This is a genomic window from Legionella nigrisilvae, assembly GCF_977063395.2.
The window spans coordinates 57,672-115,342 of sequence record NZ_CDRUGZ020000043.1; the positions used below are offsets into that span (position 1 = coordinate 57,672).

Sequence of the window (57,671 nt, forward strand, 5' to 3'; positions counted from 1 at the left end):
CCTTACTTACTTTAGTTATTTTCTTATATTGTGCTGCGCTTATTCCATGTTCGAATGTTTCATCCCCATTATCAAACATCAGATTAATAATCTTTATTTGCTCTTTGGAGAGTTCACACTCTTGGAAAACTTGCCAAAAACGACTTTTAGCAAGCGTTTGATCAATCTTATCAATTGCAGTTTGGATGCTATTTTCTAAAGTTTTTAAAAACCAAGACAACCATAAGGTTATGTCTGTAGTTTGCCGCTGACTTTGTTCCAAAATTTGATAATAATCATTTCGGTGGGCAAGAATGGTTGCCGACATAGCGTATAAGCGGATGCTCTGCTTATCCTCCTGTGCTAAAGCCAAGTCAGTTAGAGCACGTGTGATGCGGCCGTTACCATCTTCGAATGGATGGATTGTTATAAACCAGAAATGGGTAATCGCTGCCCGTAATAAAGGATCAAGTGTTGTGTCCTTTAAGCTTTGGTTAAACCAATCAATAAACCTGTTCAATTCATGCTCCAATCGAGCTTTTGGCGGCGCTTCATAATGCACCGTTGGATTGTCAATTCGCCCAGAAACAACTTGCATGGGCTCGTCACCCCGTAATTGGCCAGCTTGAATTGGATATAACATGGACTGTGTATTATTGGGAAATAACCATTTATGCCATTGCATCAAGCGCTCTAGGGATAAAGGGGATTTTAAATTATAAATGGCATCCAACATCATTTGTGCTAAACCTTCCGAACGCTCAGTGGTTGGATAAGGTTGCTTTAAATGCAATCCAATGCGTTTTGCAAGTGAAGAGCGAACGGATTGTACATTCAATTGTTCCCCTTCAATTGCTGAAGAGGCAATTATATTTTGTAATAAAGTATCCAGGGCCGATTCTAAAGAGATATCTGCTGCTATAGCTCCAGTTTTACCTATAAGAATCCCTTGCTTTAATCGTACTTCGCGCAGTAAAGGTTGTATGAGTTGATCTTGCCAATGAAATTTTGGCCAATCTAGCAATTGCCAGATCCATTCGATATTGGTGTTATTCATTTTATCCTCTTGTGAGCCAATTAATCATCTTATTCGGCTCATTATATGAGTTTAATAATAGACATATTCGGCTCATCATTCAAGCCAATAAAAATATTTATTCGGCTCAAGATTCAAATGTCATCTTCAAGTTTTACTTAAATGCCTTAAGCATAGTTTAATAATAGGCTGCTATCTTAGAGACTAATTAATTCAATATCTCTACCAGAGGAGCAATATCATGCAAAGCAATTTAGAAATTAACATGAGTTATGAAGTTTGGAAAAAACAATATATAAAAAAGCTGGAAGAAGATCGTTCAGGACGCCATGCATTCCAAAATAAATTTTATGGAATCTTACTCATTGAGACTTTAGAAAATAATTGTCCGGAGCATCTATCTATTAAAGTAAACCAAGACTTTATAACACTTGTTAACAAATATCACTTTGAGCTAAGAGCTGCCTATGGTTATGAATGGGAAAAATCCAAACTCGAAGCGTCAAAACATCCTAAATTTGTGGAATTTATGGAGGAATTGAAAAAAAAAGGTTGCCTCTTGAAACCAGAAATAAAGAAATTTGCACCCCTTCTTGCCCAAGCCCAACGCACTTCAAGTAGTTTTTTTGGAAAATTACCGTCAGATTTGCTTAATCTAATAGCAAATTTTCTTGAGCCGCAACTCTCTTTTGTGGATGCCTCTAAAAAATTAAACGAGGAATTGCAAAAAGCTCAAACTTTTTTTGATCAAATTCGATTTTTTACGTTTGATGTAAATAATATCGTCTTTTCCCAAAACACAGGGACACATGTGCCATTAACAGTCTACGAGCCTTTTCAGAACTGGTTTTCTGAACTTCCGATACGAGAACATATTCCTCTTAACACGGATTATGGAATGTATAAAATCAATGAAAATACTTTAGCTATAAATACCGGACCCCACACTCCAGGGATCCAAATTCAAAAAAAAGGAGATGGGTTTATAGTCTGTAATAACTTAACTGCAGATCAATCTCAGAGCAATATAAGTCCAGAGCAATTAAAATCAACACGAGAAAACAATCTGTTAAAAATCTTAGTTTTGCTTAAACAACAGTTACAAGCAGAACCTAAACAGGATAAAACACTAGAACAAGAAAAAGAATCTCAAAAAAATTGTTCCATACAATAACTGGGTTTCAGGTAGGTTGGGATCATTTGAATAAGAGAATGAAATACTCACTCTAATTGAGACCAACCGAATTTTTAGAATAGAGTGTTAAAAATAACGCCGGTACAACTTTAAATAAGTGCCATCATTTTCTAATTCAATAAGATATTTGTTAATTGTATCAATGAGCGCCTCATGATTCTTATTAGCCATAATTCCATAACCAGCACCCATTGGGGCACCGACCACCCTAAGCTGACCACTGCTATTAGCAAGCCAAAATTCAACTACCCCCTTATCGAACATAACTACATCAACCTCCTCGTTGTTTAGCGCCTGTAATGCCTCATTCAAAGTATTATATTCCTGTATTTGAGCTGCATCACCAAATTGTGAGGCGATCCAGGCTTTGAAAATGGTTCCCCTTTCTATTCCCACGATTTTACCCACAATGTCATTAATTTCTTTTACTGCGCTCGATGATTTAGTTGCATATTGGCCTCCACCAATAAGATAAGGTAGACTGAAGATAAACTTTTTTTCTCTCTCTGGGGTAATCACAATCGAACCTATGGCTAGATCAATTTGCCCCTGTTCTAATTGATTAAATAAATCCTTGAAAGGGATGCTCGTAAAATGACAGTCTAGTTGAGCACGTTGGCAGATCTCACCCATAAGATCAATTTCAAAACCATAAAAGTGGGCCTTATCTTTCAATAACATTTTAAATGGTGGACCAGAGTCTGAGGTCCCAATAAGAACGGATTGCGCAAACAAATGCATAGAGCATAAGAGGCAAGCTAGAAATGCTTTTATGTGCATGTAACTTCCTTATCCATTTACTTTTCATTTTAGCCTAATTTTATGCTCTTAAATTGAACAAACTGGATTGTTTCATTCTGAGTAATAAGCCGGCCATTTTTATTAAATTTGAGTGTTAATCGATGCAATGTCTATTAAGTGCTCATTTAATAAGTAATAAGCTCTTTGGCTCAGGGAGTATTCTAGCTAATTGAAGTAAACACCAATTTTATTAGACTATAATTTGATCAAAGAGTAGAGAGATTACTATGCTGCAATTTTCTAAAATGAAAATGTATACCGGTTGGCTTGACCAGGTCTACCAACATATTTTCGATGAATCCCCAATTTGTAATTGGGGGTACATGTATTATGACTTAAATGGTAACTATTTCCAGCTTATGTCGGAGCAGTATTTATTAAGTGACTTTTTTCATGATGAACTCTATGCAGAGCAAATACTCAGTGATATTGAAATATTAGATCATGAATATTATGTCTCAAGTATTGTCGGGGATAATTTATTAGATGATAAACTGAAAGGAGTTGTAACTAATCGCGGTTATACTTTTTTTTATGACTTTATAAAAAGAAATCATACTCCAAATACCTTCTCTACTGAAATAATTACTCTGGCTTCGACTTCTGATCCAATTAAATCCAATAATTTTATATTAAATAATTTAGGTATATTAGATAAAGTGTGTGAAGACATAGCAAATAAATGTCGTAAGCTCTTGAATAAAGAAAATTTATTAATATTACCCAAAGAACTCACAATAAAAGTGAATGAAATTTTTGCTAATAAAAAAAACCCTACCCCAACGTTCCACAATAAAATTTTAAATTACGCGAATAAATCACAAACAGTAGCTGAATTTTTTGATAAAACCTTTGATTTTACACAGTTGCCATTTAGCTTTTTGGCATGTAAAAAACTTACTCATAAAGAGAAAGAAATCATTTATTTATATTATTATGGCTTCAGTTTGCCTCGAATCGCCAGCATTCTCGAAGTTTCAAAACGGACGGTGGATAAGAATTTTGAACATATAAGAAAAAAACTTCAATGTGAAAATAGCAGTCAAATTATTCCTGCTTTATTAAGATTTGATAAATCGATTATGTTATGCAGAAAGAATCCCGCCGTGTAATTTCTTGCTAAAATACCTTTTATTTAGTTCCTCTTGATTGGAGCCAAAGAAATAAAATTAACGTTCCAACATTAAATAAATATAAAAAAGCATCTTATTTTCATTCATCTAGCTATACTTTTATTATTGGAGCACATTCCACAGCTATGGAGATATGATGAAAATTTCCCGGCATATGATGAATAAAGCCATTGAAGCTAATATTATCACAGAAAAACAAGCAAATGATTTAATTGAATTCATAAAAAACCTCCCCGAACAAAGCGCAGGATTTAATTTAACGAACGTTCTTTATTATTTTGGTGGCCTTATAGCTATAGGGGCCATGACATTGTTCATGAACTTAGGTTGGGAAATGTATGGAGGCTGGGGGATCTTATTTCTCTCCTTGTGCTATTCCATTTTAGGTATAGCGCTTACTCATAGGTTAGATGATACGGGTCATAAAATACCCGCAGGAATATGCGCGACCTTTGTCATCTGTCTTACTCCGCTTGCTATCTATGGTTTACAACAAGGCATGGGTTGGTGGCCACCAGATAATACGGTGTATCAGGACTATCATATCTACGTTAAATGGAACTGGATCTTTATGGAGCTTGGAACTCTTATCGTAGGAATTATAATGGCATGGCTGTACCGCTATCCCTTTATGATTATGCCCATTGCAGTCACTCTTTGGTACATGTCTATGGATCTTACATACATGATTGAACCAGATACGTATACCTATGAGTTAAGTGCTATGGTTTCTATGTATTTTGGAATAATTACCGTATTAATTGCATTCTGGGTTGATGTTCGCTCAAGTCAATCAGCAGACTATGCATTTTGGCTTTATATATTCGGAGTTATGACCTTTTGGGGAGGACTGAGTGCGCAACATTCAGATAGTGAACTTTCTAAATTTATTTATCTGTGCATTAATCTTTTACTGATATTAGTTGGAGTTATTTTAAATAGAAAAGTATTTGTACTATTTGGCGCTTTAGGAACGTGTTTTTACCTAGGATATTTAGCATTTCGAGTATTTAATTTCAGTTACTTATTCCCGGTCGTTTTGACCGCTATTGGCTTTGCTATTATTTATTTAGGTATTATTTGGCAAAGAAATGAGGCAAAGATAACATATAAGATGCGTTCGATATTACCTCAACCAATACAAGATTTGTTACAATCTAGGGATCAAATGGAATAATATTGGATGATAGAAAACTTCCAGGGTGTTTTCTATTTTATTTTAAATCCAAATAATGTCTATAATTAATACATGTGTCATCAAACATACACACTCTACTTTAATCAATTTCGATTTTTTGAAGTATTCTATGTATTTGGATGGTTGGTATGAGTATTGGAAAACAATTCCTTGGTTTCTTTAAAACCAAATCCCAGGTTATTAGTAAATTAGCCTCAACCATAGACCATGACGTCCCCTATTATAGAATTCACGATACTTTCCCGGATAATGGTTTGCCGATGAGAGGTAATTTTGATAGGGTCACTATTGAGGCACTTGCAAAATACATCTCAGAACACAAGCCCCTTATTACTTATGGAGGGACCGTTGTTCTCGATGTTTTATTCACTAGTTTTTTAAAAGACAAAGAAGTTGAAAATGGAACGAATGGTCTTGTTGTTGGAGTAGCAGAACGAGTTATAGAGTTATCTTCTTTGTATGAGCCTCTAGTGGATCATTTGACCGATTTAAATCCTGAAGAATCACCTAAAAAAGTTTCTCATTTTGTAAAAAAACATGAAGCCATTATCGAGGGTTTACCTGAAGAACGTATTATTGCTTATATAACGGATCTAAAAGACTTTTTACAAGGAGAGGTTGTAAAAAATCATTTTGCAGAAGTTAATTCTCTTCTGCCCCCAGCTGTTACAATCCATGAGTTACAAGATTCAGACTTTATTCGTGATCTATGGAGCGATGTAATGGCTTCTAAAGATACAATAAAAAATGAATATTGAATATTCGGTAAGACAAAAACCATTTTAATCGTACATTAAGCGGAAATATCTTTTTGTGCCCTTTCTACAGATAAATACACACTGACTATAGTAATCACAGCCATAATAATCAGATAGATCGATACAGGCCAAGTATATCCATGAGCCCATTCTACGAGACCAGTAGCAATTAAAGGAGCTAATCCACCAGAGAATGCAGCAGATAAATGATAAGCGATTGCAGTTCCACTATAACGAATTCGTGTTTTGAAAAGCTCTGAATAGAAGGCTCCTTGAGCACCATGCATCATGGCATGAGGGATACACATCCCGAAAATTACAGCCAAAAAAATCAATGCTGTATTTTTTGTTTGCAATAACCAAAAGAATGGAAATGCAAATAAAGCCATTAATAAAGCCCCAGTAATATAAACCGGACGCCTACCAATTCTATCCGAAAGCGAACCAAAATAAGGAATCAATAAAGTTTCAAAAATTGCCCCTACCATCACAGCATAAAGGAGAATTGTTTTTGAAATATGCAATTCAAAAGTTCCATAACTTAAGATAAACACAGTGAGAACATAAAATGATGCACTTTCAATTAGACGAGCGCCTATTGCCAACAGAAAATTTCTAAAGTGAGAATGAAGCATTTCCAAAGCCGGCCTTTTTGATGGACGTTTGTTTTTTGTTGCTTCAACAAAAATCTTACTTTCCATAATCTGCAAACGAATATACAGACCAACAAGCACAACGAAGAAACTCAGTAAAAAAGGAATACGCCATCCCCAGGATAAAAATTGTTCTTGAGGGAGTGCGGAAAATACGAGAAATATTGCGATGGAAATTACTAAGCCAAAAGGAGCACCTGAATTTGGCCAGCTTGAATAAAAACCTCTTTCTTTTTCTCGACTCACCTCAGCAGACATCACAACTGCTCCAGCCCACTCACCTCCAACTGCTATTCCTTGAATACAACGTAAAATCACTAGTAAAAGCGGTGCAAATACTCCAATTTGTTCATAAGTGGGTAGTAATCCAATTAAGAATGTAGACCCTCCCATCAAACATAGAGTGAAAATAAGCATTTTTTTTCTACTTACCCTGTCTCCAAAGTGACCAAAGATAAGCCCTCCAAGTGGTCTCGCAAAAAAACCGACTGCATAAGTCGCATAAGCCGCCATGATTCCAGCAATAGGACTAATTTTAGGGAAAAAAAGAATATTAAAAAATAAAGCCGAGGCAGTTCCAAAAAGATAAAAATCATACCATTCAATTGTGGTTCCCACAAAACTAGCAAGAGATATTCTTCTAGAAGCTTTTGACTTGGGGTCTTGTCGTATTTTTGTCATAATTCCATATATAACAATAGATTAACTCATTTTAATCCTATATTAATTATAAAAAGAGAGCGAGAAAATTAAGCTCCTGAAGAAGGTGTAGACTTATCGTTTCGCCCCCTGTACTGTACTGAATCAATTAAAAAGCATAAAATCTTCTTTTATAATCTCCATATTCTGCTGTTTAAACATTTGGATATTCTGAAATGAGCTCCTTCTTAGATCTTTCCCTGCTTAAAACAAATCGTGATTTCAGGTTACTGTATTTGGGGCAATTCATTTCGTTTATCGGTACGATGATAAGCAATGTTGCACTGCCCTATCAGATTTATCAAATTACACAATCGACTTTCGCTGTTGGATTATTAAGTTTAGCTCAGTTATTACCTCTATTAATCACCGCATTAATTGGTGGGGTATTTGCTGATCGCTACAATCGCCGAGGGTTATTGATTATCAGTGAGTTACTTCTTGCAATAGGATGCTGCATGCTGGCCCTTAACTCCTATCAAACCTCTCCTTCGCTGAGCCTCATTTTTATTGTTTCAGCTTCTATGTCCGCAATCACCGGCTTACATCGTCCTGCATATGATAGTGTTATGCAACAAATCGTTAACCCGAAGGATTACAAAAAAGTAGGAGCACTCGCTACATTTAAATTCAGTTTTTGTATGATTATTGCCCCGGCTATTTCCGGAGTTATTATCGCTCACTACGGCATTGTGATCACGTTCTTAATAGACTTAATGACATTTTTTTTATCATTAATTGCTTTAATCCTAATTCATAACATACCTAAACCTCTCGTGGAGAAACACCCTTCCATTCTATCTTCTCTAAAACAAGGAATTTTCTTTGCTTTTAATCGGCAAGAACTAATGGGAAGCTACATTATCGATTTTATTGCGATGGTTTTTGCCTGGCCTAATTCCTTGCTTCCTGCCATAGCTCAATCTCTAGGGGGGGCAAAAACTTTAGGTTTACTTTATTCTGCTCCAGCTGTAGGGGCATTGATTATTTCATTTTTCAGTGGCTGGACGTCGAAAATAAATCATGATGGTAGAGCCATTGCGATTGCCGCAGCATTGTGGGGCGCTGCCATCATCGGATTTGGTTTATCATATTCACTTTGGTTGGTTTTGTTTTTCTTAGCACTCTCAGGAGCTTTTGATGCGATAAGTGGAATATTTCGAACTACCTTATGGAATAACACTATTCCCACAGAATATCGGGGCCGGTTAGCAGGAATTGAAATGATCAGTTATTTAAGCGGGCCTAAATTGGGTGATACGCGCGCAGGATTTATCGCTTCGAGTTTTAGCATTCCCGCTGCATTAATATCAGGTGGAATATTATGTGTTATAGGAGTAGCCACTTGTTGTTTAGCTTTTCCAAAATTTTGGCACTATCGCTCACATCAATCAGATACCAAAGATGTGTAGTTTGGATCTTAACTTTAAAACACAGAGATTTCCCATTTTTTTCAATGAGCTATTTTCTTATTGAAGGTTCGCGTGGCTCACACCTCTATTTTCCAATCACAAAAATAGTTATAATGCTTAAGTAAAATTACTAAAACTTTGACGCAATAGGGACATTCATGAAACGAATTACATTATTAATATTTTTATCTACCTTGTTATTTGGATGTCAGACGCAACAAACCGAAGAAGCTGCTCATACCAAACCGACAGGATTTGGGGGCATTGGGGGTGCAGGCGGAACCGGCGGCACTGGGGGACCTGGTGGCGGTCATTAAGTAACCCACTATCAGGATGACGTTTGAAATAAAACTTACGAGTGTTATTTGAACTTCATTCTGAAATTTTAATAAATTGAAACTTCTTAAATTTCATCTTACAAACTCAATAAAAAGTTGATTGATACAATATTAGTTAGAAAGTTGGGAACCCCGAAACGGCGAATGTATTGATTCATATAGCCAATTTCCGTAGTAGCTTTAGGATTTAATTTATAGCCCAAACCTATAAAAAATCGATTTTGATCAAAACCCCTACTGTTTGTACCCACAAAATTATTCTTATGAAGAAACAGTTCATCGCTTGTGACGAAACTAAAATTTGGATATTGTTTGAGCGGAGCCGAAATTTTAATAAGTTGTCTTAATCGGTAAGCAGTTTTAGGGTTATTTTCTAAAAATCGTTGTTCTGTGCGCGTTCGACTGGTCAAAGTCAAATGTTGATAGGTTTTGGTCCATAAAAGTTGTTGCCAAATTCGATCTTCTTCAAATGGATTAGGGGTAAACGGTATACCGGTATATACCCAAGCATAGCCAAGCCATATACTAAGATTATCGGTTAATGCAAAACCTAATCCTGGACGAAACAATGTCTGTGTGAAACGGCTACTGTCATCACCAAAACGCTGTTGTCCTTCTAACCAATATCGTACACGTCCTATTATTTTATCATCACTATAAGTTTTTCCAATAGCTGTGATATTAAACCAAGATTGAAAATCACGCTCGAGCGCACATTCTGCATTTCTAGGCCAAATAAATATTCCTACTAAAAAAAAGAATAATAGAGCTATTCTTTGCATGATTATTGTTTTCTTAATTATAAAACGATCTATATTAGTAGGTGTTTCGCGGATTGAAAAGTATCTTAGTAAGGAAAATGGTTTTAAAAGTCTAAAAGTTAAATCAAATTCTAACAGATCCCTGTAAGTTCCCGGGATCTGTATCTAGGGGTTTCGACTAAATTTAAGTGGGATACTTCAGCCAAATGGGCATCACTTTATTTAGGTAGACCATAAATTTCCATAAACCGACTTGAGACTCTACGTTCCCGTACATGTCAGCTCTAGTTTCTGGATATGCAATACCAAGACCAAATAACCCTGGCCCAATAATTCCAACATAAGGATTATGACGAGAATATTCATAATCACCGATAACAATGCTTTTACGTTGTTCAAACCCTACTGCATAAACGACTTGGTCACATTCAGATAAAAAACGTACAATGTTTGGTTCACTGACATTATAACGAACTAAATTAGGTGGTAAAACACCATCGATGTGTTCTCGAGCCCATGCAGCGCTCTGTCCTTTTAATCCAGTGTTATCAAAAAGAATCCAATCATTAATTTCAATCGCATAACAGCAAGGTGAGCGGTAAAAATTAATGATTTTTTTAACATCAAGCTCTACGAGATGTTTTAGAATAATAATTGCAGAATGAGAGGAGCCAAATACACCATAAGTCTCATCTCGTTGAACTACTGAAGCAAGTTTTTCCTTATCAATGGCTACCTCAAAAGGAATTACATTAACGCCAGGATAATTTAATGCAGAAGGCAAGGCTCCGGTAGCCAATATTACATTTTTAGCTTGGTAGGTTTCTGAATCTGAACATAAAGACCATACACGCTTCGATAAAAACATATTATGGATGGTTGTTTTTACTGCTTGGACTTTTTGCAAAAAATGATCTGTAATCCACTGGAGAGGCTCAGCCATGTAACTCAAAGTACATGTTTCTCCGATGGGTAGATGATTTAAGGGAAAGTCTGGAGCCTCTTGATATCGAAAGGATTGGACAGCCGATAAAAAATCTTTAAAGAATTTTACTTTGGTATTACTCGAAACATTTCGCCAGTACAGACCAAAATCTCCAACTTTAAAATGAGGATCACACCATAAAATATGATCTGGCAAAATTCCACTGTCTAATAATTTTCCCACTGCGGCGATCCCCGAAGGACCTCCTCCTATTACTGCCCATTGATATGTTTTTTTATTCATACTTTATTCTTGATCACATGTATTCACTAACGTACAAGTACCTGTACTACAATTATCTATAGTTTGACACGAAGGATCATAATACCCTCCATCAGGCACCCCGATAACCTCATCAGTATTATCATCCAAACTATCATCATACCAAACACCATCCCCCGAAGTGTTTACATTTACACTTCCACCGTACCATTCATTATTATGATAGTTATTATAATTTCCATTATCGTGATATCCAGGATTCGGTGGAGGAGCACTATGATAGCCTCCTACTCCATGGCCTTCAAATGTAAAGGCAGAAGTACTTATCAGGAAACTTAAAGCAGACATAAAAGTACACGCATTGAGTTTCATTTTCTTTCCTTGAGCGTTAAGCACTAGATTTTAATAAAGTATAGTACTCGAAATGAAAGTAAGCGCAATAAAATTTCTGACATAGAAATAGGATTTTTGAATGTTTATGATACACTCCAGTGATTATTTACGCTTTTGGAGATGCTATGATTTATATAACAATTCCCCCTGGAATGGTTTTTAAAAGAGTGACCCTTGAAAAAAATGATCTTAATGGGGTGGAAAAACTAAGCGATTGTTTTGCAAATCAAGAAACTATAATAGATTTGTAAAATCTAGTTAAAGAAGCCTTACGCACCAATACAGGGCGTAAAAATTGTATCAAATTAAAAGATATTACTATCTATTTAAATACTCCTCCAGATACGAGTGAATCCTTATTAGCATATACCCCGGGTAGCGATATACCCAGGGGTTGATACATGTCTATTTAGAGAACGAAAATTGCTCGTCTTTGCTTAATTTCAGCGAAGTAATAAAGTTAGCATCCAAATCAAGTTTAGGAGTCGTTAAAAGTTCAAATAGAGCCCTTTTTTCGTCCTGATCAAATTCATTTATTAATTCTACTAATGCTCCTCTTCCCATTTTTTCTTCATATTTACTATTATATTTAAAATACTCGTTTCTGAAAAAATCAGAATAGTGGTGGATTAAAAGAGCAGCTTTATCAAAAGCTCTATTAGCAAGACAATATAAGAAAATATCCTGATTATTTTTATCTATATAGTTTAAAATTTCTTCAGGAGTGAATTGCTGTTGATCGATGATATGAGTCATTAGTACTTTAAAATCATTTAAAGATAGAGTTTTAATTGCTTTATGCAAAAAAGTTCTATCTTCCCGGTCATGAACTAAAATGTTTGCTTGCGAGTCAACAAGAAGACACAAGGCATCCAAATAGGACAGTCGTTGTTTTTTTGTCTCAGAGTCCGCATAACCTGCTAGTGCAAAAAATAAAGCACAATTTCCAGAGTGATTTTGTTGTTGATCTACGTTGGCATGATTCTTAACAAGCCATCTGATATTTGCAACTTGCCCTAAATAACTGGCTAACATCAAGGCATTAAATGAATCCGCCTGATTAAAGTCCAGAACCGACCCTTTTAAATTTGCTTTAAGAAAAGGAAGATTGATTTCATCGAGGTTAACCTTGTGGGAGTTGTGTGATAATAATTTTCCAGAAAAAATCAATTCTCCAATTTTTGTGAGATATATCCTTTCTTTTTCACTTAAATTTAGCAGCTTAAAATCGGTTTCCATAACATGGAGTTGATACCCTCCTGAATTTGAGTCAAGCACTTCCTGTGAGGATAGCCAATTATCTTCTGGACTAAGAAAAAAATATTCTTTAGAAGCCCGTTCATCGTAGCAATTATAATCAACCAGTAACTGTTTCCCTTTTGGAACATCTTTTGTAGTCACTACAATGACACATTTTAAACCATTTACTTCAGTTTCTCGAAACTCAACATTGGCTTGACTATCAGAGAAATTAATATATCGGGTAAAGTTTCCTTTATCTTTCCCATCGATAACGGTATGCCCCAGAGTCATTGCATAACTCCAATCCGCACCTGGGATTTTCTTTACATATTTTTTAAATGAAGTTACTGTCGGGTACAGTTCACCGGTATATGCTCCCAAACAAGTGTGAGCTGGAATATTGGCATGAGTATATAAACCCAGGCCTCCAAACTCCTTTAACAAATTAACAGGCATAACTTGAACTAATTGCGGTTTGTCCACAGTAGATGGTATATAATTTTGGGCTTCCATATTTTCGATACCAATACTTTCAATTAATTTCTTTATCTTTTTCAATCGATTGGCTTCTTTTTTAGAATCTTTTGAAAAAAATGAATTCGGCTGTACTTGATTTGACTTTAACTTGACTGAAAGTGAAGCATCCCTTCGTTCTTCTTGTTTTTTTACAAGGGTTGCTTTTGATTTTTTGGGCATACACAGGTTCCGATTAAAAAATCAAAGAGTATACATTGTGGCCATATTAAATTCTACTTAAACTAAATTAATACTTATTTGATCAATAAAGTCATATCTATGAATTCTAGAATTCCATAAAAGTGGCTCTAATTAGGATTCGATGACATACATCATCGGTTATGCTAATATGACGTTCGTTCCAAATCGTTCGATACGTATAACATTGTTTAGCCTACACTATATATATTGGAACAAAAAATATTGAACAATCAAATAACACTTTTGGATTCGCACTCTATGGCAGTTACTATAAAGACCCCTGATGAAATCGAAAAAATGCGCATTGCTGGCAAACTCGCTGCAGAAGTTCTTGAAATGATTGGTCCACATGTACAAGAAGGTATCACTACCGATGAACTTAATACCATTTGTCATGATTACATTGTGAACACACAAAAAGCAATTCCTGCTCCTTTGAATTATAATGGCTTCCCTAAGTCAATTTGTACTTCAGTCAACCATGTAGTATGTCACGGAATCCCAGGTAAAAAAGTTTTAAAAGATGGGGATATTATTAATATTGACGTTACTGTAATTAAAAACGAGTATCATGGCGATACCAGCAAAATGTTCATTATTGGTTCCCCCTCAGTCAAGGCAAAACATGTAGTACAAGTAGCGCATGAGTGTTTGTTTATTGGAATTGAAATGGTAAAACCAGGAGTTCATTTAGGTGATATTGGTCACGCTATCCAACAGCATGCTGAAAAAAATCGTTGCTCTGTGGTGCGTGATTATTGCGGTCATGGGATAGGTCGTATTTTCCATGAAGATCCGCAAGTATTGCACTATGGGTTACCTGGAACAGGAATGAAGTTAGAACCAGGTATGACCTTCACCATAGAGCCAATGATTAATGTTGGAAAATATCATACTCGATTATTGCCCGATCAATGGACTGTAGTCACCAAAGATCATAGTCTTTCAGCCCAATGGGAACATACCTTGTTGGTAACCGATAACGGTGTAGAAATTTTGACTTTGCGCGATGAAGAACGAAAATAAACACTTAAAGACTCATCCCTTTTCGCAAGCACTGGATGCAGAGAAACAAGGGATGACTCCAGAATTACACGACCTTAAAAATAACCTAAAACAATTTAAAGAAAAACTACGCGAAGAATTCGATTATAAAACAAATATCACCACCATCATTCGTAAATTAGTAACCTTTGTCGATGAGCTGGTTATTAATTTATTTATTAAAAATCAGCTGGATCATGACGTTTTTTGTCTTCTTGCACTGGGTAGTTATGGACGAAGAGAACTAATACTCTATTCTGATGTAGATATATTGCTCTTACATTCTGATAAAGTTTCTAAAGCCCAATTAAACCATGCCCAAAATTTTATCCAAGATTGTTGGGATGTTGGTTTAAATCTCAGCCATCAAATCACCAGCGTTTCTTCATGTGCCGAACTTGCGAGTCAAGATGTCACGGTTATTTCCAGTCTCCTGGATATGTTTCTATTATGCGGTCGCGGTCCGCTAATGGAGGAGTTAATCTATCAGATTCATCCACTACATATGTGGATTAGCCAGGATTTCTTTTTAGCTAAACTTCAAGAGCAAAAAAAACGTGATGCTAAATATGGGGAAACAGCTTATAACCTGGAGCCTAATGTCAAATATGGCCCTGGTGGCCTGCGTGATTTGCAGATTCTGCTCAGCATTGGAAAACGACATTTCAACATTAAAAAACTGGCAGATGGCATCAATTATGGTTTCATTACTGATAAAGAATACGAAAAGCTTACATATTGCCAACATTTTCTTTGGCGGGTGCGTTTTGCCTTACATGTATTAGCTGAAAAAGCGGAAGAACGCTTGTCCTTTGATTATCAAATTAAATTAGCTCAGTTTCTTGGCTATAAAGATAAACCTCATTCATTAGCCATAGAACAATTCATGAAAGATTACTTCAAAGTAATTAAACGAAACAGGGAACTCAATGAGATGCTATTACAATGGTTTGATGAAACCATTGCTCATTCTCCTAAGCAAAAGTTGTATCCCCTAGATAATGAATTTCAATTATCCAATAATTACATTGAAGTAAAAAACACTCGCGTGTTCATTCATCATCCACAAGCACTACTAAAATTATTCCTTTGGATAGCTAAGCGCCCAGATATTGAAGGAGTGAGGGCAAATACTATCCGATTAATTAGAGAATCACTTTATCTGATGAATAAACGTTTTAAAGCATCCTCAGAAACAGCAGAGTTGTTTATGAGTATTCTTAAAGTCGAAGATGGACCCTACGAAGCATTGCATCGAATGAGTCGATACGGTGTTCTGGCTCATTATCTGGAATGTTTTGCTTTGGTCACCGGACAAATGCAATATGATTTATTCCATGTCTATACAGTAGATCAACACACATTATTCGTCATTCGAAATCTATCCCGCTTCAAAGAAAAAAGCTATTCAGAACAATTTCCTCTCTGCGTACAAATTATGCCCAATTTAAACAAACCCGAACTGCTCTACCTAAGCGCCTTATTTCACGATATTGCTAAAGGACGCGGCGGTGATCATTCAGAGTTAGGCGCAATCGAAGCATCTAATTTTGCAAAAAATCATGCGCTTGATCAAGATGACTGTGATTTATTGGTTTGGCTTGTACGCAACCATCTACTTATGTCACAAACAGCGCAACGACAAGATATTTATGATCCCAATACTATAAAGAATTTCTGCAAACTCTTACCCCAGCCACACTATTTAGATTATCTCTATTTGTTAACTGTCGCAGATATTTGTGGGACTAACCCTACTTTGTGGAACTCATGGAAAGACTCTCTGCTTAAAGAGTTGTATCGTGCTGCAAAACATATGTTACATCGAGAACAAGAATTAATGGATGAAACTGCGCTTATTAAAGCCAGAAAGCAATACGCTTTATCAATACTACTTACAGAAGGTGTAGCAGAAAAAACTGTTGACGATTTATGGAAACAATTCAAAGACAGATATTTTTTACATGAATCACCCGAAGTGATCGCACGCCATACCAAAGCGATTCTTGCTTGCACCAAATTCCCCTTAGTCATGATTATGCCTCATCATAGCCAGGGTGGAACCGAAGTTTTTATTTATATGCCTCACCGGGACGATCGCTTTGCTATTGCTACTACAGTCTTGAGTAATCATAACGTTACGATTCAAGAAGCCATGATTCTTACCTGCGATAATCAGTATGATTTAGACACCTATATCATTTTAGATGAGCAAAATCGGGCATTTTTTGATAAACAACGCTCTTTAGATATTCAACACGATTTATGCACCCATCTTGCCAAAACGAATCAACTACCTGTCGTTGTTCGAAAAAGACTTTCTCGAGCTTTAGCTCATTTTACAGTCAAAACTCAAATCCATTATTACGATGAACGATCTTATAATCAGACTCGATTATTTTTAGTGACCGGAGATAGACCTGGTTTACTTGCAACAATAGGCAGAGTATTTTCCATGTTGAATATTCATTTGCATAACGCAAAAATTGTAACTGCTGGGGAACGTGCAGAAGATACTTTTTATATTACAAACCAACAAAATCAATCACTAGATAATGATGAAAAGGAAGTTTTAAAACAAAAACTAATCCATGAATTACTAGCCAGTTCAAAGTAACATCTCAAGAAATTAAGATCATATACAAGAAATGAATAAACACTGCTGTTCATTTTATTTGCATACCGGCCTTAATTTGACTATATTAAAAAAAAATAATCAATTTTGATATTTTATGAAAAAAAGACAGGTGGCTTCGCTTTTACGAACCTATAAGAACTCAAATATTGATGAAATTGAAGAGTTGAAAAAAAGCTATAGTACATTGTCCCATCTTGGTGATGAAGAAGAAGTTCCGGATGAAATTGAAGAAGAATACCATCATGTTTTAGAAGTAATAACCAATCCCTCTGAGCCCCATTATCCCTTTTATTTGAAAGAATTTATTCCAGCAGTTCTAGAAGAAGACTTAGATATACTATTAGATGGGTTTGAGGAGGGAGATCTCGTTTATGGAATTAGCGGTTCACGTATTAGTCTATTTTATTTTTTGAGAGGACAAGGGAAAGATGTCTTTGCTACCCGAGTTGATGAACTATTCAATGCAACTATTGATCCACTTCTTGAACCTCACCTTGATCCCAGTTTTGCTAAACCAACCAATCCCTTTTATGTACCTGCACAAGATTTTAAATCCTATGCGAGTCTGTTAGACAATGAAATTGCACAACTTTCGCCCTTAACACAGCAACCTCACAAGATGCCATTCATAAAAAAAATGTCAAAAATGGGAGTTTTTTGGACGCTTAATAATGAGCATAAGTTACATTTTGTTTTAAACAAAATCGACTATAAAATGTGTTTTGAAAAAAAATTCGACAAGATAACTTTTGCCGAACTTCGTTTTCTTTATCGATATTGGGAGCAATTTAAACCTCATTATGAACGAGGGCAAATCAATTTTTACTTTTTAAACGAAAATGACCAATTAAAAAAAGTTGAAGCTCCTTGGGAGTCAAATCCGGAAATTGTTAGGAGTTATAAGCCCAAAAATAATCCCCATAGCGGATACCATGCATTTTTTAATAGTTTTGTAATTGATCTACTCAAAAAAGAAATAAAAAATGGGGTATGGAAAACGGGTTTTTTTGGATTAGGAGGAGGCAAGACAATTATCATTGATGGACAGGAGAAAACTGTTCCTCATCGTGTTGCCCGTATTTATAAAATTGCAACTGACCCCACTTTAAGTTCGGTCGCTAAATATATAAAAATCCAAACAGTTGCAGAGGAAGCAATTCTTAGCCCCAAAAAGTTACAAAAGCCAGAAACTACCCAATTTTATCAAGCCATCCTGGACTTTGATAAAAAAATGGAACCTGTTGAAAAAGATAGATTAAGATTTTTCAAGGGGGAGACGCAAGTGGAAAAACACCAGGTACAGGAAAAAGACCAACCTAAACTGGGGTAAATTTTATTATCTGAAATAGAAAAAACTTTAAATAAATCTATCGCAATATTTGAAAAAAATCGGTAAGCAATAAAGAACATTCCGCTTGCATAATTCCCTCATCAATCTGAACTTTATGATTTAAAGGGTATCCCTGTAATAAGTTATAAACCGAGCCTGCAGCCCCTGCTTTAAAATCTCGGGTTGCAAAAACTAACCGACTAATACGTGCATGCACAATTAGTCCTGCACACATGGAGCAGGGTTCAAGGGTCACATAAAGCGTTGTATCTAATAATCGATGATTTTTTAACTGTTGTGACGCATGCCTGATTGCACATACCTCTGCATGCTGCGAGGGATCGTGACTTTTTTGGATGCAATTTCGTCCTGAGCTTATTAATTGATCGTCTTTACTTACTAATACAGCACCTACAGGAACCTCTCCATCAGCTTGGGCGAGAATTGCCTGTTCGTAGGCTTTTTGCATCCAATAGTGATCGTTCATTATAGAAAAAATGTTAATTATATGGTTAGGACGTAGAGATTTAGTGCTAATTCCACTACTCTAAATTACTCCCATTCAATAGTAGCTGGTGGTTTTCCTGAAATATCATAGGTTACACGAGATACACCCTCCACCTCATTGATAATTCGATTGGAAACATGGCCTAAGAAATCCCAAGGTAATTGCGACCAATGTGCTGTCATAAAATCAACCGTCTCTACAGCACGAAGACAAATCACATAATCATATTTACGTCCATCACCCATTACGCCAACACTTTTTACAGGTAAAAATACAGCAAAAGCCTGGCTAACTTTATGGTAAAGATCTGCTTTTCTTAGCTCCTCAATAAAAATAGCATCAGCTTGACGCAAAATATCTGCATATTCCTTCTTGATTTCTGCTAAAATTCGCACACCCAAACCTGGTCCAGGAAATGGATGGCGATAGACCATATCATGAGGCAAACCTAACTCAAGGCCCACATTACGAACCTCGTCCTTAAATAATTCGCGAATAGGTTCTAATAATTTTAAATTCAATGTCTCTGGCAAACCACCTACATTATGATGAGATTTAATTACCACAGAGGCACCATTTGTGCTCGTTGCAGCTGATTCAATCACATCAGGATAAATCGTTCCTTGTGCCAACCAAGCAACACCCGAAATTTTTAGTGCTTCTTCATCAAATACTTCAATAAAGGTACGTCCAATAATTTTTCTTTTTTCTTCAGGACAGGTAACCCCTTTTAAAGCGGTAAAAAATTTCTCTTCCGCATGGACTGAAATAACTTCCACACCCATGTGCCTTCCGAACATCTCCATAACCTCGCTTGCTTCATTAAAACGCAACAAGCCCGTATCTACAAAAACACAAACCAATTGTTTGCCAATTGCCTTATGTAATAAAGCAGCAACCACAGAAGAATCTACCCCACCCGATAAGCCGAGCAAAACCCGTTCCGAACCTACTTGCTCACGAATTGCATGAATTGTTTCTTCAATAATGAGTGTGGATGTCCAATTAGTCGCAGCCTTGCAAATATCTACCACAAAACGATGTAAGATACGCATTCCTTGTAGTGTATGCGTTACCTCTGGATGAAATTGAACTCCATACATATGGCGATTTTCATCAGCCATTCCAGCAATTGGAGCGTTTTTGGTTTCGCAAATTACCTTAAAACCAAGCGGTAACTTAGTGACTTTATCCCCATGACTCATCCAGACATCTAATAATGCATTACCATCAGTATTCAATCGGTCTTCAATTTGTGAAAACAATTTACTGTGACCATGCAACTTCAACTCTGCGTAGCCAAACTCTCTCAGAGAGGAAGACTGTACTTCACCGCCTAATTGTACCGCCATGGTTTGCATTCCATAGCAAATCCCTAAAATTGGCAAACCCGCAGTAAATAACCACTGAGGTGCTCGAGGGTTTTCATGGTGAGTTACAGTGGATGGGCCACCGGATAAAATAACGCCACAAGGATTGAGCGCAGTAAATTGTTCTTTTGTTAGATTGAAGGGATGAATTTCACAATAAACACCTAACTCCCGCACTCTGCGTGCGATTAATTGGGTGTATTGTGAACCAAAATCAAGAATCAGCAAAGGATGTTGTTTTAAATCACTCATTATTAATTATCTACCTGGTAGTTTGGTGCCTGTTTTGTAATACTGACATCATGAACATGCGACTCCCTCATTCCTGCGTTAGTCACTTGTACAAATTCTGCCTTAGTATGTAGTTGTTCGATATTTTCACATCCTGTATATCCCATGCAAGAACGCAAACCACCTAACAATTGATGAATAATTGTTTGCGCTGATCCTTTATAAGGAACCCGTCCTTCAATTCCTTCTGGAACTAACTTTTCAGAACCTAATGAGGCATCTTGGAAATAACGATCGCTAGAACCTTGTGACGAAGCCATAGCCCCAATTGACCCCATCCCTCGATAACTTTTATAAGTTCTACCTTGATATAACTCGATTTCACCTGGTGATTCTTCTGTTCCTGCAAACATACTTCCAAGCATTACTGTATCGGCACCCGCAGCAAGGGCTTTACCCACATCACCAGAAAAACGAATTCCACCATCAGCGATTATTGGAATTTTACCTTTAAGTTCTTGTGCCACATTTGCAATGGCTGTAATTTGTGGTACACCGACACCAGTTACAATTCGTGTTGTACAAATTGAGCCAGGTCCTATACCCACTTTTACAGCGTCAGCACCTGCAGTGTATAAATCACGAGCAGCAGCAGCTGTAGCAATATTTCCTCCAATTACCTGTACATCTGGATGGTGTTTTTTAATCCATTTAACGCGATCTAGTACACCTTGTGAGTGCCCGTGCGCTGTATCAACAACAAGCACATCAACTCCCGCTTCAATTAATGACTCAATGCGTTCATCAGTACCCTCACCCACGCCAACAGCTGCACCTACACGTAACTGTTCTGCAGCATCTTTACATGCAAAAGGATTTTCCTTTGCTTTTTGTATATCCTTCACAGTAATCAATCCGCGTAATTGGAAGGCATCATTAACTACTAGCAATTTTTCAATACGGTGTTTATGCAATAAGCTACGCACCTCTTCTCGACTTGCACCTTCTTTAACGGTTACCAATTTTGACTTAGGAGTCATCACTTGTTCTACGCTCAAGGATAGATTAGTTTCGAAACGAATATCACGACTGGTTACGATGCCTACTAAATTTTCACCGTTCACAACCGGGACACCAGAAAAATTATATTTGGTCATTACATCTAGTAATTCTTTAACGGTGATATTAGGAGTTACTGTTATCGGATCCCGAACCATACCGCTTTCAAATTTTTTCACTTTTCGGACTTCATCAGCCTGTGCCATGATCGTCATATTTTTATGAATAATACCTATACCGCCCTCTTGTGCCAGAGCAATGGCTAAACGAGCTTCTGTTACAGTATCCATGGCTGAGGAGACGAGCGGAATATTTAGGCTAATAGCGCGAGTTAATTTTGTTGTTAAAGACACATCTTTAGGAAGAATTAAAGAGTGTGCAGGAACAAGGAGAACATCATCGAAGGTTAATGATTGCTGCACAATAGAAAGAGTCATTTCATTCTCACTAGAGGAGTTAAATTAACCGAATAGTTTACTATAAATTGTGGACAAATTAAACAGATAATTTACAATAACCCAACATTTTATCGTATAATTATAGACTTATTATATTTTTGTTTTTTTCTTAAAACTTCTTATGTTATGATTCACATTACTCCTATCATTATAATCTCCGACTCTAAAAAAATAAAATATCAATAATTGTTACAAACCATCAAAAATACCACGATCTTCATTATTGTTGGAAAATGTTTTTCCAAAGATCCCTGTTGCACCACTTGAATTATTAATCAATAAACGTGTACACTGTTGGTTAAATATTGTGTTGAATCAAAAATAATAGGAAGGGTTCAGCGTTGGCTAAAATAATCGTGATTACATCGGGTAAAGGCGGAGTGGGCAAAACTACTTCTTCTGCAGCTATTTCTTCGGGCCTTGCTTTATTAGGGCATAAAACTGTCGTTATTGACTTCGATATTGGTTTAAGAAACCTCGATATTATCATGGGTTGTGAACGTCGAGTTGTTTATGATTTTATTAACGTTATAAATGGCGAAGCCAATCTTAACCAAGCTTTAATTAAAGATAAACGAATTGCAAATCTTGCTATACTTCCTGCATCACAAACTCGCGACAAAGATGCATTGACTCTCGAAGGGGTAGAAAGGATACTTAATGATCTTGCCAAAGAATTCGATTTTATTATTTGTGACTCCCCTGCTGGAATTGAAACTGGCGCGTTAATGGCTATGTATTTCGCGGATCATGCAATTGTAGTCACTAATCCAGAAGTTTCCTCTGTACGTGATTCTGATCGAATACTCGGAATACTTGCGAGCAAGACTAAAAGAGCCATTGAGAATAAAACACCAATTCAAGAACATCTATTGTTAACACGTTATGACCCAGAGCGCGTTGAGCGTGGTGATATGCTTTCGGTTACTGACGTAAAAGAAATATTAGCTATTCCATTAATAGGCGTTATTCCCGAATCAAAATCAGTACTTAAAGCTTCAAATACAGGTACACCAGTAGTTCTTGACGAAACAAGTGATGCCGGTATTGCTTATCAAGATGCAATTGCTCGCTTTCTCGGTGAAGAAAGACCAATGCGCTTCATAAGTAATGATCGTAAAGGATTATTGCGTCGCTTATTCAGCAAAAACAAGGAGGAAGTGACAGTATGAGTATTTTCAATTACTTACGTAGAAGAAGTGCTACCGCATCTGTTGCTAAAGAACGCTTGCAAATAATAATTTCTCACGAACGCTCTCAACGTAATACTCCGGACTATCTACCTAAACTTCAGGAAGAAATCCTCGCTGTTATTGCTAAATACGTGCATGTCACGCGTGATCAAGTAAGTGTGAACCTTGAACGTATGGGAGATAATTCGGTGCTTGAACTAAATATCACTATGCCAGATGATGTAAAGGAAAACGCTTAGACTTTTTTTTGAAACTTATATTGGAATAAAGGATATTACGCGAAATCAATTTGCCAAGTCGCCTATTTTAAGAGTATTTTTAATAAAAACCTTTAAATTCCCCTGGTATTTTCAAAGAGCTAAATATTTTAATCATTTCTTTTCATAGCTCATGCGTTGACAATTTCTAAGGTTCTATTTAAGTTAAATTCTGATTTTACAAATCATTTGAGAAAATTCTCGATATTCCTTGTGCTCTCTGAACCCCTAACTTCATTGAATATCGAGTTCTCACTTCCAAATGCGATCAATTCAAGGCCCCTCACTCTTTTGAAAGTTTTATTCAATGTTGATTGATGCAATTTCTATGGCTTCTCCAATGGCTGATTTTGCATTCCTGGATTTGTAGAACCCTTAGGTTTCGGGTGAACAACTGGCGCAGGTGGAGCGCTTACCGCGGGTTGTATTTGAATTTTTGGTCCAGATTGAACCTTTGGTCCAGGTTGAACATTAGAATTTGGATACACTTTTTGAAAAGTTGGACCCGGTTGGATATTAGGGCCTGGTTGTACCTTCGGTCCTGGCTGTACATTAGGATACGGATGTACTTTTTTAGTCTGAGGAATAACTGGATTAGGCTGGACATTAGACCCGGGTTGCACATTCGGTCCTGGCTGTACATTAGGATACGGACGTACTTTTTTAGTCTGAGGAATAACTGGATTAGGCTGGACATTAGACCCGGGTTGCACATTCGGTCCTGGCTGTACATTAGGATATGGATGCACTTTTTTACCAGGATGAATAATTGTTCCAGGTTGTACATTTGTACCTGGTTTTACTTTGGGGCCGGATTGTATATTCGTACCTGGTTGAACATTAGGGTATGGATGAATTTTTTTGCCATGATGAAGAATTGTCCCAGGTTGTACATTCGTCCCTGGCTGTCCTCCTGGAGTTTGATAAGCTCCAGGAACTGGATGAACCAATACGGGTGGTGATTGCTTAATAATAGCTGGTTTACCCGGGGCTGATGGTTGAACAGCTTGGAAATTTTTCCCGGGCTTTATATTCTGAATCTCAGCTGGAGTAAGGGGTTTACCTTTATTTTTCAAAAGCAGAGGTCGAACTTTTGAGAAAGGAGGTGGGGCCGAAGAAGGTTGGGTTTTAACTATAATTGGCCTTGATAGTACTTGGGCAGGAGGTATTGCCTTACTCAAGCCTTTGCCTCCATAGATACTATTAGGTTGCGGTACTACAGGAGGAACATTTAATTTTTTTGCATTAAAAAGTAGTTGATGAGGAATACGTGAACGAAGATTATTCACCATCCTGGAATCGATGAAATCTTTAGTGGGTACAACAGTAACTGCATTAGCAATCTTTGCATTTTTGTAATTGATTTTCATATGTTGATTTCTATAAATATTATTGATGTAAGCAATATTAATTACTGTATTACTCAGATTGATCTGATTAAAATAATTTTGACTAACATAATAAGGAGGAATGTAAGGCTCTCCTGGTGCTAGAGGAAACCAACCAATGCCATATCCACCATCCAGCATAAATTCTGAGTTATTACCCCCAATAAATACAGTCAAGGCAGGTGCATAGATAGGACGAGCCCCTATTGGTCCTGGAACCCAGCACCATCTATTTTCAATAAAGGCCCAACGGCCGTAATGAAATGGCGCAAATCCCCAAGGTTGATTATCTACCCAAGTCCATCCCCAAGAACTTAACCATATCCACTGCCCTTCTTGATAAGGAGCCCAATTTTCTTCTATATTATTTGGATACCAAACTGGTCCATACTGTTTATCTTCAGTCCAAGATCCATAATTACCCAAGTCTTCATATCCAATGGTGTCTGGAGAAATGTATTGAGTTGATACTGTACCTGTCATTTTATCACGCTCTAAACTCCAACGCTCAAAATCATCGGCTTCTGCAAGCGTAGTGCACTGAAAATTTTCTAGATCAGTTCCTGTTGCACTGCATGAGGAACCAACGCCTACCGTGTTAGATGCATTTTCTCCATATGCTACACCTTGCCCCATTCTCACACTCACTGTAGTCGTATCATCTTCTGTGGTCACATCGAAAAGATAATATCCAGGTTCTGTAATGACGAAGGCTAAATTTGGAGTATCAACTTCATAAGTTTGATTTCCATTGATACGTCTGATGCTTAAAACAAGAGTCCCTTGGGTAATCTGAAATTGTGCTGTTTCATCATCTAGATTCAAAATCTTTAAATTCGTTTGACTCCCCATCCGTACAGCAGCTCCTGGCAATTGCATTTCAACAAGAGCTCCAGTATCTGACCATATCTGATCGTTTGTGATAAGGGGTCTATTAAGGGCGGCCTCAACCCACTCGGTTTCCCCAGCAGGGACAAAACTCACAGCTCCATTGATATAGCTTAATCGAGCGACTTGATTTGGAGGATCTGCAAAGGTCAACGTGGATATTAATAACATAAATAAACCCACTAGCCAGGCTACCATGAGATTGTCATCCATCGACCCTAGTTTCATGCTACCTCCGTACTTTATATTATCCCTAATACTTAAGGAGTTTAGCTTGCAGACAAGCATATTTATGATGCATAAATAGCCTTTTCTAAGTATAGTCTATGTTTATAATTAAAAGAGTAGGAGGTCTTTAGCATATTCTATAAAAAAAGAGGAGCCACTAAGGCCCCCACAAGGAATAGGTATGAATTACAGCAATTAATTTACTCGCTCATCGTAGAAATTAGGAATCAATCATCTCGGATTCTATATCGTCTTTATTAACTATAGTTTTTTTGCCTTTGATAGATTTTATTGGGTGAGGTCGACGCAGATCCTCATCATTGAAATCATCTACCTTAATTACATCTTGTCGGGCCAACTCGGCTTCTTTTAATTGCTTTGCCTCTACCTCAGTTAATAATCCACAAGATAACGCTTCGTTGATTTGATCAAGCAAGGTCAGCGATTTTAAAACATTATCTTTGACAGCTCGCATTACTTTTCTTTCTAATTCCTCCACAGCACAGATTTTATGGAATGCCTCCTCCATACGTCCTAAAGGACAATTGTCTCCAGCCTTACTATAAACCAAACGAGTTAAACGCGTACGGGTCTCTCCAGGTTCGATTAGAATTCGAGCCAATTTATGACCTAATTGGTCGTTGGGTTTGTTTCTTAAATTACCGAGAGGTTTGATAATTAAGCGTAAAAAGATTCGTGCCCAACCCGATGGAAAATTCACAATGACACCGTGCATTGCTGTCTCACATTCGTACAATAATTGCTGACAACTCCATTCAACTAAGGGTAAATCTACTTTTGGCTCTCCATCTTCATGAAAACGCTTCAAAACTCCTGAAACCAAATATAAGGCACTCAACATATCCCCTAGTCGTGAAGATAATTTCTCTTTTCGCTTTAAGTCACCACCTAGAACAGTCATTGAAAAATCAGCAAGAAATGCTAAATTAGCGCTGTATTTATGAACGAGTTGGTAATAACGCTTCACACTACTCACAGGGGCTTTGGATAGGTGCGCGTCTGTCCATGCAAAAATGACTGATTTGGTAAAATTAGCAAGAATAAATCCAGCATGAGCAAAAAACGCATTATCAAATTCGACCAAATCATTATGTCTAATACTTTCAAGTTCTTTAAATACATAAGGGTGGCAGCGAATTGCTCCCTGACCAAAAATGATTAAACTACGAGTTAATATATTCGCCCCTTCAACGGTAATTGCGATGGGCGATCCTTGATAACCTCTACCTAAATAATTATTAGGGCCAAGACAAATACCCTTCCCGCCATGGATATCCATAGAATCACAGGAGACTTGTCTTGCACGCTCAGTGGTATGGTATTTTAATATAGCACCCACTACAGAGGGTTTGGCTCCATTGTCAATAGCAGCTGCAGCCATTGTTAAAGCCGCATCAATAATATAAGTATTCGCTGCAATTCTGGCCAAAGGTTCTTCAATCCCTTCAAACTTACCGATTGGTTGATTGAATTGTTTGCGAATGCGAGCATAAGCGCCAGATGCTAGAGCAGCAGCTTGGGCACCCCCGTTCGCGCTCGAAGGTAAAGATATGGCTCTACCAGCACTTAAACACTCCATCAACATGCGCCAGCCACATCCAGCCATGGCGACTCCCCCGATGAGATAGTCCATAGGAATAAATACATCTTTACCTTGAGTTGGACCATTCAAAAATCCAGTATTTAATGGAAAATGGCGACGCCCTTTTTTAACTCCTGGGGTATTGGCGGGAATCAACGCACAACTAATTCCAACATCTTCACCCTTACCTAATAAGTTGTCTGGATCAAATAATCTGAAGGCCAATCCAATTACTGTTGCTGCAGGACATAAAGTAATATAACGTTTATCCCAATTTAAGCGGATGCCTAATACTTTTTCACCATTTATTTCTTGATGACATACTACCCCTTTATCTGGGATAGATGCTGCATCAGAGCCTGCATTAGGTCCAGTCAAAGCAAAGCATGGAATTTCTCGGCCATCGGCCAATCGTGGCAAATAATAATTTTTTTGGTCTTCGGTTCCATATTTAAGCAATAGCTCCCCTGGGCCTAATGAATTAGGTACAGAAATTGTTGTGGCCGCCGTTATGGAACGCCCATAGATTTTTACTAAAATCGACATTTGAGCTGTAGCAGAAAACTCAAGACCGCCATAGCGCTTCGGAATAATCATACCTAAGAATCGATTTTCTTTGATAAATTGCCAGATTTCTGGAGGCAAATCAGTAAGGTTATGAGTTACATCCCAGTCATCGATCATGGAGCATAAAGTATTTACAGGGCCGTCAAGAAAAGCTTGCTCTTCATCGGTCAATCGAACTGTAGGAGCATTTCTTAATATTGAAAAATCTGGTGCGCCACTGAATAAATCCCCTTCCCAACTTACAGTACCTGCTTCCAGAGCCTCTCGCTCCGTTGCAGACATAGCGGGCATCGCTTTACTTACTGTTTTAAAAAAATGTTTGGATAATAATATTCGTCTTAGAGGCTTTATTGCACCAGCAATTAAAATCAACTCAATCAAAACAAGTATTATTTGAGTCACCAACCCTGGAGAACCATAAGTAAAGACAAGAGCAGTAAATAGAGCAAAGCTAATAGCCCACACTGAAATTGCGGCTTGCCTGGTGAGCAATATCCCTGCAGCTCCAATGACCATGAGCGTTAAAATAGCATTTAGCACATTATTCTCCTTAATTATTTTAGGTCTTCTGACCTCTAGTACTATTTCAGTTTAAACCAGACACAATTTTTATAATCTGTTTTGCCACGACATACGGGTGTTCCATGGGAAATAAATGGGTCCCTTTGGTTTTCATACTTGTTACATTAAAGTATTTTTTCATGTAGCGCACATCCATTTTACCAACCACAGTACTTTTGTCACCATAAATTAATGCTGCGGGGATTAATAACTTACCTTCAAAATTTGGAATGACATGTGGAATGGTGCGATAAATTTGATATTCAATATGTCGATCAAAGCGTAAATAATAACCATCATCTTTATATTCTAGACCATAATTAATGTAATCATTTAAACACTCATCCGTAAAGGTCTTAAATAAATCGCGAGTCTTTAAATAGTCCATTAATTGATCATGATCTTTCCAATACATTCTACGACCCCGGGTTCTAAATGCCGGGGTAATTCGATCAATAATACCTAGCGCTTTCGCCAAGCGAACCATACTCGATTTAAACGTACCAATTAAAGGGGAGTCCAGCATAATAACTGCTTTAAATAATTCAGGTTGTTCGATTGCCGCCAACAGGCTTAAAACACCACCTAAAGAGTGTCCAACAGCAATAACCGGACGATTGGCCTGTCTTTTAATACTGCTTAATACCTCAGAGATCAGATTGTGCCAGTTTTCACAAACGGGAAATAAAGGGTCATGACCAATTCGGTCAATGTAACAATAATCAAATTCTTTCTCGAGATGATTTAGCATTTGCTTATAACATAAAGCGGGAAAGCCATTTCCATGTGCAAAATGAATCAACTCTTTCATAATGTCCTCAATTCGCCTTACAAACTATTGTTACTCTCATACACGAGCCATTCTTCGGCTTTCTGCTCGTAACGAATACAGCGAGAAGCTGTAATATATGACAAGTAATGCCGATAAAATGAATCCAGAACCAGGGAAAAGAAAATTAAAAATTAACAAAATGAACAAGAAACATAGCATAGGGGTTGAGGCAACAGCTAAAAGTCTACATGATTGCGCAAAGGTTACATTAAAAGAAAAGAATACATTTGAAAAAACTTGTCCTAGAAATCCTAAGACAAGGTAAATAACCAAAAACATGGAAAAAAACATTGCAACAACCATCGGGTAAATCAATAGTTCTGAAAAAAATTTCAATTTTTGTACTGAGCTATTTTCAGCGTATTTTTTACCATCAAAAACGGCATTTGTTCCTTTATCAAAGGATTGAACGATTGGAGCCCCCCTGCTAGGCTTGGATTCGGGCATATTAAACAACGTCAAGCTCGGCACCTTCAAAGAAATTTTATTTTTGTTGATCAAAATCGTAAGGTAAGGATAATCCGTAGTAAAATCATTGATTTTGTCTGTAGTATCAATAATCACAACGACTTCACCTTTATCGTTCTTAACAAAATAAGGCATAGGCTTATTAAGAAATACTTCGCCATTTTGTATATAAAAAACTGGGATTTTTGACAAAGGATTAGTAATCTGTTCTCTAAACGATTGATCTAAACTGAAACTCAGTCTTAAAGAGAATGGAATAGAAAATACAGCGATGGCTAACAAGAAATAAATTATACCAAGTCCCTTCCATCGTTTTCCAACATCGACGTAAAGAAGTCGTGAATAGAAGGACATATACAATGCAGACCAATAGCGGTAAATTCGAGTATCAATTGGTTTTAGTTTGTTTTTTTCTTTACTCACTCCATTCTCCAATACGTTTTCCCGATTTACTATGAAAAAGATGTAACTTAATTTTAGGTAGTTCTATCCAGAGTTGTCCACTTGAGATCGATTGATCTGCTGAAATGCGCAAATTTAATGATGGAGCGTTTTTAATACATTTTGCGCGCACGAGCTTATCTGCCCCCATATCATCTACAAATTCAATCTCAATAGGAATGGCTTGTGAATTACTTTCAGAACTAAGCAAAACATGCTCCGCTCGAATCGCCAAAACTAATTCATCCTTATCTTCAAGAATTTGCTTTAGCTGTGGAACAGGATAACGAACTCCGTACTCTGTATCTACAGTGTGGCTCGATTTATTGTAGATCCCTGATATTAAGTTCATAGGATATTGTCCTGTAAATCCTGCCACAAATAAAGTAGCTGGTTTTTGATATAACTCCTGGGGTGTTCCGATCTGTTCAACAATACCTTGATTAAGGACCATAACCCGCTCCGCCATAGTCATTGCTTCCGTTTGATCATGGGTTACATATAAACTGGTAGTATTTAGTTGTTGGTGTAGGCGGCGAATTTCATGGCGCATTTCTGTACGCAATTTTGCATCAAGGTTCGATAAGGGTTCATCGAATAAGAAAACAGCCGGGGAGCGTACCATAGCCCTTCCCATAGAAACTCGTTGCTTTTGCCCTCCCGAAAGAGCTTGAGGTTTTCGCTCTAAATAAGGAGTTAAATGCAATAATTGGGCTGCTTCGTGTACTCGACGTTTAATGTCTGCTTTTTTAAAACGCCTCATTTTTAATCCATAAGCCATATTATCAAATACAGTCATATGAGGATAAAGGGCATAGTTTTGAAAAACCATAGCCATATCTCTTTTTGCTGGAGGTATCTCATTAACGCATTGATTGTTAATTAGAATAGATCCAGAACTTATATCATCTAGCCCTGCAATTAAACGTAATAAGGTGGTTTTTCCGCATCCCGACGGACCAACAATTACCATAAACTCACCTTTTTTAATGCTCACGTTTATGTTATCAAGAATCGTGGTTGATCCAACATTCTTCGAAACTTCAATGAGACTGACTGTTGCCATGCTTATTTTAACCCTTTTTCAAACCAGCGCTGCATTAACATCACCACCATACAAGGTGGAATCAAAGCGATCAATGCAACAGCCATAATGTAATGCCATTGTGGAACTTGATCCGCCACTCCTGCTAAATATCGAATGCCCATAACTACTGTAGCCATTTTTGTTTCTGTAGTAATCACTAATGGCCAAAGGTACTGATTCCAACCGTACACGAACAAAATAACAAATAATGATGCAATTTGAGTTTTGGATAATGGTAAAACAATATGAAAGAAAAAACGAACAGCCCCTGCTCCATCTAATTTAGCTGCATCCACAAGTTCAGGGGGTATGGTTTTAAAAAATTGACGGAACAAAAAAGTTCCTGTGGCCGATACGAATAGAGGTAATGTCAAGCCGGTAAAAGAGTTTAATAATCCAAAAGAAGCAACCACCTGAAATGTAGGCACGATCCTAACTTCTATAGGCAACATCATAGTAGTAAAGATCAAAGCAAAACATAATTTTTTAAAAGGAAAGTCGAAATAAACTAATGCAAAAGCCGAACCTAGGGCAAAAACAATCTTTCCCAAAGCAATAGCCATGGCCATAAAAAAACTGTTTAATAACATGGAGGTAATAGGTTCCCCACCGGTAACTGACAAACCCTCAGTCATCACTGCCTTTAAATTTTTAAATAGCAATGGACCTGGAACTATAGGTATTTGAGATTGCATCATAACACTGCCTTCATTACTGGCAGCGACCAATGCCAAATACACAGGCAACAACATCAAAAAAACAAAAAAACATAAAAATCCATGTGATAAAATACGAGCTACATATGATTTCATGCGTAATGAACCTTTTTTTCGAGGTATTTAAATTGCACTAAAGAAACAAGGATGACAATAAGCATTAGTAATACAGATTGGGCTGACGAACTTCCCAAATCCATTCCTTCAAACCCATCCTGATAGACTTTATAAATTAGGTTAGTTGTACTATTACCAGGCCCGCCATGCGTCATCACTTGAATAATGCCAAAAGTATCAAAAAAACCATACATTAAATTCATAATGAGTAAGAAAAAAGTTGTGGGTGATAGAAGTGGAACAATAATTTGCCAAAAACGTTGCCAACCCGAAGCCCCATCGATAATTGCTGCATCAATTAAAGACGAAGGAATTGCTTTAAGTGCAGCGAGATAAAATAAAAAATTATAACTGAATTGCTGCCAACTGGCTGTGAGAATAACCACTCCAAATGCCTGGTTTACATTATTAACATAATCAAAATTGATACCAACAGATTGCAAAATATGAGTCAACCATCCTAAAGTTGGATGGCATAAAAAGCGCCATAAAATTGCTGCTACTGCAGGCGCTACAGCATAAGGCCAAATTAATAAAGATTTATAAAACCCTTGCGTCCTACCTCTATTATTCACTAATATGGCCATAAAGAGGCCTAAACTCATCGTGAAAAAAGTCACACTAAAGGCGATAATAAAAGTTACCCCTATTGCTTTGCTGTAACCTGGATCGAGAAAGAGATCCACAAAGTTGGAAAATCCTGCGAATTTTTTATGGAGGCCAAAAGCATCCGTATAAAAAAAAGACTGCAATAATGCATTACATGCAGGCCAAATAAAAAACATCAGAGTAACAACAAGTTGTGGAATTATAAAAAGCCAAGCAGAAAGACGTTGGTGATTGAATTTAGCCATTGCCCAATATATAAGAGGGTCTGTATAAGCATTATATAGGTATGGATGTTTAAGTAAAGTAGTAAAAATAGCCTAGGTAGAGGGCACGGTAATTAAGGTATGCTTGTTACTGAAATTCCTTAGTTCCATTCCGCCGGACCAAGCTCCAATTAATTCTTGATTAAGGAATATATTTTGCGCTACGTACATATTGAAAATCCAGGACCACACAATCGATTGATTATTGAAAACGGCCCTACACCTGAATACAGTAAGTCGCAAATTTTAGTGCATGTGAAAGCAACTGCACTCAATCGCGCTGATATTATGCAACGATATGGTAAATATCCACCACCACCCGGAGAGTCTGAAGTTCTTGGCCTAGAAGTTTCAGGAGACATCGTCGAGGTGGGTGCGAATGTAACCCAATTTAAACCTGGTGATAAGGTTTATGGATTAGTGGGTAGTGGTGCCTACGCTGAATTTTGTCCTGTAGAAGCTTCACTAGCTCAGCACATCCCAGATACTTGGAATTATGCACTCGCTGCAGCACTTCCTGAATCCTTAACCACCGTGTATGCCACTCTGTTTGATCTAGGGAGGCTTAAACCAGGCCAAACCTTACTGATTCATGGTGCAGGAAGTGGAATCTCCTCCTTGGCAATTCAAATGGCAAAATTAAGCCAGGCACACGTGATCACTACAGTAGGAACTGATGATAAATTGGAAAAAGCGCGAAAGCTCGGTGCAGATCAAGTCATCCATTATCGTAAGCAAGATTTTGAAGACTTAATTGAAGATCATAGTGTTGATTTAATTATAGATTTTGTGGGTGGAGATTATTTCAATAAACATCTGCATTTATTAAAACCTCAAGGTAAACTCATCCAGATTGCCTGCCTCAAAGGAAGCAGCGTGGAATGCAACCTCGCTCTGATTATGCGTAAACGATTGCAAATTATTGGCTTTGTGCTGCGCTCTCAAGCTCTTGAAGAGAAAAACAAGTTGTGGACCGAAGTGCATAAAGCATGGATTGAAGACCTTAGGACAAAAAAATTAACTCCTATTATCGATTCGGAGTTTAAACTGGAACAAATTGAAGCGGCGCACCAGCATATGGAATCAGGCACTCATTTCGGTAAAATTGTTGTGCATGTCGATTGATTTTCCTCCCCCTCATCCAGAGGGGGATAGTTTAAGCTGCGCATGGCAAAGATCATGGGACCATTATTTCTTGGATTTAACTTTCTCAGCATCCAAACGAAGAGCACGATTTAATAATTGCTCGTAGATCGGCGCATTCGGAGTAAGCTGTAGCACTATTGTTGCAGTAATACAGGCCATCATTACAGGAAAAATTAAATAATAATTATGCGTCATTTCCACAACCAATACTGCTCCAGTTATTGGAGAACGAGTGGATGAAGCAAACAACGCAGCCATTCCGGCCACTGCGAACATTCCTGGCTGAGTTAAGAAATCAATATGCAACATTTCTAAAACATGGAATATAGCCAAACCAAGAAGTGTCCCTATCGAAAGAATTGGAGCAAAAATTCCTCCAGGTACAGATGTCCCGTAGCACGCCATCGTTCCTATGAATCGAACAATTAGAAGAAAACATAAAAAGCTAAAACCAGGTGATAAGGTTAAGGCCTGGTGGATAATGTGCATTCCCCCCCCTACTGCGGACGGATGGTATACAGCCAAAAAACCAATCAGAAAACCTACGATTAAAACATAATAGGATTTCTGTCTTGAATTAAACTTATCCAGGAGGGCTAGGGTTTTCATTAGAGAAAGATTAAATAAAAGGCCTACAAAACCTACCACGATGCCAAATAAAGCAAACAACCATAAAGAATCGAGATGAGGAAACTCAAATACATCCATGGGTATCGTGGGTTGTGGACCAATGATCAAATCGAGAATAACGGTAGCTGTAAGGCAACAAATTACTACCATACTAAAACTAGTAAAAGAATAATTGAACTGATTGCGCATTTCTTCCATGACAAAAATAACCCCTGCTAAAGGGGCATTAAATGCAACCGCCAATCCTGCAGCAGCTCCTGAAGCAATCAAACTGTCCTTTCTACGGCGAGTTAGGTTAAATAAACTCCCGAGCATTTCCCCCAAACTACCACCTATGTGAATTGTGGGGCCCTCTCGACCCAAAATCATCTGGGCAGAAAGAGCTAAAATTCCAAAGAAGTATTTTACAGGTAATAATCGATGCCAAACTATGGTTTTTAAATGAAGTAAAGTACCCTCAATTTCAGGAACCCCGCTGCCCGATGCTTGAGGAGCATAATGCTTTACAGCAAAATAAGCAGCATAAACCATAACCATAGAGACCAATCCTGAAATCAAACCGGATGGCCATCCATGGATACTAAGCAACCGAAAAAAATTATTCAACAGATTAACAAGTACATCGATTGATAATCGAAATGTTGATCCTACAAGACCAACTACAATACCCAAAACAAAAGATACAGCATATAGCGTCAATATCTTATTGCGCATTGTCTTAAACCATCCTCATTAAATTATTAATAATTTTTAGCCCCGCTTGATTCACTAGAGATAATATGGTTTCGGGATGAAATTGAACCGCATGAATGGGTAGTTGTTGATGCGAAATGGCCATAACAATACCGTCATCACTTAGAGCAGTAACCTTTAATTCTTTTGGCACCGCATTGAGTCGTGCATGAAGTGAATGATATCTTCCTGCTTTAAAATTGGCTTCCAAACCAGAAAATAGTTCCGGATTGTCTACCACTTTGATGATTGATGGTTTCCCGTGCATGGGATAATTTAGAATATCCAAAATTCCACCAAAATGCTCCACAATACCCTGCAAGCCCAAACACACTCCAAACAAAGGAATACCCAGAGAGATAACCGTTGCGATTGTTTGGGATAAATTGAAATCACTTGGTTTGCCTGGGCCTGGAGATAAAACTACAAGATCATATTTTTGATTCTGTAAATATTGTAGGGCTTTATCAAAACGAACTGTACTTACTTCGGCGCCGGTTTGTCGAAGGTAATTAGCCAAAGTATGTACAAAAGAATCCTGGTGATCGATAAGTAATACGTGCTTTCCTTTTCCTGTTAATGGCAATTGTAATATTTTGCGTTGAGGGTTAGGGTCCCGTTTTTGCAACATATCTAAAAAAGCAGAGGCTTTTAAGCGTGTCTCTTGTTCCTCAGATTCAGGAACTGAATCATAAAGCAAGGTGGCTCCAACTCGAATTTCGGCAACGCCTTTTTCAATACGTACAGTTCTTAAAACCAAACCAGTATTTAAATTTCCATCAAAACCAAACCAACCTACAGCCCCGGCATACCACTTTCGTGGGGATTTTTCATGTTCTTCAATAAAGTTAAGAGCCCAAATTTTAGGAGCTCCGGTGACTGTAACGACCCACATATGAGTTAAAAAAGCATCTACAGCATCAAAATGTTCTCTTAAAAGGCCTTCAACATGGTCTACGGTATGAATCACTCGTGAATACATTTCAATTTGTCTGCGACCTATTACCTTTACAGAGCCTGCTTCACAAATCCGCGATTTATCATTCCTATCCACATCAGTACACATGGTCAATTCAGATTCTTCTTTTTTTGAATCTAATAAAATCTGAATGTTCTCCGCATCCTCAATCGCATCGGCACCTCGCTTAATAGTTCCGGAAATTGGACAAGTTTCTACTCTTTTTCCTTGGACCCGTACGTACATTTCTGGAGAGGCCCCAACCAAATATTCTCCATCGCCTAAGTTAATAAAAAAACCATAGGGCGATGGATTTAATTGACGCATTTGTTTGAATAAAGCAGAAGGACGATCCTCATAATGGGTGTAAAAAGTCTGACTTGGAACCACTTCAAACAAATCACCACACGCAAAACGCTCCTTAGCTTTATTTACAACCTGAGCATATTCCCCGGGTAAATGATCACATACTATTTCAGGTTTATTAAGCGATTGGTATTCTGCAGATACACCTTCTCTGGTAAATGATTTCGTTGATTGACCTTGAAAATCAAAATCATAACGGCGAAGAAATGCTTCTTCTTTGCGATGGTTCACTACATAGATTTCGTCAGGTAAATAAAGAACCATATCCCGTTGTGACAGTTCTCTTTTTTTATGTTTCGGTAAATCTTCAAATTGAAAAATCAAATCAAAACCAAAAGCGCCATATAGTCCCAAATAAGACTCATCATCTAATTTAAAAAAAGCCAGTATCAGACGAATCACTGTGAATACAGAGGGTTGATGGCTACGCTCTTCTTCACTAAAAATTTCACGAGAAGTTTTAATTTTAATTTGCAGCAATGCATCACTTTGCGACACAACTTCTAAAAACTGTTCATCTTCCAATAATGGAATAATGAACGTTAAGAGGATTTTTCCACGTTGGTTTAAAGCATCAATTTGAACTAGATTCTGCTTACAAATAAAAGCCAAAGGCGGATTATAAAAACCTATATCCCAACATGTATAACGTCCTGGATATTCAAAACTTGATGCAAATAAGGCTCCTCTTTGTGAATCTAAATGCTCGAGAAGATTCTCTATGCCTTGTTGATAATCTAGAGTAATTTGAGAACACTCAATTTCAACGCCCCCTTGGGTTGTGTAATGCAACATGAATAACTAACTCAATAGAATAATTAAGATGTCCTCCATTCTACTTTAAAAATGGTGTTCTGCAAGAATCTCGTTTCTCTGGTAGCAATAGGATGAAGGAAGTGGAACCCGGGAATAATAGGCCATAGCTCCCGGGACGCTTCGCTGCCACCAAGGCAAAATTATTCATGTTTCCTTTTCATAATCTCATCAAGAGGACAATTTTGATCAATGGCGGCCTGCACCCATAAACCAACCTGATGATGCGCATCCCTAAAAGGCATTCCTTGCAATACCAAAGATTCCAATATGGCTGTAGCGTTCAAATAGCCCCCATTGGCTTTTTGTTCCATTACCTTTGTATTGAATTGCACGCTCTCCAAAAAAGGAGTGATAATTTCCAAACAAACGGACAATGTATTTACGGTATCAAATAAGCATTCTTTGTCTTCTTGCATGTCTTTGTTGTAAGCAAGGGGTAGCGCTTTCATTACTGTTAGAATCCCCATTAAATGTCCAAAAACGCGACCGCTCTTACCTCTAATTAACTCCAAAACATCAGGATTTTTCTTATTAGGCATCAAAGATGAACCTGTTGCAAAAGAATCATCGAGAGTAATAAAACCAAACTCCTGGGTAGCCCAAAGAATTAAATCCTCAGCTAAACGTGATAAATGCATCATAATGATTGATGCCGCAGCACAAAATTCAATGATAAAATCGCGATCACTTACTGCGTCAAGAGTATTTTCAATTACTCCAGTAAAACCGAGAGTTTCTGCCACCCACTTACGATCCAATGGCAAGGCACTTCCTGCTAATGCCCCGGCACCCAAAGGAGAACGATTCATTCGCACTTGCCAATCATACAACCGTTCTAAGTCACGCTGGAACATTGCTAAATAAGCACCAAAAAATTGCCCTAAATAAATAGGTTGAGCTTGTTGCAAATGAGTGTACCCTGGAATTTTATCATCGGCATGAAGTTTAGACAGCTTTTCTAATACCTGATTTAAATTGTGTAAAAGTGTATTAATATGCAAACCAGCATCACGGGAATATAATCTTAAGTCCAGGGCAACTTGATCATTACGACTGCGTCCTGTATGCAGTTTTTTACCGACTTCACCAATTTTAGCAATCAATAATTGTTCCACAAACATATGAATATCTTCACAAGACGCATCAAACTCATGGACACCTTGTTCGATTTCTAAGTTTAGTTCTTCTAATCCTTTACAAATCAAACTCGCTTCACTCTCAGAAATCAGCCCTTGCCGAGCAAGCATTTTTGCATGCGCTTGACTGCCCACTATATCATGAACATAGAGCACTCTATCAAAAGCCAAAGAAGCATTAAAATGCATGACTCTAGGGTCGAGTTCTTTTTTAAACCGCCCTCCCCAGGTTTTATGCGCCATTATTTCTCTCCTTTATGTACCTTGCCATAAACTTGTGCTGATAATGAAAATAAATTGATAAATCCTTCAGCATCCTTTTGATTATAAACTCCATCTTCTTCAAAGGTAGCCAAAGCAGGATCATGTAAACTGAATGGCGAATGCATTCCATGAGGGATTATGTTCCCTTTATATAACTGAACTGTGACAGTTCCAGTCATATGCTCTTGGGTCACATCAATCAAAGCATCCAATGCATTCTTTGCTTGAGAAAACCATCGCCCCTCATATACAAGATTGGCATATGTTTGTTGTAAGGACTGTTTTAGATGCAATGTTGCTCGATCAAGGCATAAACTTTCAAGCATCTGATGTGTTTTATAAAGCACTGCAGCAGCAGGAGCTTCATATACACCTCTAATTTTCATTCCCACTAATCGGTTTTCAACAATATCAGCCACGCCAATTCCATGAGAGCCAGCTATCTTATTGAGTTCTGTAAGTAACTCTACTGAGCTCATTTTTTTTGCATTCAGCCCAACAGGAACACCCTTCTCAAACTCAATACTCACTAATTCTGAATGGTTTGGCGAGTGTTCCAAGGAGGTAGTCATCAGCAATAAATCATCGGGTTGCGGTTGTGTTGGATCTTCTAAAACCCCTCCTTCATGTGAAATATACCAAAGATTATGATCTCGAGAATAAGGTGATTTAGGTGTCACTGGTACTTCGATTCCATGCAATTTCGCATATTCAATTGCCTCTTGTCTGGACTTAATCTTCCAGGATCTCCAGGGTGCGATAATTTTAAGTTCAGGCGCTAAAGCTTTTATTGTGTATTCAAAACGAACCTGATCATTACCTTTTCCGGTAGCTCCATGAGCAATAGCATCAGCCTCTTCCAGTATGGCAATTTCAACCAATTTTTTAGCGATTAAAGGTCGCGAAATAGTACCTAAAACATATTGATTTTCATAAAGCGCTCCGGCTTTGACTAATCGCCATAAATAATCATCAACAAATTCATCTTGAACATTCATCACATATGCTTTTGAGGCACCACTTTTTAATGCTTTTTCTTTAATGGCCTCCAAATCCTCATCTTGTCCTAAATCACACACCATGGCGACGATTTCTGCATGCTGGTAATGTTCTTTAAGCCATGGAATCATTACTGAAGTATCCAGGCCACCGGAATAGGCTAGCACAATTTTTTTAATCGATTCAGTCATGGGTTACTCCTGATAGTATTGTTTTAAATGTAAAATGGGTTCCGCTAATTCCTTAGGTATCACGTCTGCGACTAACTGGCCCCCTTTGAGAACAACCAAGCGATCTGAGACTCTACTGAGAAAATCTAGATCATGGGACGCAATAACCATTGTAACGCCTAAAGATTTAACTGAATTTAATAAACTAATCACTTCATCAATTGTTGCCAGATCAAGGCCTGACGTAGGTTCATCACACAGTAATAAATTTGGTTTCATCATTAAACTTCGCGCTAAAGCGACGCGTTGTTTTTGTCCACCAGATAACTGATGAGGATAAGCAGATGCTTTATCACTAATTCCTAAACTTAGCAGTAAAGTTTGTGCTTGCTCTTCATAATTTACTGTTTTATTTTGTAAACGAGGTGCATAAACCAAATTTTGCATCACAGTCATGTGTGGAAAAAGCTGAAAATCCTGAAACATAAAACCACTGTGACCGACTACCTGAATCGTGCCTGAATCTAATGTTTCGAGTTGTTGTATGCAACGCAACAACGTCGATTTTCCGCCTCCCGATGGTCCAGCTAAACCCAGCACCGTATGGGCTTGTACCGTTATGCTGACATTATTTAATACCGATAGCGAACCGAAGTATTTACTGGCTTGGTTAATTACTAACATAAAGCCTCCTTTGTTCCAATTTTTTGCCCAGGTACTCAATCAAGAGAACCATGCCGTAGTAAAAACAACCTGCAATACATAAAGGAACAAAATAGGTAAACTGTTCTGCTGCAACCGATTGTGCCCTGCGCATCAAATCCATTCCCCCTATGGTCGCGATCAATGCAGTTTCTTTCAGTAATGCAATCATTTCATTAATAAACGCAGGGAAAATATTTTTAATTACTTGTGGCAATACAATATCTTTCCACAAATAAAAACTAGGAATTTGTAACGTTTTTGCTGCTTCAAACTGGCCTTTGGGCAGATGCTCTATTCCTGATCTTAGGATTTCTGCAATATAGGCTGAGCTATTCAATCCAAAAGTTAAAAGTCCTGCCACTAAAATATTTGCTTTGACCCCGATTAAGGCTGGGACAGCAAAATATATGAAGCTAAGCTGCAAAATTACTGGGGTTCCTCGCATCACCGAAATAAATCCATTTATCATAGGATTCATAATTCCTTGGTATCTTAGTAAGGCCATTAGAGTTCCTAGTAAAGTCCCTATCAATAAACCACCAAGTAATAATGTCAAAGTCACTAAAGTACCTTCACCTATGTACAGTACATTTTGTTTTAACTCTTCCATTTTGTGCCCTCCAGCCACTTCTTCTTAAGTGCTGATAACTCACCATTTTGTTCCAATTCGTTTAAAACCTGGTTTATTTTTTGAGTTAACTTAGAACCTTTTTTCAGTGCCAAACCATAACCATCTGCGGATTTAGCAATCACAGCAAAGGATAACCCAGGATTTTTTTCACTAAATACTGCACCTTGAACGCCATCAACTAGAACTAAATCAACATGGCCGGCTTTTAGAGCAGCGATTGTTTGATTATTATTATCCATAACCAGAAGATTGACATTTGGGATATTCTTTTTTAACCAAATTTCCATCGTACTCCCGAGTTGCACCGCAATTTTTTTATCAGCTAATTGCGTCACATCGTTAATGGGCTTAGCCTCAGGGAAAACAGCCGCCATACTTTCGAAATAATAGGGATTAGTAAAATCAAAATTCTTTTTTCTCTGTTCGGTAATGGTAATCGTAGAAATCGCTGCATCAACTTGTCCCGAACTTAAAGCCGGTAAAATACTGCTAAACTGCATGGTGTCAAAAAATGCGTCCTTTCCAAGTTTTTTTGCAATTAACCGCGCTAGGTCTACATCAAAACCTTTGATTTCCCCATGATCATTATATTCAAATGGTGGATATTCTGCCGCTACAGCAAAATGAATATATTGAATGTTTTCATTAGACACCTTGGCATAACAAAGAGAAACCAACAGAGCTAGACTTGCTAAAAAAATATAAAAAATATGTTTCATTTGAATATACATCCAGTTTTTATGCGTTTATTAAATTTAACAATCTCAACTTGCCCTGTCAAGATATTTTGAATATAATTTCACTTGAAGTGGTTTTGTATTCACTTAATCATAAAATAAGCGGAGGTAGGCATGAGTCAAGATGCTGCTCTAGATGGGCATATATTAAACATTGTGCAAACAGAGAACATTGCAGAACAAGTTGATTTACAAAATAGCTTGAAAGAACGAGGTTATACCATTCCCCAAGCCACTCTATCGCGAAGATTAAAAAAACTAAAAATTGCCAAAATTGGCGGTACGTACCAAGTTGTGGATTTCAGTATGCCCAATCTACCTTTAGTATTGAACATGCAAATTTCAGATTATGGACTTATTGTACTTCATACCCACCCTGGAAATGCGAATAGTCTCGCGTTTTTTATTGACCGTAAATTTGTCTCTTACTCGCCTCAGGGCACACAAAACTCAGGCATTTTAGGCACAATTGCTGGCGATGATACTGTACTTCTTATCGTAAAAAGTAAGGAGCAATTATTTAATGTAGTTCAACTCTTAAATGATGAATTTCCTTATTTAAAGAAGTAATTAAGTTAGAAACCTTAACCTCCCAGATTTTTTCTGGGTTCGGTTCTTTTTTACTCCCTAAAAACGGCACATCTTATCTAAAACAGCCCTGTTTTTTTCTTATAGATTTCTTCAAACGGCAAACCTTGAAAACAATAAAAGGCGCTGAATATATTTTTCTCACTTTGTATATTTTAGCGCAAGCCATTGTAACTATTGAAATTTCCTTTTTTGTTAATAAATCCTTAATAAATCAGTAATTTTTCCTTAATAAATACCCTTTATAGTGGAGTCTGAAGTCTTATTTATCTTGGACTAATTTAGCATGAAAACAAAATCTGAAACGGTCACCGTAACAAAAAACTCCAATTCAAAAATCCTTAAATTGAGAGCCGAATTTCTATCAGTAAAAATGAAGGAGTTAAGCGATTATAATGAGGCGATTCTTCAAAAAATAAAAAAACGATGCTGGGTAAAGGGCGAATATGATTCAGAAAAAGTAAAAGAACTGGTTTTAGAGGTTTATGAAGGTCTTAAATACGAAGAATCCCAAACCAATTTGTTAAATCTTTTAAAAAACAAAGATAGAACCGTTGAAAATTTAATAATGGAATTAATAAAAATTATTTCAAGCGAAACGTTTGAATATTCTACGTTCTCATCCACAATGCCTGACTTTTTTAAAATAATAGACACTGACGAACAGTTGAATGCATTTTTAAGCAATCCACAAAAATACATTAACGATAACAATAGAAAATTATCTTCTTTTGAATTACAAGTTCTGGAAATAGTGATCAATGATCCAGCTTTTAGTCAATTGCCTTCAATTAACCGCCAACACAACCCAAGCGTTTTTATTTCTTCGCCCTTAACTACTCAATTATGGCAATTAAATATTAGCCAATATGGTTCCCTGGATGCAGCTCGATTTGATCAATGCATTGAACCATCTGCAAGAGAATTTGTTTTGGCAAAATCAAGACAAAACATAAAGGGTCCACCTGTTATTGGATTAGCAGGGGCCCTTGTAAGTTATGATCGAAGCTCCATTGCTAAAACAGCCGAGATGGTAAAACATATGGGTATGGGAGCTTGTCATACATTTGCTCAGTTGGCAGCAGATCATTTATTAGTTGCAATAGAAAAAGGATTATTACCTCCAGCACATATTAAGATGGTAAGTCATCAAAACGATTTAGGTTCTCATACCTATCTTCTTCTCGATCATAATTCTGATGACTTAACCGATTTATCTCAATGCACCATTGTTGATCTTTGGGCTGTGGTTATGGGTTATACCAAGCAAGGTTATGGTGCATTTTTAATGAGTAATTACCCATACCCCGATATGACAACTAATTTGGTTTGTTGTTATGACTCGCAGCAAGTCAACGTCAACAAATCCGAAGAAACCGCTACTTCGAGTCTTTCATTTATTCAGCAACTGGCTAAAGCATCTTCTACCAAAGGAAATTTCTTTTCCACTTCGCACACAAATCAAAATGAAAAACTGAATCGAAAACAACAAGTAGCTGTCACATTTTTAGATTATGCAAAAGAATTTATAAAAACTACTTCAAAAAACCATTTAAAACTCGATTTAATTGATCTATTGACTACTCAAGTAAAACAAAACGAGATTACTCCTGAAATAGCAATGAAAGTAGCGACTCAATCAATGTTTGCACGCTCTATTGAGCGAAATACCAACAACTTCCTCTGGAAAGGTGTTGTATTCAATAAAAGTGAGCAATCCTTATCTTCTCTATTACCTGCATTTGATAAATCCATAGGATTTTGGACCTCTTATTTAAAAAAACATGGTGTTATGAGCTCTAATGAGACCCTCAATACAATTGACGTGGATTTTTTGAAAAAAATTGTTGATTTTTTAGACGGAAATGAGGAACATTCATTTTCTGCAGATAGCCAAAAAACTTATAAAATTTAGCTTTGAATATGGCATACCTGTAACAAAATATTTGGAGTAAATTTTATGGGTATACCTAGTTTAAATGTAAATCTATTGCAGTACATGGACATCATGACTCTTCCAAGGGAAATTTTATTTCAAATTCTTGATCAACTCACATTAGTTGACATACTAAAACTAAAAAATGTGTCAAAAGCCTTTAGCAATTTGGCCTCAAATTATTTAAACGATGAATTAACCGTAAAAGAAATAAGTTGTGGTCAAGACTTCACTCTGGTTCTTTTAAGTCGAGGACGTGTTTTAGCTGTAGGAGATAATTCACGGGGACAACTTGGGCTTGGTTTAGAAATAAAACAAGCCTCTGTATTAACCGAGATTCCTCTTAATGAACGTATTAATCATATTTCATGTGGATTCTCACACTCACTGCTATTAAGTAGATCGGGTAAAGTTTTTGCTATGGGTAGAAATGACGAACAGCAAATAAAACCTGACTCTAATACCTCAAGTTTTAACATACCCATGCCAATAGAAGTGCAATCAACAGTAAAAAATATTTTTGCTGTAAATCATACAAGCGCTTTAATTTATAGTGATTCATCCGTTAAACCTCAAATAATGGGGAATCAATTAAAATGTTATCAATTTGGATGCACCATAAGTTTTTTACCTGAATGGACTCCCATTCCTCCGACTGAATTGGACGTTGCACAAATTTCAGTAGCTGGTAACCATGCACTTCTTTTAACTACTCAAGGAGAGGTCTATGTATGCGGAGATAATGAATCCGGATTATTGGAATTACCCCCTGAAAATTTATTTATTAATACTTGGACTAAATTGCCAGATGTTAGAGCAATACAAGTTAAAGCCACTACTTTAGGTTGTTTGATACTGACCCATGATAATTCATTAATTGCTTGTGGTTTAAACACGAAAGGACAATTAGGTCCCAATAAAACCAGCAAAGGATTTACTCGCATTGCTTCCGAGGTGAGTTTTTTCGATGCGGCAGATCATCATACTGTTTATGTCGGTAACAAAAATGAATTGTTTCATTTTGGAGCAATGCAGATCAACGATCGCGAGTTAAGAACGGTTAAAGATGGAATTCTTCCTATAAAGGGGCATGGGTTTCTTGTAAAATCACCTACCTCGCCTACTCCACTGGTCAAAGCTTTAGTGAGTGATTTTTTTAAAGCCAAAACTCACGCTAAAAAAGAGTCCCTTGATCAATGCAAAAATATTTTTCCTAGTAAATAATTACCATGAGATGAGGAGTATTGCTCCAATAGAATCTATTTATATTTATACTTCAGTTATAATTTATATTTTTTAGTTATCACATCCTCGGTATAATAAAAATGTTAACACTTTGAGGTAGCTTTTATGACCATCTCGGTAAAAGATTTAGAGAAGATTTCTCAACTAGCCTATCTAGATTTAGAACACTCTCCACAACTCATTAAAGATATTAATGCAATAATGGATTTTGTCGATCAGCTGGGCTCGGTTAATACTCAAGATGTTGAACCACTTTTTCACCCGCTTGAATTAAGTCAACGCTTAAGAACTGATGTGGTTACTGAAGGAACATATCTTTCGGAACTAGAAATTCTTGCACCAAAATTTGAACAGGATCTTTATTTAGTACCTCAAGTTATAGACCAGAGTAAGTGACATGGAAAATTTATCCTTAAAACAATTATCGCAGGCTTTACATCAGGGCAAACTTTCAAGTGTGGAATTAACCCAACATTATCTAATGCAAATCCAAAAGTATAATGATTTAAATGCATTCATCAGTTTAGATGAAGAACATGCTCTTCTTGAAGCGCAACAAGCCGATCAAGAATTAAAAAAAGGGCATGGAAAAACGTTTACTGGGATACCTATGGCGTTGAAAGATTTATTTTGTACCAAACGTATGCCTACGACCTGTGCTTCAAAAATATTGGAGCATTTCCAATCCCCGTATGAAGCAACCTTAGTGGGTAAATTACGCGAGCATGGATCCATTCTGATTGGTAAAACCAATATGGACGAATTTGCAATGGGCTCCTCCAATGAGAATAGTTACTTTGGTCCTGTAAAAAATCCATGGGATAGAACACGGGTTCCAGGTGGTTCGTCTGGAGGGTCAGCAGCTGCTGTAGCGGCTGGTCTAGTTCCTTTCGCTATAGGTTCTGACACGGGTGGTTCAATTCGACAACCTGCTGCCTTATGTGGGATTAGTGGAATTAAACCCACTTATGGCCTCATTTCTCGCTACGGCATGATTGCTTATGCCTCCAGCTTGGATCAAGCGGGACCATTAGCTCGAAGCGCTGAAGATCTTGCTTTAGTACTGCAAGCTATTGCGGGTTTTGATTCCCAAGACTCTACCTCTGTGGAGACATCAATTCCGGATTATTATGGGGACCTGAATAAACCTTTGTCTAAAATAAAAATTGGTTTGCCTTCGTGCTTTTTTCAACCTGAGGTAGAGCAAGAAATACAGGAAGCGATTCGGGAAGCAGTCACAGTTTTTGAACATATGGGAGCTGAAATTATTCATTTAAATTTGGAGCTCCAGCCTTTATGGGTACCATGTTACTATGTAGTTGCGTGCGCTGAAGCCTCCTCCAACTTATCACGTTATGATGGCATACGTTTTGGCTATCGTAGTGATAATGCAACCACATTAACCGAACTGATTCGTAATTCACGCAGTGAAGGTTTTGGGATCGAAGTAAAACGCCGAATTTTGACAGGAACTCACGTACTTTCATCGGGTTATTTTGATGCATATTATTTGCAAGCACAAAAGATTCGTCGACTTATTCAAGAAGAGTTAGTTACTACACTGAAATCCGTTGATGTTATTCTCGGACCAACAACCCCAACCTGTGCGTTTAAATTGGATGAGAAAGTTACTGATCCAATTCAAAATTACTTGGCTGACGTTTTTACGGTTGCTGCTAATCTTGCTGGACTTCCGGCAATTTCCATACCCGCAGGCTTTGCTAAAGGGTTACCTATAGGTATGCAACTCATGGGCAAACATTTTGGTGAAAGTCGTTTACTCCAGATTGCCCATCAATATCAACAACAGACCAACTGGCATTTAGCCAGTCCAAAGCAATAAAGGTGAATTATGGAATGGGATACAGTCATTGGCCTTGAGGTACATGCTCAGCTAAAAACAAAATCAAAGCTCTTTTCTGGCGCATCTACTGCGTTCGGTTCTGATCCTAATTCTCAAACCTGCTTTATCGATGCAGGATTTCCTGGTGTTTTGCCGGTGTTGAATCAGGAAGCAGTGCTTATGGCAATTCAGTTTGGTTTGGCTATTCAAGCTGACATTAATGATCAATCTGTTTTTGAGCGCAAAAATTATTTTTATCCGGATTTACCCAAAGGATATCAAATCAGCCAATTTCAAAAACCTATAGTGAGTAATGGTAAATTAACAATTACTTTGAATGACGACAGTGAAAAAGAGATTTTGATCGTACGCGCCCATTTGGAAGAAGATGCCGGTAAATCATTACATGGAATACATTCTGGCTTTAGTGGAATTGATCTTAACCGTGCAGGAACACCTCTTTTGGAAATAGTTACCGCTCCTTGTTTGTTTTCGAGCCATGAAGCAGTAAGTTACCTTAAAAAATTGCATCAATTAGTCCAATTCCTAGGTATCTGTGATGGTAATATGCAAGAAGGTAGTTTCCGTTGTGATGTGAATCTATCCTTAAAGCCCAAAGGTTCTTCTGTTTTAGGCACACGGACTGAATTGAAAAATTTAAATTCATTCCGTTTTATCGAAAAAGCTATAGCATATGAACAAGCACGACATCAGGATATCCTTGAAAGAGGGCAGCAAATAGTCCAAGAAACACGACTTTATAACCCTGACACGCATACAACACAGCCGATGCGCAGTAAAGAAAATGAAAACGATTACCGATACTTTCCGGATCCGGATTTATTACCCATACAAATTACCCGATTCTTCATTGCTGAAGTAAAGAATAAGTTACCAGACTTACCGGATAAGATTCATGCTGAGTTGAAAAACATACCTTCTCTCAATGAAGGAGACATTCATTTTATTCTTTCTTCTCCAGCAACTTATCAGTTTTTTAAATCAATTAAAGCTCAATGTCGCGCTTCTGAGAAAATGATTATTAATTGGTTAAAAGGTCAATATGCTGCCGCTTTAAATGAAGAGGGTTTAACGTTTGAGACTCCACGTGTATCCGCAGAGCTCATGGCTGATCTTCTTAATAAATTACATGACTCAGTGATTTCTTTAAATAACGCACGATCTATTTTCGCTTTATTATGGACTGGAGAAAAAGATATTGAAGCCATAATAGCACGTGAAGGATACGGACAAGTAGATGATAGCGCTCTTTGGGAAGACATGATTATTCAATTAATTCAACAATATCCTGAACAAACCGCTGATTACAGGGCAGGAAAAGAGAAATTGCTCGCATTCTTCGTAGGGCAGATCATGAAGCAAACCAAAGGACAAGCTAATCCTGAACAAATCAATTCCCTACTAAAAAAACATCTAGCAGGAAATGGATAATTTACATTAGAAGGATTTTAGTTACTATTCAGGAACCCTCGTCAACCCATGTACAAGGTGGGATATCCACGTTATAGCACCGTGTTAGGATAGAGAAATCTCTTGTTGTACTCGAGATAACGGCAAGCAACCCGGATTATAGCTACGACTTCATCCAGGATCCACATTGTGAAAATAATTTTTGCTAATCTCGGTGAATAGCCCTAGAGCTATGCTTTAGGCATTAACAATTGCTCATGAGTTTAAATAAAATTAAGGACTCGATTGTTTCTTACTAGTGACTTCAGAAGGAAACGTTTTATTTTTTAGATCTTGAAATTCTTTATCATTCTTATTATTTGCTGCCCGATAGAATTCATTTACGATCTCTTGTGCTTTCTCACCCACTACACCGGATTTTTTAAGCCCATGATAATCATCTCCAAATATTTTGGAATGTCCTTTCTTCCAGGCCTCATCAATACCCAAAAGTCGTTGTAAGCTAAGCATGCGACTTGTACCCAAATAACTACCGCCTTTGGTGACTTCCACCTTAGCCTTATCGTTCATATGGGTGAGCACACTATCATGCGCCTTATTAATAATATCGTGTACCGTACGTTTACCATCAATGTTTCTAATTTCTGATTTAAGTTTATCTTCTAATTTCTGGCAATAGTCAAGCTTCGCTTGATTGCGTAATTTATAGAAAAATAGGAACGAACATTTTTGCTGTTCCTCAGAGAGTGTGTTTTTATATATTTGTATCAATGAGATTGCTTCACGCAGTTTACTTGTTAGTCTCTCTTTTTTGTCCTCTGCGAGTTTGTCTTCTTCACTTTTTTTCTCTTCTTCTCTATTGGAGCCTTGGTCTGGAGGATTTGTTCCCCTATTTTGCTGCGCTTCACCTTCGGGCTTACTTGGTTCATCCTGAGCCTTTTTTTTCTCCTTGTTATCACCGGAATCATTACCAGAGTAATCTTCAATTTTAGGTTGAGATTCAATGTTTTTCATTTTAATTTGCTGTAAACGAAACTCGGCTTCTACTTGTTTTTGCATAAAGGTCTCTTCGAGTCGCTCAATAGCATGAACAGTTTGTTGATGCATTTTTGACTTGCCATCAATAGCTTTTTTAATCTCATGAAGTTTTTCTTTCTTTTCAGCAATAAATTGAATAAAAGCTTGAAGATTATCAGCATTATCAGTAATTAGCTCGCCCTCTTTTTTATTTACGTCTTGTGCAATAATTTTTATTTTTTCAAGAAGTCTCCTTAAGCTCTTTAGATCCTGTGCTTGCTCCTTAATCGATTCAACATTGTCTTGTAGGCCTTTAAGTTCGTTTAGCTCCTTTTTAATCTCTTTTACATCAGAGGTTTCACAACCCTCCAAGATTTCCTTCAGGGCCCATTTTTCATTAAAAATCATGTTCAATGTTGAAATAGATTTATCGTCAAACCAAGAATCAAAATTCCGATCGAACTCGTTAAATTTTTCTTGTGAATAGTCCGGAACTTCCAGCAGATTAGAGTAAATTTTTCGTATTAAATCGAATTGTCTTTGATTAGCATCTAAATTTTCATGTGCTGATTTTACTATAGACTTTGCTTTCAGAACCAATTGTTGATTTCGAACTAAATCTTGTTGCAAAGACTCTGCTTGTTTTTTTTTGTCCCCAATGGATTGCTCTATTTTCTCAATTACCAGGAGCGTTTGCGTATGAGTTTTGGAAGTACCATTAACCTCTTGCTTTAAAAGCACTATTTCCTCTTCTTTTTCTGAAATAAACTTAAGCAACTCTTGAAGTTTATCCGCATCTGAAGGGATTAGTAACTCTTCAGCTTTTTCTATGACCAAAGCCTCAATAGTTTGTATTTTTTTAAGCAGTGTCGTTAATCTCATTAATTCTTCTGCTTGTTTCTTAATCGATTCAAAATTTATTTCTTGCTCCGATAGCTCCTTCTGAATTTTTTCTATCGTAGGGCTGACTCCATGTTTTTTTATGATTTCATCCATGCTACGTTTTTTTTCCTCAAGTTGTGCGGGTACGGAGGAAAGCTTATCAAACCAAAGCTGAAGATTCTCATCAAACTCAGCAATTGAATTAAGAGAATAGTTCGAATCAGTAATCAACTGAACATAAAGGTTTTGTTTGTCAACGATATCCTTCTTCGCCCATGAGACTAGAGACTTGGCTTCGAGGAGAAGCTTTTGACTTATTAGCACCTGTTGAAATGCGTCCACTCGTTTGATAACGTTTCTACCAAGCTCCGAATCGTCTATGGGATCAATTTTCTTAAATCTGTTTTTAGCTCCGCCTTGTCTCGATAAGAATAAAATATCATCACGTTTCTGACGGATAATCACGGTATTGATATCTTTTTTAGCTAATGACAAGGCTCTAATAAGGTCATTCAGAAAATTCCAATGATTTTCAGTATATTCTGAATCTTCAGAATTGAGATCCATGTATAAGAGAAGATTATTTTCATTCGATTTAATGAATGTTTCAAATTTTTTATTAAACCCTATTTCAGAGAATTCCTTAATTTGTCTCAAAAGCGGTTGCTTAGGAGATATTTTACTAGGTTCAGTATAAATGGCTCGTAGTTGGGTTGTCATATTAGCATCATAGATAAAGCAATATGATTATATTATAAACTAATGTGTCAATAATTTATACAGCATTTAATCTGAATGGGTGTTTATTTACCACTAAAATTAATAAAAGATCATCCCGCTAAATAAGCTACTATGGGTACGCTAAAGCTGCGGGTTGTGAAAATTGATTAAAAGAAAAGATGAAATTTCGGATTAAAGATTAGATAAAGAAGAGGTAAAAGAGTCAGTCGATAAGCCGGGTTCTGTCACGGACAATCATTCATCTGGGACATGCGTCACCGCATACCTCAAGCGACCTACCCGAGTCCCGTGCGGGTCACACGTCATGACTTTTCAGTCAAATGGACTCCTATTTGGTCTTGCTCCGAGTGGGGTTTTCCCTGCCACGTCTGTTACCAAACGCGCGGTGCGCTCTTACCGCACCATTTCACCCTTACCTCTAAGAGGCGGTATATTTTCTGTGGCACTTTCCGTAGGTTCACACCTCCCAGGCGTTACCTGGCACTCTACCCTTTGGAGCCCGGACTTTCCTCCCTTTGTAAAACAAAGAGCGATTGTCTGACCAACTCTGTTATCAATAGTAGCAGAGTGCCTAGTCAAAGACCACTATATTGAGAATTTAATATGAAAAACAGTGAAAAAAGATTGCTTTTATCAATTAGAAATCACGAGTTCCTATAAATTCGTCATCGAAATAACGCTTTAGTTTAGTACGTAAAGTACCACGACTTACACCAAGAACACGTGCAGCTTTTGATTGGTTGTAACGAGTTAACTCCATTACTGTACGAAATAACGGCGCTTCAACTTCTTCAACGATTAATTGATATAAGTTTAAGTTAGAATCTTTATTATTGACACTGCTTAAATAACCCTTAACAGCATGAATTACTTGATGAGTAAGTGCTTCGCTGCTTTGCACCATTGTATCTGTGCTCATTTAAGTCTCCTAGTACAAATAAATTAAATAAAATTATGCCCAGTACTTACACTCACCGAACACTATGGCCTATATAGTATCAAACATCTCAAAGAGTGTAAATATTGTTTTAATGATATTCATTTCTTAAGGAAATATTAAGAAAAAAAATTTTACCACTTTACAAGTTATATCGACAAGGCGATTTTATTAATTAATTGGCTTATCTCAGCAGTTTCTTGACTGTATGACTAAAATATTCTCGAAATTTGTGTATTTTTTCCTGTAAAAGTTGTAATTTTCTTTTGCTTTAGAATGATTCGAAAGACAGGATTTGATTATTAAGGGCAAAATATGACAAATAAACATACAGGTGACTTACATTGTCATCTTAATGGTAGTTTTAGTTTGGCTTTTCTAGAACATATAGCCAAAAAAAATAATTGCGTTGAACTCTATGAAGAATTAATTCGTGTACGCTCAGAATACCTAAAAAATACCATTCAACAGCCAGAAAGTGGTTATTCTAATGAGTTAATCGCCGTCATTTGGAAACAATTTGGTCTCGTTCATAAAATTATCCAGACACTTGCTGATATTTCTGATGGTGTAGTTGATGTAGTAAGGAGCTCAAAAGCTAAGTACCTAGAAATAAGAACAACACCCAAAGAAATGGAACATCAAACACGAGATAAATATATCGATGCATTCGTCTCGGGGCTAACTCAAGCAAACCAACAGATAACTCATAAAAAAGCAGTTGGATTATTGAGTCTGGACAGAACCATTCATACTCTAGAGGATGCAAATTACTTTATCGATCGTATATTAAAAAGTCCTAATAAAGTATTAGTAGGCTTGGATGTTTCAGGAAACCCCGTAGCCAATAGAACGCTCGCAGGCGAAGATCTAACTAAGTTGGTTCATCTGGCTTTAGATAAAGGAATTGCTATTGCCATCCATGTAGGGGAATCTGATAGTGCTCGAGAGCGGCAAGACACCGATGCAGTTTTAACTGCGTTAGAACAGTGGAAATCTCTGCATTCTATTGAAGACAAGAATCCATTGCATGGTAAAGTACGCTTAGGTCATTGTATTTTTCTTACCCAGGAACAAAAAGATCGTATCAAAAAGCTGGGAATACCTATTGAAGTATGTCCCAGCTGCCACAGCAAACTGAATTGGCATCTCGAAAAAGAGCCTCATCCGGCTACATCGATTTATCAAGATCTAAGCGAGCCAATAGTTCTGGGGACGGATGATGAGCTAATTTTTGATGGTTCTGTCAAAGATGAATTTAATCGATTACTCAGTTTTTTTGCAAATAAGGAGCAATTAAGTAGAAAGCAACTTAAAGAACACCAGTCCAGCTTTCGTTTTTCTAATAATTGACGCTCTCCTCCAGAACGTTGCAAGGGATGATCAGTCAATTATATGGGTTCCCGGTTTCACTTCGACCGGGGTTACATCCTAATCTACTGTAAAACTTTCTCCACATCCACATTGTCCGGTTTGATTGGGATTATTGAAAATAAATTTATAATTTAATCCCTGTTTTACATAATCAACATTCATATTTTTTAAGAAAGGATAACTGGATTTATCAATGCATACCTTATAGTTATCCGTCAAAGCGAGCACTAAATCACCTTCCTGAGGAGCCAGCACATAATCCACTACATAAGATAAACCCGAACATCCAGTTTTCTTTACTGATAAACGAATCCCAGTATACTCAGAATTTTTCTGCAAATAAGACACCAAGTGTTTTATTGCTGCTTCTGTAAAATTGATTTCAGGCACTGTACCTTCTACATGATGCACTACTACACTCATTTGTTACCTCTCAATTCGATTTATCTTCTTCAATAAAAGCAATACTTCTCTATAGACATCAACAATCCTTAATGCTATAGGATACTGGGCGACAGGGATATCTAATTCTTTCACAATGAACTGATAATCAATTTGTGGTGCAGCATCAATAGTCTTACCTTCCAGCTGTCTGCATAACCATTCCAGGCTAGCTATTACATAAGGATTACCATTAGTTTTAAAACAAGCTCGAACCATTGTACCATCTGGAATATACTGCATATAGAGCTCAATAATCCCCTGACCTTTTTGATTGTTTTTAACACCTACTGCAAAATGATCATTTAAGTCGAGTACCCCCACATGTTTCGGAGAAAAGAAATATTCTCGTACAATTTTATTATACATCATGGTGATATTTCATGCAGCCGAGTTACTTGGGTACAAATAACACTTATCGCATGCTCCACTTCTGCTTCCTTAGTAAAACGCCCAAGGGATAATCTAATGGTGCTTTGTGCTAATTCGTCACTTAATCCTAAAGCTTTTAATACGTAAGAGGGTTGGATACTAGCTGAACTGCAGGCCGACGTAGTAGATACAGCTAAATCACTTAGTGCCAGCAGTAATGAGTCCCCATCTAAACCGGCAAAGCTTATATTCAGATTACCCGCGATGCGTTTTTGTTCGTCTCCGTTAATCTGTATCCCAGGCAAATGCTTAATGCCATTCCATAAACGCTGGCGGTACATTAAAAGTCGTGCTTGCTCCTCTTCTCGCAAAAGTTCAGCTAATGCAAAGGCTTCGCCCATTCCCACAATTTGATGAGTTGGCAATGTTCCCGAGCGTAAACCTCCTTCATGTCCTCCGCCAAAGCTTTGAGGTTGAAGACGGATGCGGGGTTTATGCCTCACATAAAGTGCACCCATACCCTTGGGGCCATAGTTTTTATGTGCTGATAATGCCATTAAATCTACAGAAAGACGAGTGAGGTCAATAGGAATTTTTCCAGCACTTTGCGCTGCGTCAACATGAAAAATAATTCCTTTATCACGTAATAAAGTACCAATGCTTTCAATATCCTGGATTACTCCAATTTCATTGTTCACATGCATGACGGATACCAAAATAGTATCGGGTCTTAATGCTAGGTTTAGTTTTTCAATATCAAGCAAACCATTTGCTTCAGGGGGTAAATAAGTTATTTCGAAGCCATCTTTTTCCAAGCGGCTAAAACTATCGAGCACAGCCTTATGTTCTGTGCTCATAGTAATTACATGCTTCCCTTTATTTTTATAAAAGTGAGCGGCGCCTATTATTGCTAAATTATTCGCTTCTGTAGCTCCTGAAGTAAATACGATATCTTGAGTCGAGGCATGAATTGAATCTGCAATTTGCAAACGGGCATGCTCTACTGCAAGAGCTGCAACTCGACCGTATTCGTGAGTTACTGAAGAAGGATTACCGTAGTCCCCATCTGGGCCCAAGTAACGAATCATGTGATCTACTACACGCGGATCTACCGGTGTAGTCGCCATATAATCAAAATAGATTGGTATTTTAATTATCTCGCTCACTCCCGCCCCTTTTGCTTGCCCATTCCAGTGATTTCTGTACCTGGCTTAACATCCCACGTAATAAATTAACTTCCATTTTTTCCAAATTTACGCGATTAAATAATCGTCGTACGCGTTGCATTAAACGACGAGGATTTGACGCTTTTAAAAATTGAATCTCAATAAAAACATCTCTTAGATGTTCATAAAATTGCTCAATCTCATCTGCCGTAGCATATTCATCCTGGCGTAATGAAACTTCTGCTTTGGGCGCTAATAATTTCATTCGCAATTCATAAGCAACAATCTGTACTGCTTGTGCCAGGTTGAGCGAGCCATATTCAGGGTTGCTAGGAATATGGATATGATAATGACATTTTAGCAGCTCTTCATTAGTAAGACCTGCATGTTCTCGCCCAAAAACGATTGCAATTTGTGTATCTTCTGTTTGCTGACTTATCAAATCGGCACAGGAGGCAGGAATTAAGCCAGGCAAAGACAGACCTCTAGGTCTCGCGCTCGTTCCTAAAATTAGCTGACAACCGATCAAGGCTTCATCTAAAGTCTCTGTTACCACCGCACGCTCTAAAAGATCATCGGCACCAGCCGCCATTTCTTTTGCTTTATAATCAGGAAACGATTTGGGATTGACCAGATAAAGTGAATTTAATCCCATCGTTTTCATCGCTCTTGCTGTAGAACCTATATTCCCGGGATGAGATGTTGCAACTAATATAATGCGAATTGAACTTAACTTCATATACAAAACTTTCATTAATACATTGAGATCTCTATATCATATCATTGAACTTCGTTTTTTACGATTTTTGCTTTTTTCATATTTAACTCTATTTGCACAAAAAAAATATGATAGAATCACCGGTTTTGTAGATTAAAGAGTATATTCATGGAACCACTTTTAAATATAGCAGTTAACGCAGCACGGCAAGCCGGTGAGATAATAATTCGACATATGGAGCAAGTGGACCGACTCAAAATTACAGCTAAAAATAACCATGAATATTTTAGCGAAGTGGACATCAAGGCCGAA

At 37.3% G+C, this 57,671-nt stretch carries 51 protein-coding genes and 1 other RNA gene (2 of these 52 cut by a window edge); 21 read left to right on the top strand and 31 right to left on the bottom strand.

Annotated features, from left to right (window positions below; genetic code table 11):
- Positions 1-1,036: the 5' portion of a Fic family protein gene (locus ACWTE2_RS30735; RefSeq protein ID WP_454785752.1), read on the bottom strand. 158 nt of this gene lie to the left of the window's left edge; the window shows 1,036 of its 1,194 coding nt (coding positions 1-1,036); the start codon lies at positions 1,034-1,036; its stop codon lies beyond the left edge, outside the window.
- A 220-nt stretch (positions 1,037-1,256) separates the two neighbouring features.
- On the opposite strand from ACWTE2_RS30735, the gene ACWTE2_RS30740 reads away from it, so the two are divergent.
- Positions 1,257-2,189: a hypothetical protein gene (locus ACWTE2_RS30740; protein ID WP_454785753.1), complete on the top strand. Its 933-nt coding sequence runs from the start codon at positions 1,257-1,259 to the stop codon at positions 2,187-2,189.
- Positions 2,190-2,276: 87 nt separating this feature from the next.
- Here ACWTE2_RS30740 and ACWTE2_RS30745 read toward each other — a convergent pair whose 3' ends face one another.
- Positions 2,277-2,990, bottom strand: a complete 714-nt coding sequence (locus ACWTE2_RS30745; RefSeq protein ID WP_454785754.1) for a transporter substrate-binding domain-containing protein — start codon at positions 2,988-2,990, stop codon at positions 2,277-2,279.
- Positions 2,991-3,238: 248 nt separating this feature from the next.
- On the opposite strand from ACWTE2_RS30745, the gene ACWTE2_RS30750 reads away from it, so the two are divergent.
- From ACWTE2_RS30750 to ACWTE2_RS30760, 3 genes are all read left to right on the top strand, one after another.
- Entirely contained in the window at positions 3,239-4,123 is an 885-nt protein-coding gene (locus ACWTE2_RS30750; protein WP_454785755.1) for a helix-turn-helix transcriptional regulator, read from the top strand.
- Positions 4,124-4,280: 157 nt separating this feature from the next.
- A complete protein-coding gene (locus tag ACWTE2_RS30755) occupies positions 4,281-5,321 on the top strand; it encodes a DUF2157 domain-containing protein (RefSeq protein ID WP_182393642.1) in 1,041 nt (346 codons plus the stop codon).
- 149 nt (positions 5,322-5,470) lie between these two features.
- On the top strand, positions 5,471-6,100 hold the full coding sequence (locus ACWTE2_RS30760) for a hypothetical protein (protein WP_182393463.1): 630 nt from the start codon (positions 5,471-5,473) through the stop codon (positions 6,098-6,100).
- 35 nt (positions 6,101-6,135) lie between these two features.
- Here ACWTE2_RS30760 and ACWTE2_RS30765 read toward each other — a convergent pair whose 3' ends face one another.
- Positions 6,136-7,434 (bottom strand): MFS transporter, encoded by a 1,299-nt coding sequence (locus ACWTE2_RS30765; protein ID WP_454785756.1) that lies wholly within the window; start codon positions 7,432-7,434, stop codon positions 6,136-6,138.
- A 194-nt stretch (positions 7,435-7,628) separates the two neighbouring features.
- On the opposite strand from ACWTE2_RS30765, the gene ACWTE2_RS30770 reads away from it, so the two are divergent.
- Together ACWTE2_RS30770 and ACWTE2_RS30775 are read left to right on the top strand one after the other, a co-directional pair.
- The gene (locus tag ACWTE2_RS30770; RefSeq protein ID WP_454785757.1) at positions 7,629-8,864 is read left to right on the top strand and encodes an MFS transporter; all 1,236 of its coding nucleotides are present in this window, start codon (positions 7,629-7,631) and stop codon (positions 8,862-8,864) included.
- Between the two features lie 158 nt (positions 8,865-9,022).
- Positions 9,023-9,181: a hypothetical protein gene (locus ACWTE2_RS30775; RefSeq protein ID WP_182393460.1), complete on the top strand. Its 159-nt coding sequence runs from the start codon at positions 9,023-9,025 to the stop codon at positions 9,179-9,181.
- Positions 9,182-9,279: 98 nt separating this feature from the next.
- Here the strand turns inward: ACWTE2_RS30775 and ACWTE2_RS30780 are convergent, their stop codons facing one another.
- The 3 genes from ACWTE2_RS30780 to ACWTE2_RS30790 form a co-directional block, all read right to left on the bottom strand.
- The gene (locus tag ACWTE2_RS30780) at positions 9,280-9,984 is read right to left on the bottom strand and encodes a DUF2490 domain-containing protein (protein WP_454785758.1); all 705 of its coding nucleotides are present in this window, start codon (positions 9,982-9,984) and stop codon (positions 9,280-9,282) included.
- A gap of 163 nt (positions 9,985-10,147) precedes the next feature.
- Positions 10,148-11,191, bottom strand: coding sequence for an FAD-dependent oxidoreductase (locus ACWTE2_RS30785; RefSeq protein WP_454785759.1), 1,044 nt, complete (start codon positions 11,189-11,191; stop codon positions 10,148-10,150).
- Between the two features lie 3 nt (positions 11,192-11,194).
- Positions 11,195-11,542: a hypothetical protein gene (locus ACWTE2_RS30790; protein WP_454785760.1), complete on the bottom strand. Its 348-nt coding sequence runs from the start codon at positions 11,540-11,542 to the stop codon at positions 11,195-11,197.
- Positions 11,543-11,688: 146 nt separating this feature from the next.
- Here ACWTE2_RS30790 and ACWTE2_RS30795 point away from each other — a divergent pair, with 146 nt between their 5' ends.
- Positions 11,689-11,814 (top strand): hypothetical protein, encoded by a 126-nt coding sequence (locus ACWTE2_RS30795; protein ID WP_454785761.1) that lies wholly within the window; start codon positions 11,689-11,691, stop codon positions 11,812-11,814.
- Between the two features lie 154 nt (positions 11,815-11,968).
- Here ACWTE2_RS30795 and ankI read toward each other — a convergent pair whose 3' ends face one another.
- On the bottom strand, positions 11,969-13,501 hold the full coding sequence (ankI, locus tag ACWTE2_RS30800) for a Dot/Icm T4SS effector AnkI/LegAS4 (protein WP_454785762.1): 1,533 nt from the start codon (positions 13,499-13,501) through the stop codon (positions 11,969-11,971).
- Positions 13,502-13,780: 279 nt separating this feature from the next.
- Between ankI and map the strand changes: the two genes are divergently transcribed.
- From map to ACWTE2_RS30815, 3 genes are all read left to right on the top strand, one after another.
- On the top strand, positions 13,781-14,548 hold the full coding sequence (gene map, locus ACWTE2_RS30805; RefSeq protein WP_454785763.1) for a type I methionyl aminopeptidase: 768 nt from the start codon (positions 13,781-13,783) through the stop codon (positions 14,546-14,548).
- A gap of 52 nt (positions 14,549-14,600) precedes the next feature.
- Positions 14,601-17,183, top strand: a complete 2,583-nt coding sequence (gene glnD / locus ACWTE2_RS30810; RefSeq protein ID WP_454785986.1) for a [protein-PII] uridylyltransferase — start codon at positions 14,601-14,603, stop codon at positions 17,181-17,183.
- Between the two features lie 115 nt (positions 17,184-17,298).
- The gene (locus tag ACWTE2_RS30815) at positions 17,299-18,534 is read left to right on the top strand and encodes a hypothetical protein (RefSeq protein WP_454785764.1); all 1,236 of its coding nucleotides are present in this window, start codon (positions 17,299-17,301) and stop codon (positions 18,532-18,534) included.
- 37 nt (positions 18,535-18,571) lie between these two features.
- Here ACWTE2_RS30815 and tadA read toward each other — a convergent pair whose 3' ends face one another.
- From tadA to guaB, 3 genes are all read right to left on the bottom strand, one after another.
- Positions 18,572-19,021 carry a tRNA adenosine(34) deaminase TadA gene (gene tadA / locus ACWTE2_RS30820; RefSeq protein ID WP_454785765.1) on the bottom strand — a complete coding sequence of 150 codons (450 nt, stop codon included), beginning with the start codon at positions 19,019-19,021 and terminating at the stop codon, positions 18,572-18,574.
- 65 nt (positions 19,022-19,086) lie between these two features.
- Positions 19,087-20,664: a glutamine-hydrolyzing GMP synthase gene (guaA, locus tag ACWTE2_RS30825; RefSeq protein ID WP_454785766.1), complete on the bottom strand. Its 1,578-nt coding sequence runs from the start codon at positions 20,662-20,664 to the stop codon at positions 19,087-19,089.
- 2 nt (positions 20,665-20,666) lie between these two features.
- Positions 20,667-22,139 (bottom strand): IMP dehydrogenase, encoded by a 1,473-nt coding sequence (gene guaB, locus ACWTE2_RS30830; protein WP_454785767.1) that lies wholly within the window; start codon positions 22,137-22,139, stop codon positions 20,667-20,669.
- A gap of 362 nt (positions 22,140-22,501) precedes the next feature.
- Here guaB and minD point away from each other — a divergent pair, with 362 nt between their 5' ends.
- Positions 22,502-23,332: a septum site-determining protein MinD gene (gene minD, locus ACWTE2_RS30835; protein WP_182393449.1), complete on the top strand. Its 831-nt coding sequence runs from the start codon at positions 22,502-22,504 to the stop codon at positions 23,330-23,332.
- Positions 23,329-23,592, top strand: coding sequence for a cell division topological specificity factor MinE (gene minE, locus ACWTE2_RS30840; RefSeq protein ID WP_182393448.1), 264 nt, complete (start codon positions 23,329-23,331; stop codon positions 23,590-23,592). Before minD ends, minE begins: the two co-directional genes overlap by 4 nt.
- A 344-nt stretch (positions 23,593-23,936) precedes the next feature.
- Here the strand turns inward: minE and ACWTE2_RS30845 are convergent, their stop codons facing one another.
- The 7 genes from ACWTE2_RS30845 to ACWTE2_RS30875 all read right to left on the bottom strand — a co-directional run bounded on the left by ACWTE2_RS30845 (position 23,937) and on the right by ACWTE2_RS30875 (position 33,360).
- A complete protein-coding gene (locus tag ACWTE2_RS30845; protein WP_454785768.1) occupies positions 23,937-26,114 on the bottom strand; it encodes a DUF6600 domain-containing protein in 2,178 nt (725 codons plus the stop codon).
- Between the two features lie 220 nt (positions 26,115-26,334).
- Complete coding sequence (locus ACWTE2_RS30850) at positions 26,335-28,800, bottom strand: acyl-CoA dehydrogenase (RefSeq protein ID WP_454785987.1); 2,466 nt, start codon at positions 28,798-28,800, stop codon at positions 26,335-26,337.
- Between the two features lie 70 nt (positions 28,801-28,870).
- Positions 28,871-29,656 (bottom strand): alpha/beta fold hydrolase, encoded by a 786-nt coding sequence (locus ACWTE2_RS30855; RefSeq protein WP_454785769.1) that lies wholly within the window; start codon positions 29,654-29,656, stop codon positions 28,871-28,873.
- Positions 29,657-29,692: 36 nt separating this feature from the next.
- Complete coding sequence (locus ACWTE2_RS30860; RefSeq protein ID WP_454785770.1) at positions 29,693-30,568, bottom strand: DUF1189 family protein; 876 nt, start codon at positions 30,566-30,568, stop codon at positions 29,693-29,695.
- The gene (locus tag ACWTE2_RS30865; RefSeq protein WP_454785771.1) at positions 30,561-31,652 is read right to left on the bottom strand and encodes an ABC transporter ATP-binding protein; all 1,092 of its coding nucleotides are present in this window, start codon (positions 31,650-31,652) and stop codon (positions 30,561-30,563) included. The genes ACWTE2_RS30860 and ACWTE2_RS30865 overlap by 8 nt, the downstream gene beginning before the upstream one ends.
- Positions 31,653-31,654: 2 nt before the next feature.
- Positions 31,655-32,485: a sn-glycerol-3-phosphate ABC transporter permease UgpE gene (gene ugpE / locus ACWTE2_RS30870; protein ID WP_454785772.1), complete on the bottom strand. Its 831-nt coding sequence runs from the start codon at positions 32,483-32,485 to the stop codon at positions 31,655-31,657.
- Positions 32,482-33,360, bottom strand: coding sequence for a carbohydrate ABC transporter permease (locus ACWTE2_RS30875; protein WP_182393442.1), 879 nt, complete (start codon positions 33,358-33,360; stop codon positions 32,482-32,484). The genes ugpE and ACWTE2_RS30875 overlap by 4 nt, the downstream gene beginning before the upstream one ends.
- A gap of 174 nt (positions 33,361-33,534) precedes the next feature.
- Here ACWTE2_RS30875 and ACWTE2_RS30880 point away from each other — a divergent pair, with 174 nt between their 5' ends.
- Entirely contained in the window at positions 33,535-34,503 is a 969-nt protein-coding gene (locus ACWTE2_RS30880; protein ID WP_454785773.1) for an NAD(P)H-quinone oxidoreductase, read from the top strand.
- A 63-nt stretch (positions 34,504-34,566) separates the two neighbouring features.
- Here ACWTE2_RS30880 and clcA read toward each other — a convergent pair whose 3' ends face one another.
- The 7 genes from clcA to ACWTE2_RS30915 all read right to left on the bottom strand — a co-directional run bounded on the left by clcA (position 34,567) and on the right by ACWTE2_RS30915 (position 42,650).
- Entirely contained in the window at positions 34,567-35,868 is a 1,302-nt protein-coding gene (clcA, locus tag ACWTE2_RS30885) for a H(+)/Cl(-) exchange transporter ClcA (protein ID WP_182393440.1), read from the bottom strand.
- A 4-nt stretch (positions 35,869-35,872) separates the two neighbouring features.
- Positions 35,873-38,005, bottom strand: coding sequence for an anthranilate synthase component I (locus ACWTE2_RS30890; protein WP_454785774.1), 2,133 nt, complete (start codon positions 38,003-38,005; stop codon positions 35,873-35,875).
- Positions 38,006-38,166: 161 nt separating this feature from the next.
- Positions 38,167-39,405 carry an argininosuccinate lyase gene (gene argH / locus ACWTE2_RS30895; RefSeq protein ID WP_454785775.1) on the bottom strand — a complete coding sequence of 413 codons (1,239 nt, stop codon included), beginning with the start codon at positions 39,403-39,405 and terminating at the stop codon, positions 38,167-38,169.
- A complete protein-coding gene (locus tag ACWTE2_RS30900; protein WP_454785776.1) occupies positions 39,405-40,616 on the bottom strand; it encodes an argininosuccinate synthase in 1,212 nt (403 codons plus the stop codon). The genes argH and ACWTE2_RS30900 overlap by 1 nt, the downstream gene beginning before the upstream one ends.
- Before the next feature lie 3 nt (positions 40,617-40,619).
- A complete protein-coding gene (locus ACWTE2_RS30905; protein WP_182393435.1) occupies positions 40,620-41,279 on the bottom strand; it encodes an amino acid ABC transporter ATP-binding protein in 660 nt (219 codons plus the stop codon).
- Entirely contained in the window at positions 41,266-41,910 is a 645-nt protein-coding gene (locus ACWTE2_RS30910; protein WP_454785777.1) for an amino acid ABC transporter permease, read from the bottom strand. Before ACWTE2_RS30910 ends, ACWTE2_RS30905 begins: the two co-directional genes overlap by 14 nt.
- Entirely contained in the window at positions 41,898-42,650 is a 753-nt protein-coding gene (locus ACWTE2_RS30915) for a substrate-binding periplasmic protein (protein ID WP_454785778.1), read from the bottom strand. Before ACWTE2_RS30915 ends, ACWTE2_RS30910 begins: the two co-directional genes overlap by 13 nt.
- Positions 42,651-42,782: 132 nt before the next feature.
- On the opposite strand from ACWTE2_RS30915, the gene ACWTE2_RS30920 reads away from it, so the two are divergent.
- The 6 genes from ACWTE2_RS30920 to gatB all read left to right on the top strand — a co-directional run bounded on the left by ACWTE2_RS30920 (position 42,783) and on the right by gatB (position 49,732).
- A complete protein-coding gene (locus tag ACWTE2_RS30920) occupies positions 42,783-43,238 on the top strand; it encodes an arginine repressor (protein ID WP_182393432.1) in 456 nt (151 codons plus the stop codon).
- Between the two features lie 304 nt (positions 43,239-43,542).
- Positions 43,543-45,171 (top strand): hypothetical protein, encoded by a 1,629-nt coding sequence (locus ACWTE2_RS30925; protein ID WP_454785779.1) that lies wholly within the window; start codon positions 43,543-43,545, stop codon positions 45,169-45,171.
- Between the two features lie 45 nt (positions 45,172-45,216).
- A complete protein-coding gene (locus tag ACWTE2_RS30930; protein ID WP_454785780.1) occupies positions 45,217-46,416 on the top strand; it encodes an F-box-like domain-containing protein in 1,200 nt (399 codons plus the stop codon).
- Between the two features lie 126 nt (positions 46,417-46,542).
- The gene (gene gatC / locus ACWTE2_RS30935) at positions 46,543-46,833 is read left to right on the top strand and encodes an Asp-tRNA(Asn)/Glu-tRNA(Gln) amidotransferase subunit GatC (RefSeq protein ID WP_454785781.1); all 291 of its coding nucleotides are present in this window, start codon (positions 46,543-46,545) and stop codon (positions 46,831-46,833) included.
- 1 nt (position 46,834) lies between these two features.
- Complete coding sequence (gene gatA / locus ACWTE2_RS30940; RefSeq protein WP_454785782.1) at positions 46,835-48,280, top strand: Asp-tRNA(Asn)/Glu-tRNA(Gln) amidotransferase subunit GatA; 1,446 nt, start codon at positions 46,835-46,837, stop codon at positions 48,278-48,280.
- Between the two features lie 9 nt (positions 48,281-48,289).
- A complete protein-coding gene (gatB, locus tag ACWTE2_RS30945; protein ID WP_454785783.1) occupies positions 48,290-49,732 on the top strand; it encodes an Asp-tRNA(Asn)/Glu-tRNA(Gln) amidotransferase subunit GatB in 1,443 nt (480 codons plus the stop codon).
- A 252-nt stretch (positions 49,733-49,984) separates the two neighbouring features.
- On the opposite strand, the gene ACWTE2_RS30950 is transcribed toward gatB, so the two are convergent.
- The 3 genes from ACWTE2_RS30950 to ACWTE2_RS30960 form a co-directional block, all read right to left on the bottom strand.
- A complete protein-coding gene (locus ACWTE2_RS30950; protein ID WP_454785784.1) occupies positions 49,985-52,330 on the bottom strand; it encodes a hypothetical protein in 2,346 nt (781 codons plus the stop codon).
- Between the two features lie 215 nt (positions 52,331-52,545).
- Positions 52,546-52,900: RNase P RNA component class A (gene rnpB, locus ACWTE2_RS30955), an RNA gene on the bottom strand.
- Positions 52,901-52,988: 88 nt separating this feature from the next.
- Positions 52,989-53,270, bottom strand: coding sequence for a helix-turn-helix domain-containing protein (locus tag ACWTE2_RS30960; protein WP_182393426.1), 282 nt, complete (start codon positions 53,268-53,270; stop codon positions 52,989-52,991).
- 333 nt (positions 53,271-53,603) lie between these two features.
- Here ACWTE2_RS30960 and ACWTE2_RS30965 point away from each other — a divergent pair, with 333 nt between their 5' ends.
- Positions 53,604-54,641, top strand: a complete 1,038-nt coding sequence (locus ACWTE2_RS30965) for an amidohydrolase family protein (protein ID WP_182393424.1) — start codon at positions 53,604-53,606, stop codon at positions 54,639-54,641.
- Between the two features lie 78 nt (positions 54,642-54,719).
- Here the strand turns inward: ACWTE2_RS30965 and ACWTE2_RS30970 are convergent, their stop codons facing one another.
- From ACWTE2_RS30970 to trmJ, 4 genes are read right to left on the bottom strand one after another with little or no spacing between them, the layout of a single operon-like run.
- Entirely contained in the window at positions 54,720-55,085 is a 366-nt protein-coding gene (locus tag ACWTE2_RS30970) for a HesB/IscA family protein (RefSeq protein WP_182393422.1), read from the bottom strand.
- 3 nt (positions 55,086-55,088) lie between these two features.
- Positions 55,089-55,475: an iron-sulfur cluster assembly scaffold protein gene (locus ACWTE2_RS30975; RefSeq protein ID WP_454785785.1), complete on the bottom strand. Its 387-nt coding sequence runs from the start codon at positions 55,473-55,475 to the stop codon at positions 55,089-55,091.
- Complete coding sequence (locus ACWTE2_RS30980; RefSeq protein WP_454785786.1) at positions 55,472-56,641, bottom strand: IscS subfamily cysteine desulfurase; 1,170 nt, start codon at positions 56,639-56,641, stop codon at positions 55,472-55,474. Before ACWTE2_RS30980 ends, ACWTE2_RS30975 begins: the two co-directional genes overlap by 4 nt.
- Positions 56,625-57,380 carry a tRNA (cytosine(32)/uridine(32)-2'-O)-methyltransferase TrmJ gene (gene trmJ, locus ACWTE2_RS30985; RefSeq protein ID WP_454785787.1) on the bottom strand — a complete coding sequence of 252 codons (756 nt, stop codon included), beginning with the start codon at positions 57,378-57,380 and terminating at the stop codon, positions 56,625-56,627. The genes ACWTE2_RS30980 and trmJ overlap by 17 nt, the downstream gene beginning before the upstream one ends.
- A 147-nt stretch (positions 57,381-57,527) precedes the next feature.
- On the opposite strand from trmJ, the gene ACWTE2_RS30990 reads away from it, so the two are divergent.
- Positions 57,528-57,671: the start of an inositol monophosphatase family protein gene (locus ACWTE2_RS30990; RefSeq protein WP_182393417.1), read on the top strand. Its footprint extends 642 nt past the window's final position; the window shows 144 of its 786 coding nt (coding positions 1-144); the start codon lies at positions 57,528-57,530; its stop codon lies beyond the right edge, outside the window.

What these genes read in the sequence shown, in the direction of transcription:
- tadA (WP_454785765.1), bottom strand. Translation starts at nt 19,021, where the DNA reads ATGAACGATCACTATTGGATGCAAAAAGCCTACGAACAGGCAATTCTC.
- ACWTE2_RS30925 (WP_454785779.1), top strand. Translation starts at nt 43,543, where the DNA reads ATGAAAACAAAATCTGAAACGGTCACCGTAACAAAAAACTCCAATTCA.
- ACWTE2_RS30910 (WP_454785777.1), bottom strand. Translation starts at nt 41,910, where the DNA reads ATGGAAGAGTTAAAACAAAATGTACTGTACATAGGTGAAGGTACTTTA.
- ACWTE2_RS30815 (WP_454785764.1), top strand. Translation starts at nt 17,299, where the DNA reads ATGAAAAAAAGACAGGTGGCTTCGCTTTTACGAACCTATAAGAACTCA.
- gatB (WP_454785783.1), top strand. Translation starts at nt 48,290, where the DNA reads ATGGAATGGGATACAGTCATTGGCCTTGAGGTACATGCTCAGCTAAAA.
- map (WP_454785763.1), top strand. Translation starts at nt 13,781, where the DNA reads ATGGCAGTTACTATAAAGACCCCTGATGAAATCGAAAAAATGCGCATT.
- guaA (WP_454785766.1), bottom strand. Translation starts at nt 20,664, where the DNA reads ATGAGTGATTTAAAACAACATCCTTTGCTGATTCTTGATTTTGGTTCA.
- ACWTE2_RS30765 (WP_454785756.1), bottom strand. Translation starts at nt 7,434, where the DNA reads ATGACAAAAATACGACAAGACCCCAAGTCAAAAGCTTCTAGAAGAATA.
- glnD (WP_454785986.1), top strand. Translation starts at nt 14,601, where the DNA reads ATGACTCCAGAATTACACGACCTTAAAAATAACCTAAAACAATTTAAA.
- ACWTE2_RS30790 (WP_454785760.1), bottom strand. Translation starts at nt 11,542, where the DNA reads ATGAAACTCAATGCGTGTACTTTTATGTCTGCTTTAAGTTTCCTGATA.
- ACWTE2_RS30845 (WP_454785768.1), bottom strand. Translation starts at nt 26,114, where the DNA reads ATGAAACTAGGGTCGATGGATGACAATCTCATGGTAGCCTGGCTAGTG.
- gatC (WP_454785781.1), top strand. Translation starts at nt 46,543, where the DNA reads ATGACCATCTCGGTAAAAGATTTAGAGAAGATTTCTCAACTAGCCTAT.
- ACWTE2_RS30760 (WP_182393463.1), top strand. Translation starts at nt 5,471, where the DNA reads ATGAGTATTGGAAAACAATTCCTTGGTTTCTTTAAAACCAAATCCCAG.
- ACWTE2_RS30960 (WP_182393426.1), bottom strand. Translation starts at nt 53,270, where the DNA reads ATGAGCACAGATACAATGGTGCAAAGCAGCGAAGCACTTACTCATCAA.
- ankI (WP_454785762.1), bottom strand. Translation starts at nt 13,501, where the DNA reads ATGCCCAAAAAATCAAAAGCAACCCTTGTAAAAAAACAAGAAGAACGA.
- ACWTE2_RS30750 (WP_454785755.1), top strand. Translation starts at nt 3,239, where the DNA reads ATGCTGCAATTTTCTAAAATGAAAATGTATACCGGTTGGCTTGACCAG.
- minE (WP_182393448.1), top strand. Translation starts at nt 23,329, where the DNA reads ATGAGTATTTTCAATTACTTACGTAGAAGAAGTGCTACCGCATCTGTT.
- trmJ (WP_454785787.1), bottom strand. Translation starts at nt 57,380, where the DNA reads ATGAAGTTAAGTTCAATTCGCATTATATTAGTTGCAACATCTCATCCC.
- ACWTE2_RS30900 (WP_454785776.1), bottom strand. Translation starts at nt 40,616, where the DNA reads ATGACTGAATCGATTAAAAAAATTGTGCTAGCCTATTCCGGTGGCCTG.
- ACWTE2_RS30795 (WP_454785761.1), top strand. Translation starts at nt 11,689, where the DNA reads ATGATTTATATAACAATTCCCCCTGGAATGGTTTTTAAAAGAGTGACC.
- clcA (WP_182393440.1), bottom strand. Translation starts at nt 35,868, where the DNA reads ATGCGCAATAAGATATTGACGCTATATGCTGTATCTTTTGTTTTGGGT.
- ACWTE2_RS30970 (WP_182393422.1), bottom strand. Translation starts at nt 55,085, where the DNA reads ATGAGTGTAGTAGTGCATCATGTAGAAGGTACAGTGCCTGAAATCAAT.
- ACWTE2_RS30905 (WP_182393435.1), bottom strand. Translation starts at nt 41,279, where the DNA reads ATGTTAGTAATTAACCAAGCCAGTAAATACTTCGGTTCGCTATCGGTA.
- ACWTE2_RS30875 (WP_182393442.1), bottom strand. Translation starts at nt 33,360, where the DNA reads ATGGCTAAATTCAATCACCAACGTCTTTCTGCTTGGCTTTTTATAATT.
- ACWTE2_RS30920 (WP_182393432.1), top strand. Translation starts at nt 42,783, where the DNA reads ATGAGTCAAGATGCTGCTCTAGATGGGCATATATTAAACATTGTGCAA.
- argH (WP_454785775.1), bottom strand. Translation starts at nt 39,405, where the DNA reads ATGGCGCATAAAACCTGGGGAGGGCGGTTTAAAAAAGAACTCGACCCT.
- ACWTE2_RS30915 (WP_454785778.1), bottom strand. Translation starts at nt 42,650, where the DNA reads ATGAAACATATTTTTTATATTTTTTTAGCAAGTCTAGCTCTGTTGGTT.
- ACWTE2_RS30850 (WP_454785987.1), bottom strand. Translation starts at nt 28,800, where the DNA reads ATGGTCATTGGAGCTGCAGGGATATTGCTCACCAGGCAAGCCGCAATT.
- ACWTE2_RS30965 (WP_182393424.1), top strand. Translation starts at nt 53,604, where the DNA reads ATGACAAATAAACATACAGGTGACTTACATTGTCATCTTAATGGTAGT.
- ACWTE2_RS30930 (WP_454785780.1), top strand. Translation starts at nt 45,217, where the DNA reads ATGGGTATACCTAGTTTAAATGTAAATCTATTGCAGTACATGGACATC.
- guaB (WP_454785767.1), bottom strand. Translation starts at nt 22,139, where the DNA reads ATGACTCTTTCTATTGTGCAGCAATCATTAACCTTCGATGATGTTCTC.
- ACWTE2_RS30755 (WP_182393642.1), top strand. Translation starts at nt 4,281, where the DNA reads ATGAAAATTTCCCGGCATATGATGAATAAAGCCATTGAAGCTAATATT.
- ACWTE2_RS30785 (WP_454785759.1), bottom strand. Translation starts at nt 11,191, where the DNA reads ATGAATAAAAAAACATATCAATGGGCAGTAATAGGAGGAGGTCCTTCG.
- ACWTE2_RS30865 (WP_454785771.1), bottom strand. Translation starts at nt 31,652, where the DNA reads ATGGCAACAGTCAGTCTCATTGAAGTTTCGAAGAATGTTGGATCAACC.
- ACWTE2_RS30775 (WP_182393460.1), top strand. Translation starts at nt 9,023, where the DNA reads ATGAAACGAATTACATTATTAATATTTTTATCTACCTTGTTATTTGGA.
- ACWTE2_RS30975 (WP_454785785.1), bottom strand. Translation starts at nt 55,475, where the DNA reads ATGATGTATAATAAAATTGTACGAGAATATTTCTTTTCTCCGAAACAT.
- ACWTE2_RS30855 (WP_454785769.1), bottom strand. Translation starts at nt 29,656, where the DNA reads ATGAAAGAGTTGATTCATTTTGCACATGGAAATGGCTTTCCCGCTTTA.
- gatA (WP_454785782.1), top strand. Translation starts at nt 46,835, where the DNA reads ATGGAAAATTTATCCTTAAAACAATTATCGCAGGCTTTACATCAGGGC.
- ACWTE2_RS30780 (WP_454785758.1), bottom strand. Translation starts at nt 9,984, where the DNA reads ATGCAAAGAATAGCTCTATTATTCTTTTTTTTAGTAGGAATATTTATT.
- ACWTE2_RS30740 (WP_454785753.1), top strand. Translation starts at nt 1,257, where the DNA reads ATGCAAAGCAATTTAGAAATTAACATGAGTTATGAAGTTTGGAAAAAA.
- ACWTE2_RS30950 (WP_454785784.1), bottom strand. Translation starts at nt 52,330, where the DNA reads ATGACAACCCAACTACGAGCCATTTATACTGAACCTAGTAAAATATCT.
- ACWTE2_RS30890 (WP_454785774.1), bottom strand. Translation starts at nt 38,005, where the DNA reads ATGTTGCATTACACAACCCAAGGGGGCGTTGAAATTGAGTGTTCTCAA.
- ACWTE2_RS30745 (WP_454785754.1), bottom strand. Translation starts at nt 2,990, where the DNA reads ATGCACATAAAAGCATTTCTAGCTTGCCTCTTATGCTCTATGCATTTG.
- ACWTE2_RS30770 (WP_454785757.1), top strand. Translation starts at nt 7,629, where the DNA reads ATGAGCTCCTTCTTAGATCTTTCCCTGCTTAAAACAAATCGTGATTTC.
- ugpE (WP_454785772.1), bottom strand. Translation starts at nt 32,485, where the DNA reads ATGAAATCATATGTAGCTCGTATTTTATCACATGGATTTTTATGTTTT.